The sequence below is a fragment of the Kribbella sp. genome, assembly GCF_035687465.1.
Classification (GTDB): Bacteria; Actinomycetota; Actinomycetes; order Propionibacteriales; family Kribbellaceae; genus Kribbella.
In genome coordinates, this window is the sequence record NZ_DASRXP010000545.1 from 1 (window position 1) to 43,081 (window position 43,081).

A 43,081-nucleotide genomic window follows, 5' to 3' on the forward strand; every position below is an offset into this window, starting at 1 on the left:
TCGCCATCCTCGGCTCCATGTTCTTCGTAGTAGGAGACATCGACAAGTAGGCGATTGGCCGGCGGCGGCCGCACAAGCCGGAAACAAATTTGCACCTGGCGACCAGATGTTTCCGGCTTGTGGGATGGGATCAGGCAAGCTGGCAGGTCGGACCGCAAGGGGTCGCGCTGAGGGTCGGGTCCCGGCGACGCAGCACCTGGAAGACCTGTACGGCGGCAGCGCATGGCCTACTGGTGATGTCGAACCACCCGTAGCGCAACGTGGATTCGGCGCGCAGGGTCGCGCGGTTGTCCCGGTCCAGATCGCGCCAGCGCCGGTGCGGCGCGAAGTGGAAACGCCCGTCGAGCTCGACCACCAACCCGAACCTCGGATAGGCGACGTCGGTGAATTCCTTGCCCACCTGACGCTGCCGAACCCCCGCAGGTAGTCCGTGGCGGCGTTCCACGTCGCGCAGGTAACGGAGTTCGAGGAGTGAGTGCGAGCCGGCCGCGACGTCGGCCAGGATCGGTCGTAGTTCGCTGCGGTAGCGGAGCCGGCGCCGCTCGTCGAGCGCCGACAGGATGGCGGCGGGATCGACCCGGCCGCTCTGGCAGGCCTCGGCGATGACTGCTGCTGCCTCGTCGGCGGAGTTCGAGATCGCGACGATGTCCAGCACTGCGTGCGCGGCCGTACTGCGCGGCGGAATCACCGCCGCCAACCGGTCCTTCCAATGCTCGTCACGGTAAAGCATCACGTTCGGTCGAGGGCGAACCCGCCGCTTCCCGGGGATCGTCAGATACACCGGTCGCCGGTCGTCGGCCTTGAGCAGACCGAGTTGCTCCGCCGCGGTGTAGTGGCTCCATCCAGCGTCCGGACCCGCATACAGCAACGCTGCCAGCAGACGCTCGTCGTAGCCGATCGGTCCTGTATGAGTGGCGTAGACACCAGGGTGAATAGTCTGCCAACGCCGGCGCCGCAGTGGACGACGGATATCTGCTTCAGACCACTGGGCCGCCAGTAGTTGGGCTCGGGAGACGATCCGGTTCTGCACATGGATCAGAACCTCGATGCCCTCGTCCTCGAGCTGCTGCTGCCACCACCACTCCACCCGATCCAGGATGAACGAAATCGGCGGCGCGCGCGGATGGGGCTGTGGACAACCGGGCGCTCGGCCGCAGATCAGGCAGTATGAACGGGCGACCACCGGCCCAGCCGACCTCGCGCGTCTTCCAGTGCAGCGTCGTCATCGTCAGAAGCCCACTCCACTACAGGCAACGGCGGCAACCCGAGCCGCGGCGCAATGTCATCGTTCGCATCGTGCATCCAGCTCGTCGCCCAAACCCCCTCACAGTCCAGTGAGGCCGTGCTGCCGTCGCACAGCGGCAACCTCCGCCTCAGCCTCTGGGGTGTTGATGCGCTCGGCTCGAACTTCCTTCCACGCACGGTGTCCCATACTCGCGGAGTACTTGAGTCAGGAGGCGGCGAGGCCGCGGAGTTTTAGGTCTACGACTGTGGGGGCGTCGGCTATGGAGTGTTTGTCGCCGGCGGCTACTACGGTGGCGACCTCCTCGTCGATCTTGTCGAGGCGTTGGTCGATGCGGTCCAGGCGGCGTTGCATCAGGTCGACGAACTCGGCGTTCTCGACCACGCGGGCGCTGGTGATGCGGGAGTACTCCTGCGCCACCTGGGCGCGGTCGTCGCTGTGGGCCAGGCGTTCGACCAGGAGTTGGTGGCGGATCAGCACCGAGGCGCCGACGGCGACCAGGACGGCGCCGATCGCGGCGGCGCGGAGGATCCACTGGTTCTGGGAGAACAGGGCGATACTGACGCCCAGGCAGACGACCACCAGCAGGCTGTTGGCGATGGTGAGAATTGTGGTCCTGGTTCGACGGCGGCTACCCCTTGACCCCATGGACCGACATGTTAGGGGGTGTCTTCGGGGTCTTCCGGGATACGACACGCGCGTTCGAGCAGCAATCCGGCCGTGACGACCAGCACTGAGATCACCGCCGCGATGCCGGAGGTGATCACCCGGTTGCGGGGCCCCGAGGCGCTCACCGCGTCCAGGAAGGATAACGCGAACCCTGCGTACACGCCGGTGCACAACGCGCCGACGAAAGCGCTGGCTTTCCCGATCATCAGCAGGAAGACCGCGCGGGACGGCTCGATCCGCTCCCGGCGCACCTGGACCCGCTGGTGGGTGTTGCGGGCCGTGCCGAACAGCAGCGCGGCCAGGAAGCTCCAGGCGACGAGGGTGAGCCAGGACACCGTCGGAGCGACGCCGCCGCCGGACTCGATCGCCCGCACCAGAGTGAGGCCGATCGCCGCCCCGAGGACGGCGATCGCGACCAGCAGCCGACGCGAGGTCGGCCGGACCGAACCGGGCCGCGGCGGCTCCTTGCCGGCTCCGGGCTTGCTGCCCGGGCCGGTCCCGCCGGACGCCACTACCCGAGCTCGATACTCAGGTCGTCGAGCCGCTTGACGCCTTCGGTACCGACCTTGGCCAGCAGGTCCGCCACCGGGCCGACGCCGGGCAGCACCGCGTCCGGCTCGATGTCGAGCCAGGGCGCCAGCACGAAGGCGCGCTCGTGCGCCCGCGGATGCGGCACCGTCAGCTCCTCGGACTCGATCTCCTTCTTGCCGTACGTGATCAGGTCGACGTCCAGGGTCCGCGGCGCGCCGGGCACGCTGCGCTCCCGGCCGAACGCCTGCTCGACGGCGTGCGCGCGGTCCAGCAGGGTGTCGACGGACAGCGTGGTGTCCGCGAGCAGCACGATGTTCAGGTACGAGCCGGAATCGTCCGGTCCGCCCACCGGTGCTGTCTCGTAGACCGGTGAGACGTCGACGACCACGACGTCAGGGGTGTCCCGCAGTGCGTCGACGGCGCCCTGCAGGTTCGCCTCGCGGTCGCCGAGATTGCTGCCGAGCGACAGGATCACCTGGCGGATCGGCTTCAGGCCACCGCTGAGGGTGTCCGCGTCGATGACGTGGGGACTGGGGGTCTCGGTCACGGGGTATCTCCGGATCTGCGCTGCACGGTCAGGACAACGTCGTCGAACGGCACCTTGATCGGCGCCGAGGGTTTGTGGATGGTCACCGCGGCTCCGCTCACCCGCCGGTCGGCGAGGCACAGCGCCGCGATCCGTTGTGCCAGTGTCTCAATCAGGTCGACCGGGTCGTTCTCGATGGCGGCGTGCACCTGCTCGGCCACCACCCCGTAGTTCACGGTGTCGGCCAGGTCGTCGGAGGCCGCCGCGGGCCGGGTGTCCAGCTCCAGCCGGACGTCCACGATGAACTCCTGCCCGTCGGCCCGCTCGTGCTCGAACACTCCGTGCCGTCCGAATCCCCGGATGCCGCGGATCTCGATCACGTCAGGAGGCATCACGGGACCGCTCATTCCGCCTCCTCCTGTCGACCCCCAGACGACAGTACCGGGGAGGCGTGGTGGATCCACAACCGCCAGCCGGTAGAAGTTCGCCTGAAGACATTGGTGGCGAGTGCCTTACCCCCGGCGAAACCCTCCTCCGGCGCCCCTTCGCCCGAGGACAGGACATTCTCCGTACACGTGACGTAGGCCACGTCTTCATCTACCCGCACCTGTACGTCGGTGAGGAAGAACTGGATGTACGGCGTGTTCGCGAAGATCATCGCCCACGCCCGCATCATCTCGTTGTAGCCGGAGATCGCCGCGTTCCCCGGATGGATGCAGACCGGATCCGGCTCCGGCAGCCACACCGCCGCCATCAGATCCAGGTCGCCCGCCTCGAACGCGTTGTAGAACGCGGTGTTGGCGTTCAGCACCACGGCCTCGACGCTGGCACCCGTGCCACGCCTCGAACCGCTCGGCTCTTCCGTCATACCGCTCCCCACCTGCTAGCCACCCGGACTGCGTCCGCGCTCGGTGCCACCGCATGGGCCCGGACGCACCAGGCCCCACTCGCGGCAGCGAGGGCGGAGACAGCCGCGCTCGCGTCGTCTCGTCGTACGGCCGGTCTGGGCTCGCCGGTCTCCTCGTCGGCGAGCAGCCTACCTAGGAACGTCTTGCGGGACGCACCGATCAGCAAAGGCAGTCCCAGTACGGCGAACTCGCGCAGCCGGCGCAACACCTCCCAGTTGTGGTCGGCGTTCTTCGCGAAACCCAGCCCCGGGTCCAGCGCCACCCTGCCAAGGTCGATCCCGGCCGCCCGGATCGCCTCCACCCGGTACCCGAGTTCGGTGATCACCTCGGCCACCACGTCGTCGTACTCGGCCTTGTTCTGCATGTCGGCGGAGTGCCCACGCCAATGCATGCACACGTACGCCGTGCCGCGATCCGCCACCAGCCCGAGCATCTCCGGATCGGCCAGCCCACCGGACACGTCGTTCACCATCACCGCACCCGCATCGAGCGCGAGTGCGGCGACCTCGGATCGCATGGTGTCGATCGAGACCAGCGCGCCTTCTGCCGCGAGGGTCTCGATCACGGGCATCACCCGGCGGAGCTCCTCGTCCTGCGAGGGCCGTTCAGCCCCGGGCCGGGTGGACTCGCCACCCACGTCGAGCAGGTCGGCGCCCTCGGCCAGCATCTCCCTGCCGTGCTTGATCGCCGCCGACGGCTCGAACCACTCGCCGCCGTCGGAGAAGGAGTCCGGGGTCACGTTGACGACGCCCATCACCAGGCATCTGGCGGGCGTCGGCAGTCCTCGGACCTGACTCGGTGGGGCAGTTCGCACCCGACCACCGTAGTGGCCGCCGAACTGCCCCACCTAGGTGGTGGGCCCCCATCAACTCCCGGCCTCTGCCGGGGGTCGCTAACCCAGCACCAATGAGGCGCTGCTAGCGGACAGCGCCTCACCGATCGGTTGGGAGTACGACTCGTTCTGCTGCCCGTACTTCTCCATGCACTGACCGCTGATCAGGGCGGCTCCGCTGGTGATGCCCTGGGCGTAGTTGCCGGTCATGTTGGCCCCGCCGGAGTCACCGGACTCGACGCAGGCGGTGTGCTGGAACAGGCCCTTCACGACCTTGTTGTTGCCGTAGTTCACGGTGACGTTCTTGGCCACGATCCGCCCGCACGTCCACTTGGTGCTCTTGCCGGACTTGCACAACTGCGAGCCGACGGTCGCATTGGCATACCCCCGTACTGCGACGTCGGTGGTACCCCAGCCTTCGATCACCCCGCGCTGGTCCCAGCCGTCGATCACGCTCACCGTGCCGAAGTCGTTGCCGGGGAAGCTCGAGGTCCGGGTGTCGCCGAGGATGTAGCCGTTGCGGGAGAACGACGGTTTGCCGGACGTGCAGTGGCCCGCGGTCAGGAAGATCCGGGTGCCCTTCGACGTCCGGGCGTTGAAGCCGAGGGAGCACGTGTAGCCGGTGTTCTTGTCCACCTGGATGCCGCCGAGCAGGCCGAAGTCATCCGCCGTGGTGGTGACCTGGCCCGGTGAGTCGTGCACAGTCACCTTGGCGCCGTTGGCCCGGGCCTTCTTCAGGAACCGCTGGGTGAGCGGGTCCCGGGCGTCCGTGGGCGCGGTGACGACGACGGTGCCGGACACCGGATCGACGTACCAGGACTTGACCTTGCCCGCGCTGGAGCCGGTCGCGATCTGGTCGAGCTCGGACTGCACGGAGTTGAGCTGGGCGGCGGTGAACTGGATCAGCTTGGGAATCGCGCCGACCGCGCGGACCAGTTCGGCGGTCGCTTCGTCCGAGACGGCGACGACCAGGTCGCCCGCGTCGTCGAAGTAGCTGCCGACCACACCGGAGCCCAGCTGGTTCTCCACCTGATCGGCCGCCAGCGCCTGACGGTTCTGCAGCAGCGCTGTTGTTGAATTCGAACCCTGCCCCACCGCCCCGGTCGTCGAGGTCGAGCTCCTGGTTTGGTGGTCCGCTTGCGCGCCGTTCGCCGCGATCAGCCCGGCAGCCGTCAGGGCGACGACCCCGGTGAGTGCGGCGCCGACCCGAAAACGCCCTGCCATACGTTCCTCCTCACGACAGCGCCCTGTCCCCGAGACAGAACGCCACTACGGAACGTAAACGTTCAGACACGGAATGTCCATGGGCAATCGCTGCCAAAGGGCCAACGAGCATGGCCGGTCCGAAGCTATGGGGTCAGCCGACGATCAGGCTCATCGCCTCGGCGCGGGTGACCGGGTTGCGGAGCTGGCCGCGCACGGCCGAAGTGATCGTCCGGGCGCCCGGTTTCCGGACGCCGCGCATCGTCATACAGAGGTGTTCGCACTCGATCACCACGATCACCCCGCGCGGTTTCAGCAGTTCCACCAGGGATTCCGCCACCTGGGTGGTCAGCCGCTCCTGCACCTGCGGGCGTTTCGCGTACACGTCGACCAGCCGGGCCAGCTTGGACAGCCCGGTGATCCGCCCGTCCACGTTCGGGATGTACCCGACGTGCGCCACCCCGGTGAACGGGACCAGGTGATGCTCGCAGATCGACCAGACCTCGATGTCCTTGACCAGGATCAGCTCGTCGTGCTCGAGCTCGAAGGTGGTGCTCAGGACCTCCTCGGCGGACTGCCCCAGCCCGGCCGTGATCTCGGCGTACGAGCGCGCGACCCGGGCGGGGGTGTCCTTCAGTCCTTCACGATCAGGGTCCTCGCCGATCGCGATCAGGAGTTCGCGGATCGCGCGTTCGGCCCGGTCGTGGTCGAACTCCGGCGAGGTCAATCCGTCACTCCGCAGGCGGCGTCGGACCACTGCCGTAGTTCGGGCCGTGCGCGGCCTCGTCCGGCCCGATCGAGCCACCGGGGATCACATCCTGCAGCGAACCGTTCTGCTCGCCCTTACTCGGCAGCGGCATCACCGGCGGCTGCTCGGACGGCGCCCGGGTGGACGAACCGGTCCAGGCCGGCCGCAGCTCGCGCTTCTGGATCGGCGCGAACACACGGGCGATCTCGGCCTTGTCGAGCGTCTCCTTCTCGAGCAGCTCCTCGACCAGGGCGTCCAGCACCGCACGGTTCTCCACCAGGATGTCGAAGGCCTCCTGGTGCGCGTTCAGGATCAGCTTGCCGACCTCCTCGTCGACCGCCGCGGCGATCTCCTCGGAGTAGTTGCGCTGGCTGCCCAGATCCCTGCCCAGGAACGGCTCACCGGAGTCCTGGCCGTACTGGATCGCACCGAGCCGCTCTGTCATCCCGTACTGCGTGACCATCGCCCGGGCGAGCGCGGTCGCCTTCTCGATGTCGTTGCTGGCACCCGTGGTCGGGTCGTGGAAGACCATCTCCTCGGCGGCCCGACCGCCGAGCATGTAGGCCAGCTTGTCGAGCATCTCCGAGCGGGTGGTCGAGTACTTGTCCTCATCGGGCAGCACCATCGTGTAACCGAGGGCGCGGCCGCGCGGCAGGATCGTCACCTTGTGCACCGGGTCGGAGTGCGGCAGCGCCGCGGCGACCAGGGCGTGCCCGCCCTCGTGGTACGCCGTGAGCACCTTCTCCTTGTCCGACATCAACCTGGTCCGGCGCTGCGGGCCTGCGATGACCCGGTCGATCGCCTCGTCCAGCGCGTACTTGTCGATCTGCTGCTTGTTCAGCCGGGCGGTCAGCAGGGCCGCCTCGTTCAGCACATTCGCCAGGTCCGCACCGGTGAACCCGGGGGTCCGGCGGGCGACGGCCCGCAGGTCCGCGTCCTCGCTCATCGGCTTGCCGCGCGAGTGGACCTTCAGGATCTGCTCGCGACCCGGCAGGTCCGGAGCGTCGACGGCGATCTGCCGGTCGAACCGGCCCGGGCGCAGCAGCGCCGGGTCGAGTACGTCCGGACGGTTGGTGGCCGCGATCAGGATGACCCCGCCGCGCACGTCGAAGCCGTCCATCTCGACCAGCAACTGGTTCAGCGTCTGCTCGCGCTCGTCGTGCCCACCGCCGAGGCCCGCGCCACGGTGCCGGCCGACGGCGTCGATCTCGTCGATGAAGATGATCGCCGGGGCGTTGGTCTTGGCCGTCTCGAACAGATCGCGCACCCGGGAGGCACCGACACCGACGAACATCTCGACGAAGTCCGAACCGGAGATCGAGTAGAACGGCACGCCCGCCTCACCGGCGACAGCCCTGGCCAGCAGCGTCTTACCGGTACCCGGCTGGCCGTACAGCAGCACGCCCTTGGGGATCTTCGCCCCGACAGCCTGGAACTTGCCCGGCTCCTGGAGGAACTCCTTGATCTCGCCGAGCTCCTCGATCGCCTCGTCGGCCCCGGCCACGTCCGCGAACGTCGTCTTCGGAGTGTCCTTGGTGACCAGCTTGGCCTTCGACTTGGCGAAGCTCATCACCCGGGAGCCGCCACCCTGCATCGAGTTCATCAAGAAGATGAAGACCACGGCGATCAGCAGGAACGGGATCAGCGTCGAGAACACCTGGCCGATGAAGCTCGGCTTCGGGTTCTCCACGTCATAGGTCTCCAGCTTGCCGTCCTGGAACAGCGTCTGCAGCTGGGTTCCCAGCGTGTTCGCCTGGCCGTCCACCCAGAACGCCCGCACCTTGGTGCCGTCGGTCTTCTCGATCCGGATCTCCTGGTCCGGGTCGATCAGCGTCACCGCCTTGAGCGACTTGTCGCTCGACGTGGTCGCCTGCTGGATCAGCTGGACGACCTGGCCGGTGGACTCGGTCTTGTACCCGCTCGAGCCGGTCAGCAGCTGTCCGATCACCAGCACGCCCAGGAAGGCGATGACGATCCAGAACAGGGGTCCGCGGAAGATGCGCTTCACGTCCATGATCGAGGCCTACGCCCCGTCCCTCCTAGCTCAGCAGGCCCGGGTGTGGGGGCCTTAGACGGTAACACTTGTCCAAGTGTCTCGTGTCGGGCAAGCCTGCCCACCACGAGGGTCACCGAACGACGGTACGTCCCTGTCTACAGCCTGTCACAAATCCCGGGTCCAGCAGACTTCAGAGGCTCAGGAATAGACGTGCGGGGCGAGGGTGGCCACGCAGCGTAGGTTGCGGTACTTCTCCGCATAGTCCAGGCCGTAGCCGACCACGAACTCGTCCGGCAGCTCGAGCCCGACGTACTTGACCGGCACCGCCATCTTGGCCGCGTCCGGCTTCCGGAAGGCGGTGCAGAGCTCCAGCGAGGCGGGCTTGCGGGAGAGCAGGTTGCTGACCAGCCAGGTCAGCGTCAGGCCGGTGTCGATGATGTCCTCGACGATCAGCACGTGCCGGTTGGTGATGTCGGTGTCCAGGTCCTTCTGGATCCGGACCACCCCGGACGACTTGGTGCCGGACCCGTACGACGAGACCGCCATCCAGTCCATCTCGACGTGCCGGTTGAACGACCGGGCCAGATCGGCCATCACCATCACCGCGCCCCGCAGCACCCCGACGATGAGGAGGTCCTTGCCGTCGTAGTCCTGCTCGATCTGGCGGGCCAGCTCACGCAGCCGGGCGAGGATCTGCTCCTCGGTGTAATGGATCTTGCTCAGGTCCTTCTCGATGTCCGAAGCATCCACGCGGGTCAGCCTGTCATACCTTGCGCCAGGACGATGAATCCGGCCCGCCGGATCGCCCGGACGCCTTGCGGCAGGTCGATCCAGCGCTGGCCGCGCCAGTCGGTGACGAGTGCGTCCACGGCCGCGACGTGGCCGGCTGTGAGATCCGTCGCACGGCAGCCCGCCTCCAGCGCCGCCTGCCGCAGAGCCCGGGTGCGGATCGCCGCCGGTTCCACCTCGAGCATGCCGACGTCGCAGACCACCTCGTCCTCGGTCCGCCGTACCGCGGTCTCGGCCAGGTCCGCGGCCAGCACGTCGAGCGCATCCGCATCGGCCCGCAACAGCCCCGCAGTACGGGCTAGGGCCTCCAGTACGCCGGGTCCGAGGGCCTCCTCCATCACTGGCAGCACCTCGTGCCGCACCCGCACCCGCCTGTACTGCGGGTCGTCGTTGTGCGGGTCATGCCACGGGCGCAGGCCCGACGCAATACATGCAGCCGCCGTCGTAGCCCGGGGAACGTCCAGCAGCGGCCGCCGGAGTACGCCGGCAGTAGGTGCCATTCCAGCGAGCGAGCGGGCTCCAGAACCACGGGCCAGGCCTAGCAATACTGTCTCGGCCTGGTCGTCCCGGGTGTGGGCGAGCAGGACCACGTCCGCGCCCAGCTCGTCGGCCGCCTCGCGCAGCGCGTCGTACCGGGCGGTCCGGGCGGCTCCCTCGGGTCCCCCGACCGTGCCGACCTCGACTGCACGCACCTGGACCGGCTCGAGCCCCAGGGACCGGCACTGCTCGGCCGCGGTCGCCGCAACCTTCGCTGAGTTCTCCTGCAGTCCGTGGTCCACGATGACTGCGCCTGCTCGCAGTCCTAGCTTGGGCGCTTCGAAGGCAGTGGCTGCGGCGAGTGCGAGTGAATCGGCGCCGCCCGAGCAGGCCACGAGCACCGTGGTGTCACGCGGCAGGTCCTCCAGCGACGCGCGGACGGTCTCCCGCACCCGTGCCACCGCAGGATGCAGCTTGCCCCGGCGGCTGTCGACCAGCCCTTCAGAGTCAGCCGACACAGCGGGATCAGCCGTTGAGTCGGGAGACCCAGGCATCCGGGTTGGCGATCTCGTTCTTGGTGGGCAGCGTGTTCGGCCCGGTCCAGACCCTGTTGAAGCCCTCCATACCGACCCGGTCGACCACGCGCCGGACGAAGGCCGCACCGTCCTGGTACTGCTTCAGCTTGGCGTCCAGGCCGAGCAGCCGCTTCAGCAGCTGGTCCAGCGGGTTGCCACTCGTCCGCCGGGACGTGAACTTGGCCCGGATCTGGTCAACGGTCGGGATCACGCTCGGCCCGACGCCATCCATCACGAAGTCCGCATGGCCCTCGAGCAGTGACATCACCGCGGTCAGCCGGTCCAGTACGGCGCGCTGCTCGGGCGACTGCATCAGGTCGACCAGGCTCAGCTCACCCTCGCCCTTCACCGACCGGCCCAGCCGCTGCACGGCCTCGCGGAACATCGCCGCGTACGCCGAGGCGTCCAGCTCGGCCTGGTCCAGGAACAGGGCGATCTCGGACCGCAGGTGGTCCCGCAGCCAAGGGACCGCGGTGAACTGCACCCGGTGGGTCTCCTCGTGCAGGCAGACCCAGAGCCGGAAGTCCCGCGGTACGACGCCCAGCTCGGACTCCACGTGCATCACGTTCGGCGCGACCAGCAGCAACCGCCCGGTCACGTCGGGCCGGTTCGGGTCGGGCTCGGGCGCGTAGAACGGGTCGAACTGGCCCAGCACGCGAGAAGAGAGGAAGGCCAGCAGAGCGCCCGCCTCGATCGCGGTGACTCTGGAACCCACTGCCGACGACAGGCCGCCGGTGCGCTCCTGCTTCTCGCGCAGCTTGTCCGCAAGCGGTTGCAGAACGGTCCGGAACCCGTCGGCGTTGGCCTGCACCCAGCCGGGCCGGTCCACGATCACCACAGGCGCGGTGGCCGAGGTGGCCTGCAGTCCGGTGAACTCCCGCACGTGGTGCTCGGAGTCAGCGGCGAACTGCCGCAGCTCGGAAACCACCTGGTCCGCCTCGGCGCGACTGACCACCGGCCCGGGCCGTAGCAGCTTGCGTGCCACCCCGGTCGCCAGCTGCCAGTCGACCATCTCAGGCGCCGTACTACCTTCCGCCGTACTCATGATTCGACCCTAGTGCCATGTTCCAACATGCGCCTGCCGACCTCAGGCTGCGCAGCCGCAGTTGGCGAGGGTGGCGGCGGCTCGGTCGAGGGCCGCGCGGGCGGCGAGGGCCTTGTCGGGTGGCGCGCTGTCGGTGGCAACAACGAACACCAGCAGCGTGCCGGTGCGGTCCCGGACCAGCCCGGCCAGGGAGTGCACGCTCGTCAGCGTCCCGGTCTTGGCCCGGACCAGGCCGGTGCCGGCGGCCGTGCCCGGCCCGGCGAACCTCTCCTCGAGACTGCCCGTGAACCCGGCGACCGGCAGTCCGCTGATCAGGTGACGCAACTCAGGCCTGGCCGCAGCCACCCGGAGAGCACCTGCCAGCACGTCCAACGGCACCTGGTTCGTCCGGGACAACCCGCTGCCGTCCTCCAACCGGGCCTTGCTGACGTTCACGCCGAGCTTGGTCAGCGTGGCCCGGAGCCCCGTCAGCCCACCCGCGTAGGATCCGCCGTTCTCCGTGGCGATCCCGACGTGCCGCAGCAGCACCTCGGCGCCGTCGTTGTCGCTGTGCAGATTCACGTACTCCACGATCTCCCCGATTGAAGCCGAGCGAACCTCCGCAACGTTGTTCGCGGACGAGGACGCAGTCGTCGGCTTGACGCTCCTGGCCACCTTGATCCCAGCCGCCTGCAGCAGCGTGGCGAACGAGGTCGCGGCCGCCTGCGCCGGGGAAGTGGCCCGCTTCGCCATGCCTGGCGACACCCGGCCCTCGTTCACCCAGAGAGCGGAGGTGCGGGCGGCGATGCCCTCGGTGACGTACTTCGGCTCCCACTTGGCGTTGGCGGCCGGGCCCTCGAACAAGGTCGCGTCGTACCCGAGGGTGACGCTGAGGACCCCCTCGGCCTTGAGAGCGCGCGCAGTACTGGTGGCCAGGTCCTGCAGGGTGGCGCGCGGCGGGAAATCCAGCGGGTCGCTGGAGCGCTTGATGGTGAGCAGGGGATCGCCGCCGCCGACCAGGATGAGCGTGCCGTTCGCAGCAAGCACAGTCTTGGTGGTGAACCAGTGGTCCGGGCCCAGCGTCTCCAGCGCCGCGACAGTGGTCAGCAGCTTCATGGTCGACGCCGGGACGAACGGCTTGGCGTTGCCGACCGAGTAGACAGCCTTGCCCCTCGACGCGTCGTACACGTAGGCCCCGTAGTGCTTGCCGAGCGACGGGTCCCGCAGTACGGGCTGTAGAGCCTTCTGTACGCCGGCGGCGGTGGGCGCGGCGCCTTCCGTCGTCGCAGGCGGAAGCACGGCGAGCGCAGCCGACGCAGTGGTGTCACTCTGCGACGCGGTGTCACTCTGCGACGAAGGGGGCACTGCCTGCGCCCCGCTCACCAGTCCGGCCAGTACTGCGCCGGCGGCCAGCGTGACGAAGACCGCACGGGGAGGACGGGCCACCAGGCTGCTCCTGTCATTTCATCGGTCCGAACCGTGACAGTATCTGCCGTATGGAGTTCGACGTCTTCATCGAGATCCCCAAGGGCACCCGCAACAAGTACGAGCTGGATCACAAGACGAACCGGCTGCGGCTCGACCGGACCCTGTTCACCTCGACCCAGTATCCGGCCGACTACGGGTTCATCGAGGACACCCTCGGGCAGGACAGCGATCCGCTGGACGCCCTGGTGCTGCTGCCCGAGCCGACCTTCCCGGGCTGCCTGATCAAGGCTCGCGCGATCGGCATGTTCCGGATGACCGACGAGAAGGGCCCGGACGACAAGGTCGTCTGCGTGCCCGCCGGCGACCCGCGCCAGGAGCACCTGCGCGACATCCATCACCTGCCGGAGTTCGACCGGCTGGAGATCCAGCACTTCTTCGAGGTCTACAAGGACCTGGAGCCGGGCAAGTCCGTCGAGGGCGCCAGCTGGGTCGGCCGAGCCGACGCCGAAGCCGAGATCACCGCCTCCTTCAACCGCCTCAAGGCCGACCCGTCGCATTGATCTGTTGCACGTAGCTGCAATGGACCTGCCGGTGACTCCACGGCGGCGGTAGGTTGCGCTCCGTCCGGTATGCGCAGACGGAGGGGCTCGAGCTGACCTGGCAGCGACTGATCAGACCGGCCGCGGCCGGTTCCGCCCTGGTACTGCTGACCGCGGGCCTCGCAGTCCAGGCCACGGCGACCCCGGCTCCGGCCCCCCGATCGATCACCTGGGCACCCTGCGAGGAACTGCCGACGATGTCGTGCGGCACGATCACCCTGCCCGTCGACGGGGCCAAGCCGCAGGGTGCGACCTTCGAGCTGGCGATGGCGAAGCGTCCAGCCGACGACCCTGCGAACTCCAAGGGCCCGCTGTTCATCAACCCGGGCGGACCGGGCGGTTCCGGCGTCAGCTATGCGTTCGCTGCCGCTACCCGGTTCAGCCCGGACATCCTCTGGAACTTCGACATCATCGGCATCGATCCACGCGGTGTCGCCCGCAGCCACCCGGTCGTCTGCTCCAGCGACGCCCTCGGCCAACCCGGCTACAGCCCTGGGGCCTACCGCGCGCTCCACTACGGCGCCCGACCTCGAGCCGGTTCCCGGTCGCTGGTAGCACTATTCTGCATTGCACAGTAGCCTGGACTGTAGAACACCTACGGGAGGGGCGACATGACGACCACGGAGACGAGCGACAGCTATCTCAGCCAGGTGCGCGCTGAGCTTGCCGATCTGCCGGCCATGGAGCTGGACGAGGTGATGGACGACATCACCGCACACCTGACCGAACTGCGCACCGAGCTCCCAACGACCGAACTGCTGGAGGAACGTCTCGGCAGTCCCCAGCAGTACGCCGACCAGCTCCGCGCGGCCGCCGGTTATCCGGCCCGGCCGGACGGCTACGGTCCGACAAGTCGAGGTGCTGCAGCCGTTGGCTGGCTTGCACTGTCGACCGCGATCACGCCGCTGTTGCTGATCTGCTGGTTCGCCCTCGACGGTGAGTCGACGACCGCCGTGTTCGGTTGGCTTGCCGTCGGCCTGGCCCCGTCGGCTATCGGTTTACTGGCCTTACATGGCCACGACCCGGCCATCGTGACCAGCACGCCTGTCTGGCGCCGCAACGAGCGTCGCGTCCGCCGCCTGCATTCAGCACTCCCCGCAGGAGTCCAGCGCGACCTGGTCGAGGTCGGCCAGCCGGTCTGGTGGGTGCTCCGCGGTCTGATAGGCGGCGTCGCCCTGTACGGCGTGCTCGCGAGGACGACTGATGTGCCACAACTCCTGGCGGCAGCCGTCGTCGGCGCCCTCGTGTCGATCTGGCTCAACCGCCTCTCGCAGCGCAACCGCCGCTGGCTCTGGCTCCTGATCCCCCTGAACAGCATCGCCATCCTGGCCTTGGCCATCCTCCTGATCGGCGGCACGTCCGCGTGGGGCCACGACGGCTACAACTTCAGCGGGGTCCACTCGATCCACTGACCGACCCATCTCCCGGCACCAGCAGGTGCCGGGAATTCTTTCACCAGCTATTCAGCTTCGCATAGTACCGCGCGACGCATACCAGTGACGGAGACTCGATGACCCGCAAGCTCCTGGCCTTTCTGATCCTGACCACCCTGATCCCGCTCACCCCAGCGACCGCAGTGCCGGCACCCATCGATCGCACCCACGCGGTGAAGATCGACATGATCGGCCGCAACGGCAAGGCGGCGATCTCGCCGAGCGAAACGGTCATCGCCGACCTCGAAGATCCGGAGGCCTGGTACTTCGCGCGGCCGGGCGAAACCCTGCAACTGCCCGCAGGCCGGTACGCGGCAATAGCGGCGGTCTACTCGGTGTTCCCGGGTCAGTTCCGTCCTGCGATGACCAGCGTCGCGGAGCCGACCTTCCAGGTGGATGCCGCCCGGACGCTGACCCTCGACGCCCGACCGGGGCAGCGCGTCAAACTCGAGGTCGAGCAGCCCGACGCACAAATCCTCGAACAACGCGCGGGTCTGCGAATCAGTCACAACGGCAGCCACTTCAGCCTGACCGCCGGCGGCAACTCCGAGCTTTACGCAGTACCGACCGCCGGCACGCATCCGCACCTGGACTCCTACCTGCGCGTTCAACTCGAGAAGCCGCAGGCCAGTCTCACAGCGACCGCACCCGAGCGGCTCCGGGTTCCGGTCGAGTGGGTCCTGGAGGAACCGCGCCTCGCTGGCAGGCACGAACTCGAGGTTGTCGACGTGGGGCATGCGCTGCCTGCGGAGATCAAGGCGAAGGACCTTCGCGGCAAGCTGGCCGTGTTCACCTTGAGCCCCGCGGAAGCCGATCGGTACGGCGTCCGGGTGCAAGCACTCGCCGACGCCGGAGCACGTGCGGCAGCGCTGTACCTCACCGCGATGCTGAAGATCTCGGCCCGAGACGGCAAGGCGATCCCGGTCCTGCTGAGCCTCGGCAACGAGGGAAGCGGGCTGGCGCGAGCGACCCGGGCCGTCGTGGAGGGCATTGCCGCCAGTCCGTACCACTACGAACTCGCCTTCGCTCACAGCGGCGGTATCGCCCCCGGCATGACCTACCGCCCGGCGAACCGCGAACTCGCGAGGGTTCAGGCCGGCTACTACTCGCTGGGAGCCGAGCGGGTGGGCTACGCGAATATCGGTGCCCGGCAGAACGACCTGGAGATGTTCGACTTCCCCTCGCGGATCCTCACCGGCACCCGGCAGACGCGTTACTTCTCCCCGCAATCGATCACGTGGTCGCGAGTTCTTCGTACTGGCTACCAGGCGTTCCGACCCGCCGACAGCACCTACGCCCGCGGTCGAGCGGACGAGCACTGGGGCAAGGCAGTCCTGGCGCCCTCCTTGCTGGGGCTCGATCGAGATGGACTGCCGCTCGCGTCTCGAGAGGGTGACGCCATCACGGTGCAGTTGCCGCTGCGATCGGACTCCGACGGAAACCTTGGATTCGTCGGTGAGGACGACAGCAGCTCCGGCGACACTGGCGACACCGAACTGTTCGCGGACGGCCGACTGGTGAGCAGGAGCGGCGAGCCGGGCCGCGGCACCTTCAAGGTCCCGGCCACGGCATCCACTCTCCGCCTCACCTCAGAGGTCACCCGAACCCTGCCGCAATGGCCGCTGTCCAGCAAGGTCACCGCCGAGTGGACCTTCCATGCCAGCAGGACCGGCGTGCTCCCGCTACTGACAATCGGCTTCGACCCCGCCGTCGATCTGCAGAACTCAGCACCTGCCGGCGGACCGTTCACCTTCCCGGTCACGGTCCACCGCCAACCCGGCTCGACAGGCGGCCCGGCAACGCTCCGCTCAGTAGAGATCTCGTACGACGACGGCGTCACCTGGAAGCGGGCCAAGCTCCACAAGACCCCCACCGGCTGGACCGCCACCGTCAGCCACCCTTCCGGAGCCCTCTTTGCCTCGCTCCGAGCCACCGCCCACGATGCCCACGGCAACAACTTCACCACGACCATCACCCACGCCTACCACCTCCGCTGACCCTGGTGAGGTCCGGTCACTCCGGGACGAGGCGGGACAGCAGCCTCAGGAGGGTTTTGCGTTCGGCGGGTGTGAGGGGCTGGAGGAGTTCGGCCTCGGCGGCGAAGATCAGCTGGTCCATCTCCGTCAGCGCCTTCTCGCCCTTGACGGTGATCGCGACGATGTTGCGCCGCCGGTCGGCCGGATCCGTCCGGCGGACCAGGTAGCCGAGCTTCTCCAGCTCGTCGAGCATGGTGACCAGATCGCTGCGATCAAAGGCGATCCGGTCCGCCAGCGTCGCCTGCGCGGCCTCGCCGTCGTCCGCCAGACTCGCGAGCACGTGGTAGTGCTGCGTCCGAACGCCGGCCGCCGTCAACTGTTGCCGGACCAGTCGTTGCGACTGCATCGACGCCCGGCCCAGCTGCCACAGAACCCGATCACCTAGACGGTGCTTGGACGATTTCATGCCTCTCACTCTAGAGCGGCCGCCACCGATCCTATATCGTGGGAATCTCCCATTATTTCTACGACCCACGATTTGGAGAAACACCATGCGCAGCGTCCGGTACCACCAGTACGGCGGCCCCGAAGTCCTGCGACTCGACGAGGTCCCGATCCCGGAACCGGCGAGCGGCCAGGTGCTGATCGAGGTCGAGGCGATCGGCGCCAACGCGATCGACACCGTGCTCCGGCGCGGCGACAGCCCGTGGACCCGTCCCCTGCCGGGCACACTCACCGGCGACGTCGTCGGGCGGATCACCCAGCTAGGGCCGGACACGCCTCCCGGAGTACAGATTGGCCAGCGGGTCGCGGCACTGTCGGAGGACGCCTTCGCCGACTACGTCGCGGTCGATGCGGACTGGCTCGCGCCGGTTCCCGATGACGCCGACGCCGGTGCGGCCACTGTGCTCTCGATGACTGCGCCGCTCGCCCTGCGACTCCTCAAGGTCGGTCAGGTCAGCCCTGGCGACACCGTCCTGATCCAGTCCGCGGCAGGCACCATCGGACACCTCGCCGTCCAGCTTGCCCGCACCCTCGGCGCCGGCTCGATCATCGGTACTGCGTCCTCCGCCGCGAGGCTGGACTTCATCCGGTCCAACGGAGCCGGTTCCGCCATCGACAGCAGTCAGGAGGACTGGCCCGAGCAGGTTCGGAAGGTCGCACCGGACGGGGTCGACGTCGTCCTCGACGCGGTCGGTGGCAAGGTGTTCGACCAGGGCCTGGAACTGCTCGCACCGCTCGGCCGGATGGTCACTTACGGTGCGATCAGTGGCGAACTGCCCACGGTAGAAGGGAATGCGGTGTTCGGCCTGAAGTACGTCGCCGGCGTCTCGATGCTCGGCTGGCGAGCCGCGCGACCGGAGGCGGCTCGCGAGGACGTCGCCGAGGTCACCAGGCTCTGGCAGTCGGGCGAACTCCGGCCCGCCGTCCACGCCCGCTACCCGCTGCCGGAGATCGCCACCATCCACAAGATCCTCGACGACCGCACCAACCTCGGCCGCCTGGTCGCAGGCGTCTGACCTACCAGCCGATCAGCGAGTACGACGGGGCCGAAGCCGGGTCGTCCAGCGGGGTGAACCGGGTGGCTCCCGACTGGTCGGCAGTCGCCCGGTTCAGCGGAGTACTGGTGTCGCAGGCATCGGCCCTCGATCGACTCCGGCCCGTCGCCCGCCTCATCGCGGACGCGAACATCGCCTTGCTGCGCAAAGTGTTCATCGCTGGCACCGTTTCTGCACGCGGGGCTGCTCAGGGGCGGCCGAAGAAGTCCGGCTGTTCCCAGTAGTAGATGCTGTCGATGGTGACCGGGCGGCCGGTCCGCGGCGCGTGCACCATCCGGCCGTTGCCGAGGTACATCGCGACATGGAAGATCGTGCCCGGGTCGTCCGCGTTGTCGGCCCAGAAAATCAGGTCGCCGGGCCGCAGCTCGTCCTCGGAGATGTGCTTGATCTGCTCGTACTGCGCGACGCTGTAGTGCGGTAGCTGCACCCCGGCCCGATCCCAGGCACCCATCGTCAGGCCCGAGCAGTCCCACGAACCAGGACCGTCCGCACCCCACAGGTACGGCTCGCCCAGCTGCGACAAAGCGAAGTTGATCGCAGCGGTCGCGCCACGTCCGGCGCTGGACCCGCCACCGTTACCCGGCCTGCTGGGCTTGCTGGGCTTGCTCGGCTTGTCGGGCTTCTGCTTCGCCGGCTTGTGCTTCTTGTTCTCCTCGCGCTGTTCCCGCTCCTCGCGAGCCTTCTCCGCGGCGATCCGAGCCCGCTCGGCGGCTTCGCGTGCTTCGATCCGCTTGCGCAGCTCCTCGGCCTTCTTCGCAGCCAGTGCCGCGGCCCGCTGCCGGGCCAGCTCCTCGAGCCCTCGCTGCCGCTGATCGGCCACCTGGTACGACGTGTTGCGCAAGGTCGCGAGCAGCCCGATCTGCTTCTTCCGCTCGACGCCCATCGAGGCGACGGCCGCGGCCTGCTCGGCCTCAGCAGCCTGAGCGGCCGCCTTCGCCTTCGCCGCTGCGTCGGTAGCGGCCTTCACCTTGGTGACAGCCTGATCCGCCTGCAGCTTGAACGCGTTGCTGACCACCTGGGTGGCCGTGAACCGGAGGTACGAACCCTGCATCGCCTGCGAGACCGAGCGCGCGGCACCGGCCGAGTCGAGCAGTTCCTGCGGCCCCTCCGCGGTGAACAGCGGGCCGATCTTGGCGATGTCGCCACCACCTTGGTACGACGCGGCCGCGAACCGGCCGATCTGGCGGCTCTGCTCGGCGAGGGTCTGCTGCGCTTTCGCGGCGCGGTCCGCGGCTGTGGCGGCCTCGGTCTTCGCCAGCTGCAGCTTGTAGACGGCCCCGTTGTAGGCCTCGGCGGCGCGGCCGGAGACGCGCCCGAGCTCTTCGAGCCTGTCGTTGGCGCCGGCGAGCTGCTGCTCGATCGCGGCGACCTGCGCGGCCTTGTCGGCGGCCGCCTTCTTGGCGGCGTCGACGGCGGACTGGGAGGGAATTACCGGCGGCTTGGGGTCAGCCTGCGCCGGAACGGTGATCAGGGCTGTCGTGCCGGCCAGGCAGACCACGAGCACTCCGGACAGCAGTGCCCGTCCGGTCTTCCCAGTGCTCGCGACCCGCTTGCCGGAAGTAGCCCCCGAAGACATCCGCATCGGGTTCTTTCCTTCCGCCAGTCACGAACCCCTTCTCTCTGCCAGAGCAAAGTCGAGTCCCAGGGTTCGTGAACTTTTGGTCCTTCTGGACCACATACGTGACACTAGTTGCCTACAGCCCCATTGGGAACACCTTTCACACGAATAACTTTGTTGCACCTGCGTGTCGGCTTGACAAACTACAAGCTTGTAATTCACGGACCCCCACTTCCAGGCAACCAAAACCGGCGCCCACCCCCCTGAGGGATGAGCGCCGGCCGGCAGGCGTAGTACGGGCTACCGCAGCTTGTAGGTGGCAACGACCGGGAGATGGTCGGAGCCGTTGGTGGTGATCACCGCGGAAGACAGCGGCTCGACCTTCCGGGTGTGCAGCAGGTAGTCGATCCGGGCGGTCGGGTTGTCCGCCTCGATCGTGTAGCCGGGGCCGACGCCGACCTCGGCCCAGGTATCGCGCCAGACCTTGGTGAGCGTGGTGATCTCCGGGGCGGTCGGCTTGGCGTTGAGATCGCCGACCAGGACGGTCGGGATCTTCGAGTCGTCCAGCAGTTCGACGACCTTCTTCGACTGCTCGAGCCGTTCCGCGTTGTTGTTCGAGGTCAGGTGCGTGTTGGCGAGCCGCAGGTAGACGCCGCGGATCTTGATCGCCGCCACCGCCAGCCCACGCTGCTCGCCGGTCGGGTACAGCGGCAGGAGCGTGTTCTTGAAGTCCTTGATCGGATTCTTCGACAGAATCGCGGTGCCGTACTGCCGGTTGGGCTCCCCCGGGTGCAGCGGCGGCAGATCAAGGTTCGCCGCGTAGGCGTAGTGCATGTTCAGGCGGGCAGCGAACCACGCAGGCTGGTCCACCCAGTTGCTGCGCTCGCTCCAGTGCTTGTCGACCTCCTGCAGCCCGACCAGGTCGGCGCCGGAGTTCTCGATCACCTTGGCGATCCGCTCGAGATCCAGGACACCGTCCGTGCCGGCGCCGTGATGGATGTTGTACGTCAGCACCTTCAACGGCTGCCCCGGCCGATCACTGCCTCGCGGGGAGGCGGCGGCCGCCGTCGGCAGAACCATCAGCAACCCCACGACAGTGACCAGCAACCGGGTAGGAAGTTTTCGCATGACTTCATCCTGGCCGTAGCCAGGCGACACCCGCACAACCTGCGGGTATCGCCGCGCTGAATTACCGGCTTCCGAGTTAGCGACTGACAGACAACCGCGCCGCCGCGCCCTTCGGACCGGAGGCCCAGCAGGCCGACTTGTGGCCGTGCCCCACACACTCGACGCTGTCGTAGTTGCCGTCGTCGAACTGGGTCCAGCTCCGTCCGCCGTCGACACTCACGTCACTTCCGGTCGGGCCTACGGCGACCACTGTCGCCACCGTCCAGGGCACGAAGGCCGATCCACTGCGGTACATCTTCGGTGCCTTGTCCGCCGGAACCAGCTTCCAGCTGCGGCCTCCGTCGGACGTGTACGAAGCGGCGTTGACCGCGCCGCCGGTCGTCGCGAAGTCGCCGCCGATCGCCACACCGTGCAGCGGACCGCGGAAGGCCAGGCTGAAGATGCCGGCCGCCTCGCCACTGGCCATCGGGGAGTCGGTCACCTTCCAGGTCCGGCCGCCGTCGGAGGTCCGGAACACTCGCGGCCGGTCAGCGCCGCCGGTCGCGAACCATGCCGACCTCCCGGCGCCCGCGACCAGGCAGGTCCCGCTCGCCGCGAAGGCGAACTCCCCTGGCAGCGCTGCCGGCATGCCCTTGGTCGACTGGACCTTCCAGGACTTGCCACCATCGGACGTGGCGGCGATCCGGAACTTCCCGCCCACCGGGTCACTCAGCGCAAGTCCGTTCCGGGTGTTGTTGAAGTCCAAGCAGTCGTAGAACGCGACCGGATCGGTGTTGCGGAACGCCTCCGCCCAGGTCTTGCCACCATCAGCGGTCCGGAAGATCCGCGAGTCCTCACCGTTGCCGATCGCCAGTACTACCGCGTGCTTCGCGTCGAACGCCTCGACATCGCGGAACAGCAGCGTCTGGCCGGGCGGGCTGACGTTCTGCCACTTCTTCCCACCGTCGACGGTCCGCAGCACCTGCCCCTCACTCCCCGCGACCCATGCCACGTCCGCGCTAACCGCCGCCAGCCCGCGGAACTGCGACGCACTCCCGGTCGGCTTCAGCTCCCACTGGTACTTCGGTCCGTGGTGGCCGCCGGCAATCACCGCCTGGGCCGGCACCAGTTGGGACATGGCGAGCAGAACTCCGGCCGCAAGCGCGGCGATGCGCAGGGTCTTCATGCCCGGCAACGTAATACACAGCACGGACAGAACACGAGGTCTTGCCGAGGTCAATCGTCGCTGTCACTCTGAGCATCCAAATCTCGAGGAGCCGCTGAAGAATGAACGACTCCGTACTGACGTCCGTCCTGCTGCCGGTCGCGCTCGCGATCATCATGTTCGGCCTGGGCCTGACCCTGACCGTCACCGACTTCACCCGCGTACTACGCATGCCCCGCGCCGTCCTGGTTGCGCTCGGCACCCAAGTGCTCCTGCTACCGGTGATCTGCTTCGGCCTGGTGAAACTGTTCGACCTGGCCCCCGCGCTGGCCGTCGGGATGATGCTGCTGGTCGCCTCCCCCGGCGGAACCACGGCCAACCTGTTCAGCCACCTGGCCGGCGGCGACGTCGCCCTCAACGTGACCCTGACCGCGGTGAACTCGGTCCTGGCGGTGATCACTCTGCCGATCGTGGTGAACCTGTCCCTCGACCACTTCATGGGCGACGGCCAGCTCGGCCTGCAACCGGCGAAGATGCTGCAGGTGTTCGCGATCGTGCTGGTTCCTGTCGCACTGGGAATGCTGCTACGCAACAAGCAGGCGGGCTTCGCCGAGCGGATGGCGCGGCCGGTGAAGCTCGGCTCGATCCTCGTTCTCGTGCTGGTGATCTTCGCCGCGGTCTACACCGAGCGCGACAACTTCCTCGACTACCTCGCCGCTGTCGGGCTGGTCGCCGTTCTCCTGAACATCCTCAGCCTCGCCTTCGGGTACGTCCTACCGAAGCTGGCCAAGCTCGGTGAGCGCCAGTCCATCGCTTGCTCGATGGAGATCGGCATCCACAACGCCACGCTGGCGCTCACCATAGCTCTCAGCCCCTCACTGCTCGGCAACAGCGAGATGTCCATTCCGGTAGCCGTCTACGGCATCGTCATGTTCATTCCTACTGCCGCCTTCGCCTACTACCTCAGCCGGCGGTTAGTCGGAACGACTGCGTAGCCGAGTTGTTGCAGGTTTGCTGGACGAGTTGGACGCTGTCGGCGGTGGAGCCGCTGGGGACGGTCAGGCATTTGCTGCTCAGGCGACTGACGAAGTGGAAGTAGCCGCCGCCTTCGGAGACCGCCTGCCATTGCTGGTTGTTGCCGCTGCTGTAGGTCCACAGCTGCAGTCCGGCGTTGTCGGCCGAGGACACCCCGGTGACGTCGATCACCTTGGTGGCGTCGTTGCGGTTGTTCACCCGGACGAACCCGCTCGACGTCGGCTGGAACTGGAAGTTCTGCGCGAGCGATGCGTTGCAGGTGTACTGCTGGATCACCGTGCCATTCGCAGTACCGGCTGCGCGGGCGTCGACACACTTGCTGTTGCCCTTGTTGGCAACGGTGTACCAGGTGGTGGCGTCGGGCTGGTCGACCGGCGGGACCGTCCCGCCGCCACCGCCGAGCCACTTCAGCGCGTCCATCAGGAACTGGTTCTGCGCCGGGCTGTCGAAGGTCGAGGAGGTCCGGGTGTTGGTTTCGTAGTTCATCCCGTTGTGGCCGAAGTTGGCGTAGATCATCTTGAAGTTCTTGTTGGTCCAGATGATCGGGTAGTAGCCGCTGTTCCAGACCTGTGTCGTGCCGACCGGGAAGCTGGACGGGTCGATCGACGCCAGCACCTGGATGTTCGGGTTGGTGCGCAGGTCGTTCTGCCAGCTGTACCACTCACTGACCGACGAGCGGAACGTCGCGCCGGTGTTCACCAGCGACGGGTGCGTCCGGTTCTCGGCCTTCAAGGTGACCGCGGTCGGCAGCCAGGTGTTGGTGGCGAACCGGCCGGTGCCCAGGAAGGTCTGGTTGAACCAAGGCCAGTTGCTGCCGGCATCGTTGTATGCCGACACGTGGAACCCGAAGTACGCGCCGCCGTTCTCCATGTAGCGCTGGAACCCGGTCCGCTGCGCCGCGCTGTGCGGCGAGTCGTCCAGGAACATCACCACCTGGTGCTGCGCGGCGGTCAGGTTGTTCAGCTGGTCCCAGTTGTTCGTCGCCGTGTAGGTGAAGCCGTTCTGCGCGGCGAACTGCGGGAACCGCTGGTTCGCCTCCTTCACGAAGTCGATGTGCGCCGCGTCCCAGGTACCGCTGTAGAACGCGAGCACGTTGAAGGAGGCAGCGGCCTGGTCCACTCGGGCGTCCCGGGCGAACGCATTGCCGGAGGTGAGACACAGTCCGACCAGGAGCAGGGCCAGCAAGCGTGGAACCAGTCGGATCTGGGCAGGCAAAGACTTCCGAGCGGGCATGGGCGGATCCCCTCAGTCACCGGAACATCACGGAGTGAAACTTCAGGGCTTAAATTAACCCCGGGTTGAACCGGTGTCCATACTTCAGCAGACCCTTTTCAAAACTCGGGGATCCGCCCGCCCGGAACCGGCAGTGCCGGAACCCGCACCCGCTACTCGGCCAGGGCCTGTTCGATGCGTTCGACCTTGGCGGTGAGCTGGCCGGTGTAGCCGGGGCGGATGTCGGCCTTGAGGACGAGGCTGACCCGGGGTGAGACGGCGGTGACGGCCTCGACGGCCTGCTTCACCACCGCCATCACCTCGTCCCACTCCCCCTCGATGTTGGTGAACATCGCGTTGGTCTCGTTCGGCAGGCCGGAGGCGCGAACGACGCGGACCGCCTCGGCGACCGCCTCGCTTACGCCACCGGTCTCGTCCCCGGACCCCGGGCTGATGCTGAATGCAACGATCATGCTTCCAGCTTGTCAGCTTCTTCCTGAGCTCTGCGCTCGGCCCCTGAGGTGGTGAGCAGTGCCTTCTCCTTGATGAAGAAGACGGCGATCATGGCGAGCACCGCGAACGGCACCGACATCATGAACAGGTCCGCGGTCGCCGCGCCGTACGCGTTCTCTACCACCGCCCGCGCCTCCGGCGGCAGCTCCGCGATGTTCGGTACGGCGCTGCTGCCACCGGACGAGGCACCGCCCGGGTTCAGCGTCTCGGTGACCTTGTTGGCCAGGATCGCGCCCAGCACGCTGACCCCGATGGTTCCGCCCATACTGCGGAAGAAGCTCACCGACGAGGTGGCCGCGCCCAGCTCCCGGGCCGGTACGTCGTTCTGCGCGGCGAGCACCAAGTTCTGCATCACCAGGCCGATGCCGACGCCGAGCACGATCATGAAGGCCCAGAGCAGGTACTTCGAGGTGTGCGCGTCGATCGTGCCGAACAACGCCAGCCCGATCGGCAGCAGGATGCTGCCGATGACCAGGTAGATCTTCCACTTCCCGTACTTCGTGATCAATCCACCGGCGATGGTGGAGGCGACCATCATGCCGAGGATCATCGGCAGGCTCATCAGACCGGCCTTGGTCGGCGAGTATCCCTGCGCGATCTGGAAGTACTGCGCCAGGAACACCGAGCCGCCGAACATCGCCACTCCGACGAGGGCGCTGGCGATGATGGACAGCGTCACCGTGCGGTTGCGGAACAGGTCCATCGGGATGATCGGCTCAGGGTGCCGGCGTTCGACCAGCACGGCAGCCACCAACGCTGCCAGGGCCACCGCGACGAGCAGGAAGCTCCAACCGGACGCCCAGTCGAACTTGCTCCCGGCGAACGAGGACCAGACCAGCAGCGTGCTCACGCCGCCGGTGATCAGGAAGGCGCCCCACCAGTCGATCTTCACCTCACGGCGGACGGTCGGGAGCTTCAGCGTGCGCTGCAGCAGGACGATCGCCGCCAGCACGAACGGCACACCTACCAGGAAACAGGCTCGCCAGCCCAGCGGCGAGTCGACCAGGAAGCCGCCGAGCAGCGGACCGCCGACCGTCGCCGAGGCGAAGATCGCGCCGAAGATCCCGGAGTACCGGCCGAGCTCACGCGGCGGGATGATCGCCGCCATCACGATCTGCACCAGGGCGGTCAGACCACCGGCGCCGAGGCCCTGCAGGACCCGGCTGCCCAGCAGTACCTCGATGTTCGGGGTGAGGCCGGCGACGACCGAGCCGACCACGAAGAACCCGAGCGACAGCTGGACCAGCAGCTTGTTGTTGTAGAGGTCGGCGAGTTTGCCCCACAACGGCACCGTGGCCGTCATCGTGAGCAACTCCAACGTGATGACCCAGGTGTAGGACGACTGGCTGGCGCCCAGGTCGTGGATGATCCGCGGCAGCGCGGTCGACACCACGGTGCCGGCCAGGATCGCGACGAACATCCCCATCATCAGGCCGGAGATCGCCTGGATGGTCTGGCGCGGGGTGAGCTGGACAACGGCCTCGGCCGCGATGACGTCCGCCCCGGCGGTTCCGTCCGCGTCGGCCGCGGAGGGGGAGGGCGTAGAGGTCGATGTCATTCCTGACCTTCCTTGTCGGTTCTGAGAATTGCGTTCTTGTCGAAGGCAGGGTCGAGTCCGTCCGCGAGGATGAGGAACGCCTCGTCCACCAGCGAACGCAGCGAGCGGCCCGGCTCGGTCTTCTGTTTCTCTGCCGCGACCCGGACAGCGGCCGTGGCGGCGGCGACAATCAGCGCCGGACGGATGGCCGAGGCAGGTTCGCCCATCCGCTCGGCCAGCGCCGCGGACATCGCCCGCTCGTCCTCGGCGCCGAGCAGGACGAACTGGGTCAGCAGGCTCGGCGACTGCATGATCAGCCCGATCCGTTGTGAGAGCGGGGTCTGGTGGTCCTCGAGATCGCTGAGCGCCTGGTCGAAGATCATCCGCATCGTGGTGAGCGGCGACTGCCCGGCCGGCGCCTCGCGCAACCGCTGCAGGGCTCGCTCCAGTTCCTCGGGATCGCGACCGAGAATCGCGTGCTCCTTGTGCTGGAAGTAGTTGAAGAAGGTTCGCACCGAGACGTCCGCGGCCTCGCTGATCTCCTCGACCGTGACGTGGTCCGGCCCCTTCTCCAGCGCCAGCCGGAGCGCCGCGGCCGCGAGCGCCGCCCGGGTCTCCCGCTTCTTCCGCTCCCGACGGCCGACCAGGTGATCCCGCAGCCGTTCCCGATCCTCGGCGCTCGGCGCGCTCTCCTCGGTTTGCATCACCACTCCACGGTAGACGAACTTGCAGTGAGTGCAAATTAATATCCGTGCAACTTTGCAGGCCTGCAGTAAGACAGTGACGCTGATCACCAGGACTGCTACTCATGGCGCTCGACCCGCTACGGTGCGTCGATGCGCCCTTCCGAGACTGACCCGTCCGTTATGTCCCGTCGCCGGTTCGCCGGCTTGACTGCCTTCTCCTCCGCCGCCGCGCTCAGCCTCACCCAGATCAGTACGGCCCGTGCCGCCGCCCCTCGCGAGTTCGTCCCGGCCGTCGTGATCGGCACCGGCTACGGAGCCGCCGTCACCGCCCTCCGGCTCGGCGAGGCCGGTGTCGCGACCACGATGGTCGAGATGGGCCAGTTGTGGAACAAACCCGGCAAGGACGGCAACGTCTTCTGCTCGACCCTTCAACCGGACAACCGCTCGATGTGGTTCGGCCGCCGCACCAAGGCTCCCCTCGACACCTTTCTCTGGCTCGACGTGGTGAACCGCGACCTCGGTACGCCGTACGCCGGCGTGCTCGACCGGATCGACTTCCCGAACATGGGCGTGTACGTCGGGCGCGGCGTCGGCGGTGGTTCCCTGGTCAACGGCGGGATGGCGCCGACCCCACAACGCTCGTACTTCGAGAAGGTGCTGCCCCGGGTCGACGCGAACCAGATGTACCGGCAGTACTTCCCACTGGCGAACCGCATGCTCGGCGTGAACACGATCGACCCGCGGTATCTCGAGAAGACCCCGGTCTACCGCTACGCGCGGGTGTCCCGGCGACATGCGCACCAGGCCGGGTTCCGGACCGCGGTGATCCCGAACGTCTACGACTTCCGCTACCTGGAGAAGGAGGAACGCAAGCAGGTCCCGCGTTCTGCCCTGGCAGCCGAGGTGATCTATGGCAACAACCACGGCAAGCAGACCCTCGACAAGACCTACCTGGCCGAGGCCGTCGGCACCGGCAAGGTGACGATCCGCACCCTCACCCGGGTGCTGGCGATCCGCCAGGACCGGCGCGGCTACGTCCTTACGCTCGAACAGATCGATGCCTGGGGCAAAGTCCTCCGCCGGAGCGAGCTGGGTTGCAAGCACCTCTTCCTCGGCGCGGGCAGCATCGGCTCGACCGAGTTGTTGCTCAGGGCCCGCGAAACCGGAGAGCTGCCTGAGCTCTCCGAGACGATCGGCACCGGCTGGGGCACCAACGGCAACGTGATGACGTCCCGCGCGAACCACCTGTGGGATCCGACCGGGTTCCTCCAGTCGACCATCCCGACCGTTGCCATCGACAACTGGAACGACCCGGTCCACCCGGCCTTCGCGGAGATCGCCCCGCTGCCGGTCGGCCTGGAGACCTGGGCGAGTCTCTATCTGGCGATCACCGCCAGCCGTGAACGTGGCCGGCTCAGCTATGACAGCAACGCCGACCGCGCCCAACTCCACTGGGGTTCAACCCAGAGCGACCCTTCGATCGCGGCCGCCCGGGCTCTGTTCGACAAGATCAACCGCGCCACGGGTACGACGTACCGGCGGGATCTCTTCAGCGGGAACCGCGAGTTCGCCGCGGACTTCTGCTACCACCCGCTCGGCGGTTGCGTCCTGGGTAAGGCAACCGACGACTACGGTCGCGTCCGCGGCTACCGCAACCTCTACGTCACCGACGGTTCGCTGCTCCCCGGCTCGATCGGCGTGAACCCCTTCGTCACCATCACAGCCCTTGCCGAACGCAACATCGCCAAGGTGATCGCCACAGACCTCAAACCCTGATCCTCGGTACCCAGGCCGGTACGGCTCGGCAGTACTCCTCGTACTGCCGGCCGTAGCGCCTGCGCAGTACCGGCTCCTCGTACCAGTGCACGAACGACGCCATTACTGCCCAACTAACGACGGCATAGATCAGCAACCCGACATCCAGGAACAGCAACGCTTGCCCGAGCACGGCAGCCACCACGCCGACGTACATGGGATTGCGGACGAAGCGGTAGTCGCCGCCGATCACCAACTGCTCGGTCGGCGCGATGGGCGCGGGAGTCCCGCGACCCTCGCGAACGAATCGGACGAAGGCGCGCAGGAGCAGCAGCAGTCCCGCGACCACCAGGACGATCCCGGGCCAGAACCGTGGTGCGGGCCAGCCGCTGATCCACCAAGGAACCAAGCCCGCAACCACGCAAGGCGCCGCGAAGAAGAAGGCTGTGCTGCCAAGGGCTGCCTTAACCATGATCAAGCCGATCCAGAACCCGGTCAGCGAGATCGCAGAAGGTGCGGAGCTCTGCTGGAGTGAGGTCGGCGAACCACTCGGCGACTGCCGCGAAGTCGCCGGCGTCCCGTTGTTTCCAGTACGCCGCGTTCGCGTTCGTTGTCGAGAGCAACTTCCGGCGGCCGTCCGCGGGATCGGGCTCGACCTGCAGCATGTCCTTGCGCACCAGGGCGGCGACGATCTGCGCGACATTCTGATGAGTGCTGCCGAGGGCCGCGGCCGCCTCCGCCAGCGAGGGCTTGCCCAAAGCCGACACCACAGTGATCAACGCCGCCTGCTGCGTCGTCAGGCCGTCGGAGCGCAAGCGTTCATCCATCGCATAGCGCAACCTCTGCGCGAGCGTGAGCACGGTACGGAACGCCCTCACCGACGGCTCGAGCTCCGAGGCCGGCCCGATCCCGAGGAGGTCCGTGGTCTTGTCCTGAGCTGACATAGGCAATATATTACCTATCAATCGCCACGGGGACAATGAGCAAGGGGGACAACTGATGATCTGCCTGCTGCCGCACTGCGCCTACCTCTCCGAGACCTCCCGGATGCTCGAGATCCACCGGGCTCTGACCGAGCTCGGCCTCCCCGTCCGCGTTGCCACCCACGGCGGCCCGCACGAACGCCTGCTCCACCAGGCCGGCATCCAGTACGACGTACTCGGGCCCGGGCTGTCACCCGCCAGAGCAGCCGCCTTCGTGGGTTCAGCGGTCGGCCTCGGCGACCCCCGGCAGAGCATGTACGACGACGCCGAGATCCGGGGTTACGTCCAGGCGGAAACCGAGTACTTCCGCAGCCACGGGATCACGGTGGCCGTCACGGGCTTCACGCTGACCACGTTGCTCTCGTCACGACTCACGGGCGTGCGGCTGATCACCGAGCACGCGGGCAGCTTCGTGCCACCAATCTTCGAGCGGCGCCCACTGCCTTCCCCCAGCCGCATGACTGCGTACTGCGGGGGCTTCAACCGCGTGGCCGCATCCCTGGGGATCGAGGGCATTCCCAGCCTCGCGGCTCTGCTCCTCGGCGATCTCTCCTTGGTGCCGGAAGTCCCCGAAGTACTGGGGATCTCGGCCGCCGACCTCGCAGCGTGGACCCCCGCAGGCAAGAAGGGCTATCGCGCCGGGTCCAGGTTGACGGCGGTCGGCCCACTCTTCGCCCACCTGAACACTCCCTTGCCCGAGCGGGCACAGAAGTTCCTCGACCGACCGGGCACCATCCATGACCTGGCCGACCTGGCAACGGACCAGATCCTGATCGAGCAGGTCCTCCCCAGCCACCTCGTCATGCCCCAGGTCGACCTCGCCATCACCACCGGCGGCCAGGGCAGCGTCCAAACCGCTATGGCCTCCGGCACTCCGCTCCTGTCGATCCCGCTGCAGCCGGAACAAGACCTCAACGCCGCCCTGGTCGAACGGCTCGGTGCCGCCCGCCACCTGGCCCCAGCCGAGCTTGCTCACCTCCCCGCCCTCACCACGACCATGCTCAACACCCGCGAGCACGCCCTCGCCGCCGAACGCATCCAGAAGCTCTATGCCGCAACCGACGGCCCCGCCGAAGCCGCCCGAATCATCGCAGCTGCCGCCTGACCAGCTGCGACTAGCTGTGCTGGATCGAGACTCCGTAGAGGTGGACCTCGCCGTAGTTGGAGGAACTGCACGGTGACGAGTTCGTGCAGTTGGCCTGGGTATAGGCGCCGGCCTTGAAGTAGCCGCCGGTGAAGCTCTTCGAGATCGTCGTCTGCAGCACCCCGTTGTAGTAGGCCTTGATCTGGCCTCCGCTGACCACGAACTTCGCCTGGAACTTGGTCCCCAGGACGTAGTTGCTGGTGACCAGCTTGTGGTGCGTGGTGTCGCCGTTGGTGATGTAGAGACTGCTGCCTTCCAGGCGGAACACCGACACATCGTCGTCGGCGTCGTGGATCTGAGCCGACACCACATGCGGTTTGGTCGCCGGCAGTGCAGTGAACGCCTCGTCGACGATCAGCGTGTGCGTCCCGGACGTCGACGACCAACTCGCGTTGCTGGTCCCGTTGTTGGCCATCTCTCGCAACTCGGAGCGTGGATAGCTGGAGCCGCTCGTGGTGACACCGTTCACCGGCGCGCGGAACTGCACCCGGTCCCCACTGCTGTAGACCTTGAAGAACGGGTCGTTCTGGTAACTGTCGAGAGCAGGCTGCTTGACCTCGGTCGGACTCCCCTCGGAACCGGTCGGCAGCGTCACCTTCCAGTTCGTCAGATTGAGTACGTCGGCCGGAACCTCAGCCGACCCACCACCGCCCGTGCCCCACACCTCAAACTCCGTGATGCTGTTCCACGTCGTCCCCGCAGTACCGTCGTTCAGCTGGTACCCGTGTCCCAGGTAACGCACCTTGGTCGTCTGGACATCGGTGAAGTCGAACGTCTGCAGGCCAGTGGTCGTCCCACTGCTGAGCCCGTCGAAGACGGGGACCCAGCTGCTCCCGTTCCAGTACTGCAACTCGAAATCGTTCTTCCGCTCGTCGCCCTTGTAGACCGCGACCTTGAGGTGCGACACGAGGCTGCTCGCCCCGAGGTCGAGCTGCAGCCAGGCACCATCGCCATCACCGGACCAGCGGCTCGTGTAGTTGTTGTCCACCACATTCGCCGGAACATTCGCGTCGCTGGTGCTCGCCGAGACAGCCGCGGCCCCCGGCGTGATCTCGACGTTGGCCGCCGCCGTTGCCGTCCGATTGGCGTTGCAGGGCTGGGTCGGCCGGTACTGCGCGCCGAACGTGCCGACCGCGTCTCCGCCGGTGTTGGCGGACATCGCGTTGCCGCAGATGCGGCCTTGCGGGGTCGCCTGGAACTTGATGCCGCCGGCGCTGTTGCCGGTGATGCTGTTGCCGTAGGCATCGTTGCCGGCGCCATCGGCCGGGGTGTCGCCGCCGAACCGGATGCCCGCGCCGGTGTTGCCGTGGATCACGTTGTACCGGAACGTGTTGCCGTTGCCGCGCGAGTCCATGCCGCCCGATTGCGGGTCGCGCTGACCGGTGCAGACGTTGTACTCGACCACGTTGGCGGTCGAGTTCTCCTTGATGTCGACGCACTCGTTGCCGCGGGTGTCGATCACGTTGTGGTGGACCCGGTTGCCGGTACTGATGTCCGGCCTCGCGTCGGGTGCCCCGTTGGCGCCCTGCTGCTCCGGCGCAGTACCGATGTAGATGGCCTCGCCGTTCTTGCCCCCGCCGGGGAACTGGAAGTCGTGGACGCCGCACGGACCGATCTTCGAGTTCGAGACCTCGGAGTTCGTCAGCAGGTAGCGAAGCCGGACACACTCGCCGCCCGCATTCGCCAGGGTCATGCCGCGGATCGTCAGTCGGTCGACGCCGTCGCCGGGCGTGGTGCCGATCGCGTAGATCAGCTTGTCCCGATAGCCGTCCGGGGTCGTGGGCGAACCGACCAGTCCGTCGATGGTGAAGCCGGACAAAGTGATGCCATCGTGGTGGACCTGCAGGATGCGAGCCGCTCCGCCACCTTGGACCACCGCGGTGGCCGGTCCGGTCACGGTCACCCGGTCCCGCCGGGTGACCGCGTCCTGGAGATAGGTCCCCGCTGCAAGGTGGACCGTCGAATCGCTCGGCGCCACATCCAGAGCGTGCTGGATGGTGGCGAACGCGCGGCTGGTCGACGTCCCACTGGCGCTGTCACTGCCGGCCGGACTGACGAAGTAGTTGGTCCCAGCAACCGTGGCCCCAGCCGTGGCGGCCGACAGGCCTGCGATCAGCGCCAGACAGACACCGGCGGTCGTCCATCGAAGACGTTTCATCGTGCATCCCTTCCGAGCGGTAGAGGGGTGGTGCGGTCAGCCAGTTTGAGAGCGATCAGCAAAGGCACGGTCGGACCGAAGAGGAACGGCCCGACCGCGAGTGGGAGCGTCACCACAACGACCACGGCCGTCGCGGCCAGCAGAAGCAGCCCGCGTCGGCCACCGAACCCAAGTACCAAGGCCTGGCGCCACCAACTGGCCAGTTCGCCGGCGGGCGAGCGACCGGCGATCGCTGCCAGACCAAGGTGATAGAGCACCATGGCGGCGCCAATTCCGAGATGCACAGCAAGGAAGCCCAGGGCAAAGGGCGAGGTCTGCCCGGCGAGGAACCCGAGGTTGACCAACAGCACCGCGGTCACCGCAGTGGACACAAGGCTGTGCCGCCACAGCTTTCGCCAGAACTCCCCGAAGGCCTCGAACACACCGACGAAGGAGCGCTGCTCCCCCTCGGAACGCCAGCGATACAACACGTGAGCGGTCGCGGCCAATGCCGGCAGCCAGGTGACAACCCCCAAGCTGAGCAGAAGAAACGCAGCCCCGGCCAACGCCGGATTCGCCACCCACTCAAGCCCACCCAACGCCGACGACTCCCATGACCCAGACCGGCGGCGCCGGCCATCAATCCGTGCGGTGGTCATCGGGGCACCTTGATCAGGCCTGTGTACGGCGTGTCCGCGTCGATCAGGACTCGGCCGTTCAGCACGAGCCGGGTCGCCCGGACGACACCGAGTTGATCACCGCTGTGGATCACCGCGCCGGCGTCGGCGCTCACCCCACCAACCTCGATCGATCCCCTCGACGGAGACAGCAGAACCACCTCGTCACCGAAGTCCACGCCGTACTCGCACCCCTCACTGATCGCAGAAGCAACAGCAGCAGTCGGTGAGAGCGCGGAGGTCGGCTCGATGGCGGCAAGAAAGTGAGCAGTGGTTAGCCGCGGCGTCGTCCACCGCAGGGTGCGCAGCGTCTTGGTGATCCGCAGGCTCGGGGTCGAGGCGGTCGGGTTCGCCTCGATCTCGGTATCCGTCTGTGAGACCTGTACTCCGCTCGGCGCGAGCCGGGTCACCCACGCCTGAGCCGGCCCCGAGCGCACCGCGTGGAGACGCGATGACACCTCCTCGGCAGGCCAGTCGGACTGCAGCAACCAGGTCCACGTCCTCGGCTGCGCGGCGGTCAACTCGTCCAGCACGACCAAGCGACCGCGCGGTGTGCTGACCAACGTCCGGTCGACCCGCCGCACCCCGAGAGCGGCATCGAACATCGGCGCGGTCTCCGATGTCGCATGCACGAAGCCACCCTCAGCCAGCACATCTCGCATTACCGGCCGAGAGCTGTATGGAAGGTCCTTGTAGCCGTGGTACCGGTCTTCCCCGGCCCAGCCGCTGCTGTCCACCAGCACCAGATTGTGGTGTGCCGCCCGCTTCCGGTTGCAGTAGCCGTCGTCCACCGCAAGGAAGGCGCCGTGCGAGACCAGCACGAACGACCCTGCATCCGGGTGGTGATGACCCGCGTTCAACGTGTCCCAGCCCAGCTCGCGCCGCAACCGCTCTGCCTCGTCCCAAGCGCCGTTACCCCCGCCCGGAGCCGACTTGTACGACACGTACGTCGCGGTGTCGTCCCACGAGGTCCGGCTGGTCACCTGGCCGAGGTCCGGGAAGTACGCGGTCGTCGGCGTACTGTCCGCCGGATCAACCGGTACTACGTCCGGGTCGAACCACAGCAGCTCGTAGAACGCCTCTGCCATCACCCCGGGCTTCACCCCGGATTCGTACGCCTCCCGCCAGAAGAACTGCCCTACCCGGTCGGCCAGCCATTGCGCACGTCCCTCCCCGTAGGCAGAAGCGAGCCGGTAGTACAGCGCGAGACTGTGGCCGCTACGGCGGTCGTGACAATCCCCGTGGTCGACGTTCTCCTCGAAGCCCGGTGCGCACTGATGCAGACGCCACTCGAAGGTGTTCGCCAGGAAGTCGCAGTTCTCCCACAGGGAAACGCCCTCGACGTGCTCGACCAGGTCGGCGTAGATGGCCAGCCACGGCACGCCGTACCGCCAATACACGACTCCCTCGGCGTCCGAGCCATCACGAGGCAGCAACGGCAGCACTATGTCGAAGTTGTTCCGCGCACGCTTGGTCCAGTCCGGCCGGTCCAGCACATAGCCCGCAGTAGCCAGCCCCGTGTAGCAGATCCAGTTGTGGTTCTGCCAGTAGCTCGACGACCACCAGCGGCCCTCTGTCTCGACCGCGAAGTCGTACAGCCGTTGGCCCTGCAGCTCCAGCTTGGCCCGGAGTAGTGAGGCTCGCTCGGCGCCGAGGTCGTCGCCCAGCCAGCTGTAGGCCAGCGACAACCCATGCAGGAGCCAGCCCGCATCCAGGTCGTGATCGGGAAGCTTCGCCCTTCCCCAGTGCGGATAGGCGATGCACACCGAGATCCAGCGCCACGCCTCCTCGAGGTAGTCGCTCCGGCCGGTCAGCCGGTAGGCCAGGGCAAGGTTCGCGGCGGCCGGACCGAAGTACGTGATGCTTGCGGTCGGGTGCTCGGCCGGCGGTTCCTGGCGGCGGTACCAGTCGCATTGCTCGTACAGGCGTCGCCACTGCGCCGCGTGGGTGCTGGTCATCCCTGTGCGGAGCTCGTCGAGCCGACCGTCGAGGAGCAGCATCAGTCCTCCACTCGATAGCGCGATCGGAAGGTTGCCTTGGCCGCGTCGTACGCGGTCCAGTCGATGTGCGTCACCACGCGCTGCGGATCGTCAGCAGGCCCAGGCCCGGGCCGCGCGGCAAACTCAGCCGGTACGTCACAACTGTGCTCGCCAACCAGCACCTGGTCCCCACCCCACCGCGTGCTACCCGGACGAACCTCAACCGGTACTGCGGGACGCAGGTGAGCTGTAAGTCGACAAGGCCGTGCGGCCGCGATCGTCAGCTCGTCGAGGAGGCCGTCGTCGGTCAGAGTCAACCGGCGCTGCGCAACAACACCAGGGAAGGCATCCGTGCACTCAACCGTGACAGACCGCTCGCTGACGTCCACCAGCCGTCCACTGCACTCCGCCTGCTCCATCCCATCCACACTGAACGTCGGATGAGCTGCCGCACTCGCGTAGTACCGGCGCCAGCCGGCATGGCCATACGGGACCTGTCCGGGATCCGGCTGCCAAGCACTGGTCGCGCCGTAAAGGTACAGCGCGAGCTTGTCGCGATGTCCGTGCGAACCACCGTGCGGCCCGAAGTCCACGATCGCGTGCAGCCCGGCGCCGCGCAGTACGGCGTATCCGGCATCGCGGAAGACAGTCACGCCCGCTGGCCGCGGTGTACCGGAGATCAGCTTGGCCAACTCCGCCAGCTCATCGTCGAACCCGGGCCGGCCATAGGGCCCGTCGTGCAGCGCCGGCAGTAATCCACCCGCAGTACGCAAGGTCGCTAGTACGTCGGCCATCGAGGCCAAGCGATCCCGTACGTCGCTTGGCGGGTTCGCCCCGGGCACTGCGGCTATGGCGAGCAGCGCGGCACGCAGTACGAAGGAGTGGTAGTAAGTGCTGGCTTCCCACTGCCAACCGTCCGGGGATGTTGCCGCTAGCAAATGGTTGTAAAGCCCGTGCTGACCTTCCAGCCATTCCGGATCACGCGAACAGACCGCACCGGCTGCACAGAACCAAGCGACATAGTTGGAAGTGAATCGGTCCTCGACCAGGGCAGCGCGGGCTTCCTCAGCGGCGCCGGCGAGTGAAGTGAGCAACTCACCGACCTCGGGCCCGAGACCCAATCCGCGATCAGCCAGCAACCAGGAGGCCCGGCCGATCGTGACGGCCCAGATCGCCTCGGTCAGCGCCTGCTGGAACAACCGCCCCCGCAGCATCCACGCCTGCGCACCTTCGTGAGCCGCAGGCAACGCCGCATAGAGCCTCGCATACTGCGTCAGCAGGCCCAACGCAGCATCGTTGTCCGCCGGGTCAAGCGACTCCGCCAACTCGAGGATCCGCCGTCCGCAGGTCTGATGGGCCAGCACCGTCCAGGCGCCACGCACCTTCGGAGTATCGAGCGAGCAGCCATAGACGCAAGGCGCGCCCTCGGCAGGGAAAGCACCACTGAGGAGTCCGGCGTGGCCCAGCTCGACCCCGTGCACCGGGCAGACATAGTCGTGCCACCAGCCCCCTTGCCCCTGCGGCAGGGTCACCTGAACCATGCGCCACCGTCGATGTCGACCGTCGAGCCAGTCACGAAGCCACCTGCCTCCGAGCACAGCCACACCACCGCACCTCCGACCTCGCCGGCGGTACCGGCCCGCTTGAGCGGCGTGCCGTTGATGATGGTCTGCTGTACCTCCGGCGGAGTGAAGGTGCCGTGGAACGAGGTCTCGCCGATGAAGCCGGGCGCGAGAGCGTTCACCGTGACGCCGTGGGGAGCCAGTTCCTTCGCCAACCCCCTGGTCAGACCGAGTACGCCGGCCTTGGCTGCGGCGTACACCGCTGAGCCCGCACCGCCACCGTTGTGGGCCGCGAGTGAAGCCATCGTGACGACGCGACCGCGCGGACCGGCCGCGCGCAGGTGCGGGATCGCGGCCCGGACCGTGCGGAAGGTCGAGCCGAGGTTGACCTCGACCACCTGGGAGAAGTGGTCGTCGGACATCCCCTCGACTGCGGCCCGTCCAACCAGGTGGCCAGCGTTGCAAACGACGATCTCCAGTCCACCGAGGGAGGCGACGGCCTCGTCGACCAGACGATCGACCTCGACGGTGGACGTCACGTCCGCGCCGACCGCGACCGCTTTGCGACCCAGCGCTTCGATCTGCTGGACGACGTCCGCTGCCTGCGCTGCCGAACTGCCGTAGTGCACGACGACGTCGGCGCCCGCCTCGGCGAGTGCGAGTGCGATCGCGGCACCGATGCCGTGGCCCGCGCCGGTCACCAGCGCCCGTCGGCCGGTCAGGTCGAATGTCCCGTATGTCACAAGCTCACTCCTTACTTGATGCCGCTGTTGGCGAAGCCCTGGACGAAATAGCGCTGGGTGAAGAGGAAGAGCACGATCATCGGCAAGGTCGCCAGCGTCGTACCGGCCATCAGGTACTCCCACAGCGTCCGCTCGCTCTGCTGGAAGGCGGCCAGGCCGACCTGGATCACCCGCAGGTCCTGGCGGGTGGTCACGATCAACGGCCAGAGGAAGTTGTTCCAGCTGTTCTCGAAGGTGATCAGCGCGACGGTGGCGACGGCCGGCTTGATCAGCGGCGTCATCACCCGGGCGAAGATGCCGAACTCGCCCATCCCGTCCAGCCGGGCAGCTTCCTCCAACTCCTGCGGCAGCGAGAGATAGAACTGCCGGAGCAGGAAGATCGCCAGCGGCGTGAGCGCACCCGGCACGATCAAGGCCCACCACGAGTCGAGCCAGCCGTAGCCGCCCCGGCCGAGGTAGTCGTTGCCGCCGAAGAACGGCATTCCCTTCGCGATCAGGTACTGCGGCACGATCTTGGTGTAGGTCGGGATCATCATGGTCGCCAGGATGGCCATGAAGATCACCGTCCGGCCGCGGAACGGCACCCGGGCGAGCGCGTAGCCCGCCATCGCCGCGAGCACCAGGTTGATGGCGGTATGACCGATCGAGATGATCAGGCTATTGCGGAAGTAGGTACCGAACGGCGCGAACTCCAACGCGTCCGGATAGTTGCTCCAGCGCCAGTCGTGCGGCAGCCAGGTCGGCGGGTACGACGTGATCTCCGAGTGGCTCTTCAGCGACGAGAGCACCATCCACACGAACGGCACGATCATCACCAGCGCGCCGATCGTCAGGACCACATGCAGGGCGATCCGTCCGCCCTTTCCTCCTTCAGCCTGCATCGTCGTCCTTCCCGGTCAGGCGCCGGCTGATCAGGGTCAGCACGAGCAGGAAGACGAACAACACCAGCGACTGCGCACACGCAGTACTGATGCGGAACTCGCCGAAGGCGCTCTTGTAGATCTCGAACGTCATCACCGTGGTCGCGTTCGCCGGGCCGCCGTCCGGCGTCAGCACGTAGACCTGCTCGAACACCTGGAACGAGTCGATCAGCGACACGATGAACACGAAGAACGTTGCCGGGCGCAACAAGGGCACTGTGATGGCGAAGAACTTCCGCCACTTGGAGGCACCGTCCACGTCGGCCGCTTCGTACAGTTCGGTCGGGATGCTCTGCAGCGCAGCCAGGTAGATCAGCATCTTCAGCCCGATGCCTTTCCACACACTGACCAGGATCACCGCCGGCATCGCCCAGGCCGGATCCGACAACCAGGCCGGCCCGCGGATCCCGACCAGGTCGAGCACCGCGTTGAACAGGCCGATGTTCGGCTCGAACATCCACATCCAGACCAGCGCGATCGCCACCGTCGCGGTGATGTGCGGCAGGAAGAAGGCCGCCCGGTACCACGCTCGCCCGCGCAGGTTGTTGTTCAGCAGGACGGCGATGACCACCGCGATGACCATCGCCACCGGCACGGTGAAGAAGGTGTAGACGACCGTGTGCCAGATCGACAGGTTCCAGGTCGGGTCGCTGAAGATCTCCCGGAAGTTCGCCAGCCCCGCCCACGAGATCGTCCCGGCCAGCACGTCGTAGTTGGTGAAGGCGAGCACGAAGGTGGCGACGGTGGGGATGCCGATCCAGATGGTCAGGTGCACCAGCGCCGGCGCCAGCATCCACGCCGCGGCCCGGCGCCGCTCGTAGCCCAGCCTGCGCCAGCGGGAAGGCTGGGTCGACCCCGGCCCAGGTCGCGGCGGATCAGGGGCCGCGACCCGTGGAGCGGTGAGACCGGCCGTCATCGGCCGGCCGCGATCGCCGCCGTCGCCTTCTCTGCCAGGTCGTCGAGAGCCTGCTTCGCGGTCTTCCTGCCGAGCAGCACCGACTCGATCGTGGACTTGAAGTCGCCGCGGATCTCGAGCCAGGCCGGTACGCCGCCCTCGGAGTACGCGACATCGAGGTTCTCCATCGCGAACTGCACGGACTTGTTGTTCTTCACGTAGTCGGAGGTGACCAGGCTCTTCAGGGCCGGGACGTTGCCGCGCTGCTCGTTCGCGGCCAGGGCCGGCTCGGAGCTGGCGAGGTACTTCACCAGCGCCTTGGCGGCCGGCAGTTGCTTCGACTTCGCCGACACGGTGGCGATGGTGCCGCCCTGGAAGATGGCCGGCCGCTCGTTGGCGATGGTGAAGAAGCCGATCTTGTCGTCCTTGATCAGCTCCGGCGCGTTCTTTTCCAGTTCGAGCCAGGTGTTGTTGTGCCCGAGCATCATCGCGGCCCGGCCCTGCACCAGCGGGACCCCGGTCGCCGCCCCGGCCTCGGTGAAGCCGACATCCTCGGACTTGTCCGTGCGGATGACGTCGGCCATCAACTGCAGTGCCCCGACCCCCTTCTCCGAGTTGAATGCCACCTTGCCGTCCGGCGTGAACAGGTCACCGCCGTTCGCCCAGAGGAAGGTCTCGAAGCCCTGCCGGAGGTCGATCGACAGGATGTCCAGGCCGGCGCGGGTCAGCTTGCCGCTGGAGTCCCGGACTGTCAGCTTGCGGGCGTAGTCGCGCAGTTCGTCGAAGTTCTTCGGCGGCGCGCTCAGACCGGCCGCGGCGAAGAGGTCCTTGCGGTAGATGCCGTACCGGGTGTCGAGCATGATCGGCAGCGCGTAGACCTTGCCGTCGTAGACACCCGGGTCGACCACGCGCTGGTCGTACAGGCTGGTCAGCTGGGCCTTGTCCTCGCCGAGGTCGGCGAGCACGCCCTTGGCCGCGAACGGCGGGATCCAGCCGACGCCCATCAGCATCACGTCGTACGGGCGGCCGCTGGCGATGGAGGTGGTCAGCTTCTCGTTCAGCTTCGCGTACGTCGTGTAGTCGGGCACGACCGTGACCCCAGGGTGCTGCTTCTTGAAGTCGGCGATCAGGCCGTCGAGCACCTTCTGTCCCTCGGCGCCCTCGAAGATCGGCGTCAGCATCCGGATCTCGCCGGTGATCTCGGTACTGGTGTTCTGGCCCGGCGCCGGCCCACCACAGGCCGCGACGCCCAGCAGGCCAAGGGCGAGCACACCGGCCCAGGCGGTTCGCAGGAGTCCCATCAGCGTTCTCCTCATCGTCATGCGCCCGGCCCGGCGGTGAGCCAACGGCAGTGATGCACTAGCACCGATGCATCGATTTACTGGTGCATCGGTTTAGTACCGTAAGTGGGCTACGTCACGCTGTCAATGCCGGGATTCATGGCGGAAGCGCGGGACGGCGGCTACCCTGTGGGCCTCAGGGGTCGCTCGGAAGGACAGCATGAGTGGTGTGACGATCTACCAGGTCGCCCGAGAGGCGGGAGTGTCGCCGAGCACGGTGTCGAACCTGCTCAACGGGCGGCCCGGACGGATGCTGCCACAGACCCGGCAGCGGGTCGAGGCCGCGATCGAGCGACTCGGCTACCGGCCGAACCGGGCCGCGCGGCAACTGCGGACCGGCCGGATCCAGGTGATCGGCCTGGTCGTGCCCTCGGTCGCGAACCCCTTCTGGGGCACGTTCGCCCGGCACCTCGAGGCCGCCGCCCTGGAGTCCGGGTACCACGTCCTGCTGTGCAACAGCGAGCGCGATCCCGACCGTGAACGCAAGTACGTCGAGGAGCTGTGGGCCGACGGCATCCGCGGTGTCGTGCTGTGCTCGTCGCTGCCGTCGCTGGAGCACCTGATGCCGATCGTTCGCGACGGCCTCGGGCTGGTCGCCTTCGACCGGACCGCACAGGTCGGAGATCCGGAGACGCTGGTCAACATCAGCCTGGACAACGTGGTCGGCGCTCAGCTGGCCACCCGGCATCTGCTCGAGCTTGGCCACAAGCGCATCGCCTTCGTCTCCGGTTCGCTGCGCAGCGTCAACCGGCGTGAGCGGTTCCGCGGATTCTGCGAAGCCCTTGAGGCAGCTGGCCTCGATCCGGCCGATTCGCCGGTCTGGTCCGGCGGTCCCGACGAGCGGTACGGCGATCTCGACGTTGCCGGCCTGGGTCGCACCGCGGCGACCGAACTGCTGTCCGGCGAGCGACCGCCGACCGCGATCGTCGCGATCAATGACATGTGCGCGCTGGGTGTCTGCGCCGGCATCCGCGACGCCGGGCTGCGCGTGGCGGACGACGTGTCGGTGATCGGCTTCGACGACATCGTGCTCGCCGATCTCGCCGCGCCTGCGCTGACCACGATCCGCCAGCCCCTGCCGGAGATGGCGACAGCGGCCTTCGCGCACTTGCGAGCCGGTATCGAGAGCGGCGAGCCCATCCCCGGACAGTCGCTGCTGATGCGCCCGGAGCTCATCGTTCGCGCGTCGACTGCACCCGTCCCTACCTGAGCACTGCGAGCAGCCCGTCGAAGTCGGCGCGGTTGAATTCTCGGGCACCGATCAAGGCCTGCAGCAGGATCCCGTCGAGGGCCGCCACCAGCAGGCCCGCCTTGTGGGCATCACTGGTGAAGCTGCGCGCGATCTCATTCAACGGTCCGAGCCAGGCCGCCGCGGCCTCGCGCAGAGCGGGCCGTCGAGCCGCCAGCAGATAGAGCTCGTACGCCGCCAGCGTGCGGCCTCGGCGATAGACCAGGCAGTGCTCGATCAACCGGGCCAACTCGTCCGCCGGGCGAGCGCCGAGCTCGTTCACCCGCTCCTGCAACTCGGCGGTGAGGTCCTCCGAAGCCCAGATCAGCGCGGCGACCAACAACTCGTCGAGAGTAGCGAAGTGGTACGTGGTCGAGGCCAGCGAAACA

43 protein-coding genes are annotated in these 43,081 nt (G+C 67.4%); 9 read left to right on the forward strand and 34 right to left on the reverse strand.

All coding sequences use genetic code 11. From position 1 onward, the window contains the following. Window positions 1–130: 130 nt before the first annotated feature. The 14 genes from VFG33_RS28710 to dacB all read right to left on the reverse strand — a co-directional run bounded on the left by VFG33_RS28710 (window position 131) and on the right by dacB (window position 12,967). Window positions 131–1,087, reverse strand: coding sequence for a hypothetical protein (locus VFG33_RS28710; protein WP_325056098.1), 957 nt, complete (start codon window positions 1,085–1,087; stop codon window positions 131–133). Between the two features lie 363 nt (window positions 1,088–1,450). After that, window positions 1,451–1,891: a hypothetical protein gene (locus tag VFG33_RS28715; RefSeq protein WP_325056099.1), complete on the reverse strand. Its 441-nt coding sequence runs from the start codon at window positions 1,889–1,891 to the stop codon at window positions 1,451–1,453. 11 nt (window positions 1,892–1,902) lie between these two features. Beyond that, the gene (locus VFG33_RS28720; RefSeq protein WP_325056100.1) at window positions 1,903–2,424 is read right to left on the reverse strand and encodes a DUF3180 domain-containing protein; all 522 of its coding nucleotides are present in this window, start codon (window positions 2,422–2,424) and stop codon (window positions 1,903–1,905) included. Then, the gene (folK, locus tag VFG33_RS28725; RefSeq protein WP_325056101.1) at window positions 2,424–2,990 is read right to left on the reverse strand and encodes a 2-amino-4-hydroxy-6-hydroxymethyldihydropteridine diphosphokinase; all 567 of its coding nucleotides are present in this window, start codon (window positions 2,988–2,990) and stop codon (window positions 2,424–2,426) included. Before folK ends, VFG33_RS28720 begins: the two co-directional genes overlap by 1 nt. Further along, window positions 2,987–3,376 carry a dihydroneopterin aldolase gene (gene folB, locus VFG33_RS28730; protein ID WP_325056102.1) on the reverse strand — a complete coding sequence of 130 codons (390 nt, stop codon included), beginning with the start codon at window positions 3,374–3,376 and terminating at the stop codon, window positions 2,987–2,989. Before folB ends, folK begins: the two co-directional genes overlap by 4 nt. Continuing rightward, on the reverse strand, window positions 3,373–3,837 hold the full coding sequence (locus VFG33_RS28735) for a nuclear transport factor 2 family protein (protein ID WP_325056103.1): 465 nt from the start codon (window positions 3,835–3,837) through the stop codon (window positions 3,373–3,375). The genes folB and VFG33_RS28735 overlap by 4 nt, the downstream gene beginning before the upstream one ends. Continuing rightward, window positions 3,834–4,631 carry a dihydropteroate synthase gene (gene folP, locus VFG33_RS28740; protein ID WP_325056139.1) on the reverse strand — a complete coding sequence of 266 codons (798 nt, stop codon included), beginning with the start codon at window positions 4,629–4,631 and terminating at the stop codon, window positions 3,834–3,836. Before folP ends, VFG33_RS28735 begins: the two co-directional genes overlap by 4 nt. 138 nt (window positions 4,632–4,769) lie before the next feature. Then, window positions 4,770–5,933: a S1 family peptidase gene (locus tag VFG33_RS28745; protein WP_325056104.1), complete on the reverse strand. Its 1,164-nt coding sequence runs from the start codon at window positions 5,931–5,933 to the stop codon at window positions 4,770–4,772. A gap of 133 nt (window positions 5,934–6,066) precedes the next feature. Further along, on the reverse strand, window positions 6,067–6,639 hold the full coding sequence (gene folE / locus VFG33_RS28750) for a GTP cyclohydrolase I FolE (RefSeq protein ID WP_325056105.1): 573 nt from the start codon (window positions 6,637–6,639) through the stop codon (window positions 6,067–6,069). A gap of 4 nt (window positions 6,640–6,643) precedes the next feature. Next, entirely contained in the window at window positions 6,644–8,674 is a 2,031-nt protein-coding gene (gene ftsH / locus VFG33_RS28755; protein WP_325056106.1) for an ATP-dependent zinc metalloprotease FtsH, read from the reverse strand. 180 nt (window positions 8,675–8,854) lie between these two features. Then, the gene (gene hpt / locus VFG33_RS28760) at window positions 8,855–9,406 is read right to left on the reverse strand and encodes a hypoxanthine phosphoribosyltransferase (RefSeq protein WP_325056107.1); all 552 of its coding nucleotides are present in this window, start codon (window positions 9,404–9,406) and stop codon (window positions 8,855–8,857) included. Window positions 9,407–9,411: 5 nt separating this feature from the next. Next, the gene (gene tilS, locus VFG33_RS28765) at window positions 9,412–10,440 is read right to left on the reverse strand and encodes a tRNA lysidine(34) synthetase TilS (protein WP_325056108.1); all 1,029 of its coding nucleotides are present in this window, start codon (window positions 10,438–10,440) and stop codon (window positions 9,412–9,414) included. Window positions 10,441–10,447: 7 nt separating this feature from the next. After that, a complete protein-coding gene (locus VFG33_RS28770) occupies window positions 10,448–11,542 on the reverse strand; it encodes an Rv3626c family coenzyme F420 biosynthesis-associated protein (protein WP_325056109.1) in 1,095 nt (364 codons plus the stop codon). Between the two features lie 42 nt (window positions 11,543–11,584). Then, complete coding sequence (dacB, locus tag VFG33_RS28775) at window positions 11,585–12,967, reverse strand: D-alanyl-D-alanine carboxypeptidase/D-alanyl-D-alanine endopeptidase (protein WP_325056110.1); 1,383 nt, start codon at window positions 12,965–12,967, stop codon at window positions 11,585–11,587. Window positions 12,968–13,017: 50 nt separating this feature from the next. On the opposite strand from dacB, the gene VFG33_RS28780 reads away from it, so the two are divergent. The 4 genes from VFG33_RS28780 (at window position 13,018) to VFG33_RS28795 (ending at window position 16,978) form a co-directional block, all read left to right on the forward strand. Next, on the forward strand, window positions 13,018–13,509 hold the full coding sequence (locus VFG33_RS28780; RefSeq protein ID WP_325056111.1) for an inorganic diphosphatase: 492 nt from the start codon (window positions 13,018–13,020) through the stop codon (window positions 13,507–13,509). Window positions 13,510–13,562: 53 nt separating this feature from the next. Then, entirely contained in the window at window positions 13,563–14,126 is a 564-nt protein-coding gene (locus VFG33_RS28785) for a hypothetical protein (RefSeq protein ID WP_325056112.1), read from the forward strand. 33 nt (window positions 14,127–14,159) lie between these two features. Next, window positions 14,160–14,960: a DUF1700 domain-containing protein gene (locus tag VFG33_RS28790; RefSeq protein WP_325056113.1), complete on the forward strand. Its 801-nt coding sequence runs from the start codon at window positions 14,160–14,162 to the stop codon at window positions 14,958–14,960. A 98-nt stretch (window positions 14,961–15,058) separates the two neighbouring features. Further along, a complete protein-coding gene (locus VFG33_RS28795; protein WP_325056114.1) occupies window positions 15,059–16,978 on the forward strand; it encodes a hypothetical protein in 1,920 nt (639 codons plus the stop codon). A gap of 16 nt (window positions 16,979–16,994) precedes the next feature. On the opposite strand, the gene VFG33_RS28800 is transcribed toward VFG33_RS28795, so the two are convergent. Beyond that, window positions 16,995–17,423, reverse strand: coding sequence for a MarR family winged helix-turn-helix transcriptional regulator (locus tag VFG33_RS28800; RefSeq protein WP_325056115.1), 429 nt, complete (start codon window positions 17,421–17,423; stop codon window positions 16,995–16,997). Between the two features lie 85 nt (window positions 17,424–17,508). Here VFG33_RS28800 and VFG33_RS28805 point away from each other — a divergent pair, with 85 nt between their 5' ends. After that, window positions 17,509–18,477, forward strand: coding sequence for a quinone oxidoreductase family protein (locus VFG33_RS28805; RefSeq protein WP_325056116.1), 969 nt, complete (start codon window positions 17,509–17,511; stop codon window positions 18,475–18,477). Window position 18,478: 1 nt separating this feature from the next. Here the strand turns inward: VFG33_RS28805 and VFG33_RS28810 are convergent, their stop codons facing one another. The 4 genes from VFG33_RS28810 to VFG33_RS28825 form a co-directional block, all read right to left on the reverse strand. Next, a complete protein-coding gene (locus VFG33_RS28810; protein ID WP_325056117.1) occupies window positions 18,479–18,673 on the reverse strand; it encodes a hypothetical protein in 195 nt (64 codons plus the stop codon). Between the two features lie 30 nt (window positions 18,674–18,703). After that, window positions 18,704–20,098, reverse strand: a complete 1,395-nt coding sequence (locus VFG33_RS28815) for a C40 family peptidase (RefSeq protein WP_325056118.1) — start codon at window positions 20,096–20,098, stop codon at window positions 18,704–18,706. Between the two features lie 276 nt (window positions 20,099–20,374). Next, on the reverse strand, window positions 20,375–21,202 hold the full coding sequence (locus VFG33_RS28820) for an endonuclease/exonuclease/phosphatase family protein (RefSeq protein WP_325056119.1): 828 nt from the start codon (window positions 21,200–21,202) through the stop codon (window positions 20,375–20,377). Between the two features lie 76 nt (window positions 21,203–21,278). Further along, window positions 21,279–22,367 carry a WD40/YVTN/BNR-like repeat-containing protein gene (locus VFG33_RS28825; RefSeq protein ID WP_325056120.1) on the reverse strand — a complete coding sequence of 363 codons (1,089 nt, stop codon included), beginning with the start codon at window positions 22,365–22,367 and terminating at the stop codon, window positions 21,279–21,281. A gap of 101 nt (window positions 22,368–22,468) precedes the next feature. On the opposite strand from VFG33_RS28825, the gene VFG33_RS28830 reads away from it, so the two are divergent. Then, window positions 22,469–23,341 carry a bile acid:sodium symporter family protein gene (locus VFG33_RS28830; protein WP_325056121.1) on the forward strand — a complete coding sequence of 291 codons (873 nt, stop codon included), beginning with the start codon at window positions 22,469–22,471 and terminating at the stop codon, window positions 23,339–23,341. Here the strand turns inward: VFG33_RS28830 and VFG33_RS28835 are convergent. The 4 genes from VFG33_RS28835 to VFG33_RS28850 all read right to left on the reverse strand — a co-directional run bounded on the left by VFG33_RS28835 (window position 23,310) and on the right by VFG33_RS28850 (window position 27,347). Further along, on the reverse strand, window positions 23,310–24,614 hold the full coding sequence (locus VFG33_RS28835) for a ThuA domain-containing protein (RefSeq protein ID WP_325056122.1): 1,305 nt from the start codon (window positions 24,612–24,614) through the stop codon (window positions 23,310–23,312). The genes VFG33_RS28830 and VFG33_RS28835 overlap by 32 nt on opposite strands. A 152-nt stretch (window positions 24,615–24,766) precedes the next feature. Continuing rightward, a complete protein-coding gene (locus VFG33_RS28840) occupies window positions 24,767–25,066 on the reverse strand; it encodes a thiamine-binding protein (protein WP_325056123.1) in 300 nt (99 codons plus the stop codon). Further along, window positions 25,063–26,664: an MDR family MFS transporter gene (locus tag VFG33_RS28845; protein WP_325056124.1), complete on the reverse strand. Its 1,602-nt coding sequence runs from the start codon at window positions 26,662–26,664 to the stop codon at window positions 25,063–25,065. The genes VFG33_RS28840 and VFG33_RS28845 overlap by 4 nt, the downstream gene beginning before the upstream one ends. Further along, the gene (locus VFG33_RS28850; RefSeq protein ID WP_325056140.1) at window positions 26,661–27,347 is read right to left on the reverse strand and encodes a TetR/AcrR family transcriptional regulator; all 687 of its coding nucleotides are present in this window, start codon (window positions 27,345–27,347) and stop codon (window positions 26,661–26,663) included. Before VFG33_RS28850 ends, VFG33_RS28845 begins: the two co-directional genes overlap by 4 nt. Window positions 27,348–27,479: 132 nt before the next feature. Here VFG33_RS28850 and VFG33_RS28855 point away from each other — a divergent pair, with 132 nt between their 5' ends. Further along, window positions 27,480–29,105, forward strand: a complete 1,626-nt coding sequence (locus tag VFG33_RS28855; RefSeq protein ID WP_325056125.1) for a GMC oxidoreductase — start codon at window positions 27,480–27,482, stop codon at window positions 29,103–29,105. Here the strand turns inward: VFG33_RS28855 and VFG33_RS28860 are convergent. Both VFG33_RS28860 and VFG33_RS28865 read right to left on the reverse strand, forming a co-directional pair. After that, window positions 29,095–29,556 carry a methyltransferase family protein gene (locus VFG33_RS28860; RefSeq protein WP_325056126.1) on the reverse strand — a complete coding sequence of 154 codons (462 nt, stop codon included), beginning with the start codon at window positions 29,554–29,556 and terminating at the stop codon, window positions 29,095–29,097. The two genes, VFG33_RS28855 and VFG33_RS28860, sit on opposite strands and share 11 nt — an antisense overlap. Beyond that, the gene (locus tag VFG33_RS28865; protein ID WP_325056127.1) at window positions 29,549–30,028 is read right to left on the reverse strand and encodes a MarR family winged helix-turn-helix transcriptional regulator; all 480 of its coding nucleotides are present in this window, start codon (window positions 30,026–30,028) and stop codon (window positions 29,549–29,551) included. The genes VFG33_RS28860 and VFG33_RS28865 overlap by 8 nt, the downstream gene beginning before the upstream one ends. A gap of 55 nt (window positions 30,029–30,083) precedes the next feature. Between VFG33_RS28865 and VFG33_RS28870 the strand changes: the two genes are divergently transcribed. Next, complete coding sequence (locus tag VFG33_RS28870) at window positions 30,084–31,172, forward strand: glycosyltransferase (protein WP_325056128.1); 1,089 nt, start codon at window positions 30,084–30,086, stop codon at window positions 31,170–31,172. Window positions 31,173–31,182: 10 nt separating this feature from the next. Here VFG33_RS28870 and VFG33_RS28875 read toward each other — a convergent pair whose 3' ends face one another. Genes VFG33_RS28875 through VFG33_RS28910 form a run of 8 tightly spaced genes read right to left on the reverse strand, consistent with a single transcriptional unit; the run spans window position 31,183 to window position 41,425 of the window. Beyond that, window positions 31,183–33,369: a polysaccharide lyase family 7 protein gene (locus tag VFG33_RS28875; protein ID WP_325056129.1), complete on the reverse strand. Its 2,187-nt coding sequence runs from the start codon at window positions 33,367–33,369 to the stop codon at window positions 31,183–31,185. Next, complete coding sequence (locus VFG33_RS28880) at window positions 33,366–34,007, reverse strand: DUF624 domain-containing protein (RefSeq protein WP_325056130.1); 642 nt, start codon at window positions 34,005–34,007, stop codon at window positions 33,366–33,368. The genes VFG33_RS28875 and VFG33_RS28880 overlap by 4 nt, the downstream gene beginning before the upstream one ends. Further along, window positions 34,004–36,025, reverse strand: a complete 2,022-nt coding sequence (locus VFG33_RS28885; protein ID WP_325056131.1) for a DUF4962 domain-containing protein — start codon at window positions 36,023–36,025, stop codon at window positions 34,004–34,006. Before VFG33_RS28885 ends, VFG33_RS28880 begins: the two co-directional genes overlap by 4 nt. Next, window positions 36,025–37,545, reverse strand: a complete 1,521-nt coding sequence (locus VFG33_RS28890) for a heparinase II/III domain-containing protein (RefSeq protein ID WP_325056132.1) — start codon at window positions 37,543–37,545, stop codon at window positions 36,025–36,027. Before VFG33_RS28890 ends, VFG33_RS28885 begins: the two co-directional genes overlap by 1 nt. Next, entirely contained in the window at window positions 37,533–38,309 is a 777-nt protein-coding gene (locus VFG33_RS28895; protein WP_325056133.1) for an SDR family NAD(P)-dependent oxidoreductase, read from the reverse strand. Before VFG33_RS28895 ends, VFG33_RS28890 begins: the two co-directional genes overlap by 13 nt. A gap of 11 nt (window positions 38,310–38,320) precedes the next feature. Next, window positions 38,321–39,190: a carbohydrate ABC transporter permease gene (locus VFG33_RS28900; protein ID WP_325056134.1), complete on the reverse strand. Its 870-nt coding sequence runs from the start codon at window positions 39,188–39,190 to the stop codon at window positions 38,321–38,323. Further along, entirely contained in the window at window positions 39,180–40,145 is a 966-nt protein-coding gene (locus VFG33_RS28905) for a carbohydrate ABC transporter permease (RefSeq protein ID WP_325056135.1), read from the reverse strand. The genes VFG33_RS28900 and VFG33_RS28905 overlap by 11 nt, the downstream gene beginning before the upstream one ends. Further along, a complete protein-coding gene (locus VFG33_RS28910) occupies window positions 40,142–41,425 on the reverse strand; it encodes an ABC transporter substrate-binding protein (RefSeq protein WP_325056136.1) in 1,284 nt (427 codons plus the stop codon). Before VFG33_RS28910 ends, VFG33_RS28905 begins: the two co-directional genes overlap by 4 nt. A gap of 199 nt (window positions 41,426–41,624) precedes the next feature. Between VFG33_RS28910 and VFG33_RS28915 the strand changes: the two genes are divergently transcribed. Beyond that, entirely contained in the window at window positions 41,625–42,674 is a 1,050-nt protein-coding gene (locus VFG33_RS28915) for a LacI family DNA-binding transcriptional regulator (RefSeq protein ID WP_325056137.1), read from the forward strand. Here the strand turns inward: VFG33_RS28915 and VFG33_RS28920 are convergent. Next, window positions 42,667–43,081: TetR/AcrR family transcriptional regulator (locus tag VFG33_RS28920; RefSeq protein WP_325056138.1), on the reverse strand; the 415-nt coding region annotated here is incomplete at its 5' end. The two genes, VFG33_RS28915 and VFG33_RS28920, sit on opposite strands and share 8 nt — an antisense overlap.

Bases quoted from the DNA above. Each gene is read 5' to 3' on its own strand.
- VFG33_RS28865 (WP_325056127.1), bottom strand. From the start codon at position 30,028: ATGTCAGCTCAGGACAAGACCACGGACCTCCTCGGGATCGGGCCGGCC.
- VFG33_RS28795 (WP_325056114.1), top strand. From the start codon at position 15,059: ATGACCCGCAAGCTCCTGGCCTTTCTGATCCTGACCACCCTGATCCCG.
- VFG33_RS28810 (WP_325056117.1), bottom strand. From the start codon at position 18,673: ATGAACACTTTGCGCAGCAAGGCGATGTTCGCGTCCGCGATGAGGCGG.
- VFG33_RS28745 (WP_325056104.1), bottom strand. From the start codon at position 5,933: ATGGCAGGGCGTTTTCGGGTCGGCGCCGCACTCACCGGGGTCGTCGCC.
- VFG33_RS28800 (WP_325056115.1), bottom strand. From the start codon at position 17,423: ATGAAATCGTCCAAGCACCGTCTAGGTGATCGGGTTCTGTGGCAGCTG.
- VFG33_RS28835 (WP_325056122.1), bottom strand. From the start codon at position 24,614: ATGCCCGCTCGGAAGTCTTTGCCTGCCCAGATCCGACTGGTTCCACGC.
- VFG33_RS28830 (WP_325056121.1), top strand. From the start codon at position 22,469: ATGAACGACTCCGTACTGACGTCCGTCCTGCTGCCGGTCGCGCTCGCG.
- folB (WP_325056102.1), bottom strand. From the start codon at position 3,376: ATGAGCGGTCCCGTGATGCCTCCTGACGTGATCGAGATCCGCGGCATC.
- VFG33_RS28735 (WP_325056103.1), bottom strand. From the start codon at position 3,837: ATGACGGAAGAGCCGAGCGGTTCGAGGCGTGGCACGGGTGCCAGCGTC.
- VFG33_RS28715 (WP_325056099.1), bottom strand. From the start codon at position 1,891: ATGGGGTCAAGGGGTAGCCGCCGTCGAACCAGGACCACAATTCTCACC.
- VFG33_RS28885 (WP_325056131.1), bottom strand. From the start codon at position 36,025: ATGCTGCTCCTCGACGGTCGGCTCGACGAGCTCCGCACAGGGATGACC.
- VFG33_RS28890 (WP_325056132.1), bottom strand. From the start codon at position 37,545: ATGGTTCAGGTGACCCTGCCGCAGGGGCAAGGGGGCTGGTGGCACGAC.
- VFG33_RS28905 (WP_325056135.1), bottom strand. From the start codon at position 40,145: ATGACGGCCGGTCTCACCGCTCCACGGGTCGCGGCCCCTGATCCGCCG.
- VFG33_RS28770 (WP_325056109.1), bottom strand. From the start codon at position 11,542: ATGAGTACGGCGGAAGGTAGTACGGCGCCTGAGATGGTCGACTGGCAG.
- VFG33_RS28815 (WP_325056118.1), bottom strand. From the start codon at position 20,098: ATGCGGATGTCTTCGGGGGCTACTTCCGGCAAGCGGGTCGCGAGCACT.
- VFG33_RS28825 (WP_325056120.1), bottom strand. From the start codon at position 22,367: ATGAAGACCCTGCGCATCGCCGCGCTTGCGGCCGGAGTTCTGCTCGCC.
- VFG33_RS28870 (WP_325056128.1), top strand. From the start codon at position 30,084: ATGATCTGCCTGCTGCCGCACTGCGCCTACCTCTCCGAGACCTCCCGG.
- folP (WP_325056139.1), bottom strand. From the start codon at position 4,631: ATGGGCGTCGTCAACGTGACCCCGGACTCCTTCTCCGACGGCGGCGAG.
- VFG33_RS28875 (WP_325056129.1), bottom strand. From the start codon at position 33,369: ATGAAACGTCTTCGATGGACGACCGCCGGTGTCTGTCTGGCGCTGATC.
- VFG33_RS28910 (WP_325056136.1), bottom strand. From the start codon at position 41,425: ATGGGACTCCTGCGAACCGCCTGGGCCGGTGTGCTCGCCCTTGGCCTG.
- VFG33_RS28820 (WP_325056119.1), bottom strand. From the start codon at position 21,202: ATGCGAAAACTTCCTACCCGGTTGCTGGTCACTGTCGTGGGGTTGCTG.
- VFG33_RS28805 (WP_325056116.1), top strand. From the start codon at position 17,509: ATGCGCAGCGTCCGGTACCACCAGTACGGCGGCCCCGAAGTCCTGCGA.
- ftsH (WP_325056106.1), bottom strand. From the start codon at position 8,674: ATGGACGTGAAGCGCATCTTCCGCGGACCCCTGTTCTGGATCGTCATC.
- VFG33_RS28845 (WP_325056124.1), bottom strand. From the start codon at position 26,664: ATGACATCGACCTCTACGCCCTCCCCCTCCGCGGCCGACGCGGACGGA.
- VFG33_RS28900 (WP_325056134.1), bottom strand. From the start codon at position 39,190: ATGCAGGCTGAAGGAGGAAAGGGCGGACGGATCGCCCTGCATGTGGTC.
- VFG33_RS28840 (WP_325056123.1), bottom strand. From the start codon at position 25,066: ATGATCGTTGCATTCAGCATCAGCCCGGGGTCCGGGGACGAGACCGGT.
- VFG33_RS28855 (WP_325056125.1), top strand. From the start codon at position 27,480: ATGCGCCCTTCCGAGACTGACCCGTCCGTTATGTCCCGTCGCCGGTTC.
- VFG33_RS28780 (WP_325056111.1), top strand. From the start codon at position 13,018: ATGGAGTTCGACGTCTTCATCGAGATCCCCAAGGGCACCCGCAACAAG.
- VFG33_RS28880 (WP_325056130.1), bottom strand. From the start codon at position 34,007: ATGACCACCGCACGGATTGATGGCCGGCGCCGCCGGTCTGGGTCATGG.
- VFG33_RS28915 (WP_325056137.1), top strand. From the start codon at position 41,625: ATGAGTGGTGTGACGATCTACCAGGTCGCCCGAGAGGCGGGAGTGTCG.
- VFG33_RS28790 (WP_325056113.1), top strand. From the start codon at position 14,160: ATGACGACCACGGAGACGAGCGACAGCTATCTCAGCCAGGTGCGCGCT.
- VFG33_RS28860 (WP_325056126.1), bottom strand. From the start codon at position 29,556: ATGGTTAAGGCAGCCCTTGGCAGCACAGCCTTCTTCTTCGCGGCGCCT.
- VFG33_RS28850 (WP_325056140.1), bottom strand. From the start codon at position 27,347: ATGCAAACCGAGGAGAGCGCGCCGAGCGCCGAGGATCGGGAACGGCTG.